This window comes from Sphingopyxis panaciterrae (assembly GCF_011762125.1).
Lineage (GTDB): Bacteria > Pseudomonadota > Alphaproteobacteria > Sphingomonadales > Sphingomonadaceae > Sphingopyxis > Sphingopyxis panaciterrae.
Map to the genome: position 1 here is coordinate 743,261 of NZ_JAASQN010000002.1, position 57,671 is coordinate 800,931.

The following is a 57,671-nucleotide window of genomic DNA, read 5'->3' on the forward strand; positions in this document are numbered from 1 at the left end:
GCGCCAAGCATGATCACCAGATTGTCGCCAAGCCCGCGGGCAACCGATCCGCTCGCGAGCAGCACCGTCGGCATCCACGCCACCGCGCTGTTGCTGGTGACGGTCGCCCCGACGGCAAGTCCGGCTCCAAGGATCAACCGCCAGAAAAGCGGGGCTCGAAAAAGGGCGCTCGCCTTTGCGGATATCTCTGATGGGGAAACGACCACGGTGGTCACTGGCGCGGTATGCGACTTGATCGATAACGGCGCCCGCTCAGCCGTGATCCTCGCAAGCGCATCGGTCGCCTTCGCCAATTTTCCTTGCGCGGCGAGCCAGCGTGGCGATTCGGGTATCAGCTGAAGAGCGACAGCGAGCAGCAGGCCCGCGACTGCCGGCATGAAGAACATCAGGCGCCACGCGCCGATAGGGAGCAAATAGAAAGCGGCGACGGAAGCGACGCTGCTGGAGGCCGCGACGATGACGCCGAGACCGCTGACCCAAGAGCCGCGGACGCGCGCCGGCAAGACTTCGCTGAGATAGACATAGCCGATCGTCGGCAAGGCGCCCATGCCGATGGCGGCGAGCGTTCTGGAGGCGATCAGGAACCACATCGTCGGTGCAACGGCACAGAGCAGCGTGCCGAATGTCATCAGCGCGAGGGATAGTTGGAGAACCTTGATGCGGCCGATCCGGTCGGCCAGAAAGCCCGCGGCGAATACCCCGACGGCCGCCCCGCCCCCCGCGGCCGAGAAGAACATCGAGTTCAGCGCGAGCGTCGTCCATTCGTCGCGCAGCAAGCTGGCGGCGATCGCACCTCCCATCGTCAGATCGTAGAAATCGACGAACATCACTGCGCATATCAACCAGAATATCCGCCGATGCGACGCGGCGGGTCGGGCATCGTTGAGGATTGCGCCGATAGCCGTCTGGATGCTGCAGCCTGTCTCTTCGCTATGTAGCCCGCTGGGGAGCGCGATTGACGGCACCGGTTCGACCTTTCCGTCTTTCAGGCGTCAGCGCAAAGTTTCGCGGGCTTGCGCATGGCGGTTGGGAACGGCAGGAAGCCCCAGATGACCACGGAAGGTGCTGGCCTCATAGTCCTCCTTGAACAATCCGCGCTTCTGCAAGATCGGGACGACCAAATCGTAGAAATCCTGTAATCGGCCAACCGATGCACTGAGAAGAAAACCGTCGACCGCGCCCGCTTCAAACCAGCGCTGGCATGAATCGGCTACCTTTTCGGCGCTGCCGATAAAATCGGTGCGCGGAATGGCGAACCTGCGGGCGAGTTGACGCAGCGTAAGTTTTTCCTCTCTGGCGATACGTTTGAGATAGTCGGTCACGCTCCGATAGGAATTCTTGCCGAGGTTCCCCAGCTCGGGAAAGGGCGCATCCGGGTCATATTGGTTGAAGTCATGATAGCTGAAGAAGAAGCTGATCCACCCCAAGCTCTCCTCGTAGCTGACATAGGCGCAGGCTTCGGCATATTTGCGTTCTGCCTCTTCTTCTGTTTCCGCGACGATCGCGTCGAGGCCCGGCATGAAGACGATGTCGTCAGCGGAGCGACCAAATCCGACCGCTCGCCGTTTGACGTCATCGCAATATTCCTTCGCGTCCTCGACCGTCCGCGCGAGGCCGAAAATGGCGTCTGCGGTCTTCGCCGCGAGATCGCGCCCTCCGTCGGAAGCCCCCGCCTGGAACAGCACCGGATGACCTTGCGGCGAACGGGCGATGTTCAGCGGTCCGTCAACACGGAAAAACTCGCCCTGGTGCATTAGCGGATGCAGCTTCGATGGGTCAAAAAACACGCCCGTCGCCTTGTCCGGAACGAAGGCGTCATCCTCCCAGCTATCCCAAAGCGCCTCGACGACCCGGACATGCTCAAGCGCGCGCCGGTACCTGTCTTCAACAGGGGGAAGATTTTCCTGGCTATGATTGTGGGCCGCCCCCTCGAGCGCCGAGGTAACGATATTCCAGCCCGCGCGGCCTTGGCTGATGCGATCGAGCGAAGCCAGTTGACGCGCAACGGTGAACGGTTCGGTAAAGGATGTCGACAGCGTGCCAACCAGCCCGATGTGCTTCGTATGCGAAGCCAGTGCTCCAAGCAGCGTCATCGGTTCGAGCCGGTTCAGGAAATGCGGCGACGATTTGGCCGTGATCGAGAGCGTGTCAGCAATGAAAAGAAAGTCGGCCTTGGCCGCCTCCGCACTTTGGGCTTCCGCGATAAAGGCGTCGATGTCGGTGCTGGCCTTTGGATCGATATGCGCTCTTCGCCAGCCCCAATGCGACCCGCCTATCCCGTCGAGCATCACGCCGAACTTCATTTGACCAGATCGCATCCGAACCTCCTCTGCAGGGAGATGGATTGAAGGGGCAACCATCAATGCATCGATGGAGCTGAGTATGTCAATACGGATCGGTAAGTCAATTGATATATAGTGAGCAAATTTCCTGCTGGAATTTTACCACCATCCGCCCGCACATGCCCCACTTAGTGCGGACCTCAGGTCGAACTTAGTGGATGGCAGCAGCTTGCGCATCTTCCGGTTCGGTAACCGGCAGATCAAAAACCGCGTCGACCCACCGGGTCAGGGCACGCCGGCGAAATCGTCGGAAAAGCCGACCGGCGGCGCGGTAGCGGCGAGAGACTGGCGCAATGTGGAGATCAACGGTTTCATCTCGTCCGCGCCGCGCATTAAGGGATCGATCGCGTTGAACAGCAGCACGCGCGTCGGCCCCCGCCCCTTAGCCACATAAGCGTGCGGAATTTCGCCGTTGAATAGCACACTCGCACCGACCCCGAGCTCAGCCGGCGCGCGATCTACGAAATGCATGACCAAAATACCGGACAGGACATAGCAAAGCTCGGTGCCGCTGTGGCCTCTAAGTCCGCCCGCCTCCTCGACCGTCTTGCTGCTGATATCGAAGATTACGGGCTGGATCTGATGGTTAAGCCGGCTCGTGGCGTGAGGTACGGTATAGGTGTTTCCCTGTACGTCGATCACCTCTCCTTCGCCCGGCAAGGCAATGCTGATCTGGGATTCGTGCGGCTCTGGCGGCAGCGGCGCCATCAAGCCAGCCCATGTAATCCGCAGCCCCGCCATCAGCTTCAGTACGACCGGCATGGTTGGAGCCATGCGGTTGTTCTCGATACGCGAGAGCGTCGCGGCGGGAATTCCTGTCGCCTTGCTTGCCACCGCGAGCGACATTCCCATGGCCTCACGGTGTTGCCGGATCCGCTGACCCAACCGTGCACTGACATCATGCGCAGCCGAATCGCGGCGCCAGGCACTCCGCTCGGACGGGCCTTCGTCGGGGGCACCGCCCAAGTCGCGCTTGTTGTCGGTTTCAGCTATTGAGGACATGTTTTCGACCTTGGTATGCTTGCCGTTCACTCGAGCGGATGCGATCGGCGAGATGCCGAGCCTCTCGCTTAGCAGCATCCCCTTTCAATGACGAGAAAAATCCCCCTCCTGCAACGGATCGGTAGCGCCAGCGTGGATGATACGTACATTCTACGTCGATGGCAGGGCCAAGCGAGGCGACATGGAAACATTGACTTACGTATCGGTAATATCGATATGCGCTTTTGCACGAGTCCTTGAGGCCTGCCATTCGGAGAGTCTTTTCATGCCCTTGCCTTCCGTCCTGCGCGACCGCCTCCGGTTGCCGGTAATTGCTTCCCCGCTTTTTATCGTCTCCGGTCCCGACCTCGTGATCGCCCAGTGCAAGGCGGGCATCGTGGGATCTTTCCCGTCGCTGAACGCGCGGCCGGTATCGCAGCTCGACGAGTGGCTGGCACGTATCGAGGAGGAACTGGCGGCTTGGGACCGCGACCATCCCGACACGCCATCGGCACCTTTCGCGGTCAACCAGATCGTTCACAAGACGAACAATCGGCTCGAGCAGGACATCGAGCTTTGCGTGAAATACAAGGTTCCGCTGGTCATCACCTCGCTCGGTGCACGAACCGAAGTGAACGACGCGATCCATTCCTATGGCGGCCTCGTGATGCACGATGTGATCACCGATAGCTTTGCCCGCAAAGCGATCGAGAAAGGCGCCGACGGCCTGATCGCGGTCGCGGCGGGTGCCGGCGGTCATGCGGGTACGCTGTCGCCCTTCGCGCTGATCCAGGAAATTCGCGCATGGTTCGAAGGCCCGCTAGCTCTTTCGGGCTCGATCGCCTCGGGCCGCGCCATCCTCGCCGCGCAGGCGATGGGCGCCGATCTCGCCTATGTCGGCTCGGCCTTCATTGCGACGGTGGAGGCGAATGCCGTCGATGCCTATAAGGACATGATCGTCGAAAGTTCGGCGTCTGATGTTATCTATAGCAACCTCTTCACGGGCGTGCACGGCAACTATCTGGCGCCGTCGATCATCCACGCGGGGCTCGATCCCAAGACCCTGCCCCAAAGTGATCCCTCGAAGATGGACTTTGGCACGAGCGGCAGCGGCTTTGGGTCGGGAGGCAACCAGAGCGCCAAGGTCTGGCGCGACATCTGGGGCTGCGGCCAAGGGATCGGCGCGGTGACTGCGCGCGAGTCCGCGGGGCAATTCATCGCGCGCCTGGCCGACGGATATTGCGAGGCCTGCGCCGAACTGGCCCCCATGGCGGAGACGGCGCTTCGCCAGCCCGCGCGGAGCTGACGGCCGCTAGTTCGCCGCGCAATCGCCCGCCAGATGCTCGAAATTGCCGGCGGGCCGCGCGGCCGAGCCGCGTCGAATTCCGACAGGGACGCACCCGACAGCACAGCCGCAATTCATCCCCAAGGAGAAAAATCATGACAGAATCCGTCCCAGCCTTCACAGCCATGTTGCGCAGCGTGTTGGGCGATCGCGTTCGCCCGGCAGGCGACGGTTTTTGGACCTCGTCGCCGACGATATCGTGTTCGAATTCCCCTTCGCTTTCCCCGGCGGCCCCTCGCGACTTGAGGGCGCAGCGAAAATTGCCGGGCACCTCGAAAGCCTGGCGGGCATGATAACGCTCGACCGCATGAGCACGCCGATCGTCCATGAGACCAAAGATCCTGAGACGATCATCATCGAAGTCAACGGCTATGGAGAGGGAGTGCGGACCGGCGAGCCCTACGACCAGCGCTACATCTGCGTCATCCGGACGCGCAATGGCCGCATCGTCCACTATATCGACTATTGGAACCCACTGACATTCCTTCGCGCGCTGAAGGGATCCGCCAAGGTCGATGCGTTTCTCGAGGCTCAAGGCTGAACCGGACATCGCCGGGATTTCAGACCCTCGATCGGCGAATAACGCCGGACGATTTTCCCAGAGATTTGACGCCCGCCATCACGGCCGACGTCCGAGCTGATAGGCGTCGGACGTCGGCGCGTTAATGTCGGCGGCGGCTGTTTTTAGAACCCGGCGCGCAATTCGATGCCGTAGGTTCGTGGTTCGTCGGCTGAAAGCACCGTCCCCAGACCCTGGGCTTGCAGCGCCGTCGTGTAAAATTCGTTGAGCAGGTTGCGCCCCCATAGCGATACCGTGACCGCGTCGGACAATGGATAGGAAATACGGGCGTTGGCGATGTGATAGGCCTTCTGCCGCATATAATTGTCCGCCTCTGTGAAATAGCCGTCGTTGTAGCTGTAGGTCAGGTTCAGACGGACATCCCGATCGGCGGAGACCGGGAGAGCATAATCGAGCCCCACCGTGGCAGTAAGCCCCGGGGTGCGAGGCAGATCATTGCCCGTCGCCGATCCGGTGACGACGCTGTTGCCTCCCGCCGGGAGCGGACTGGCGAGATTGGCGTCGGGAAACGACGTATACTCGCCCTTCAGATATTCGGCCGCCACCGACAGACGGAGCCGATCCGTTACCAGCGCCTCAAAATCGAGATCGACGCCGTACATTTCGGCCGCCGCCGCGTTCCGCGGGGTCTGGACGCCCAGCACGGCAACGCTGAGCTGGATATCCTTGAAGTCGTAATAGAAGCCCGACAGGTTCAGCTTGATGCGATTGCCGAAGAAATTGCTCTTCAGGCCCGCTTCGAGAGCATCAAGCACTTCGGGGCGAACCGGCGAGGTCTCGTTGGGCAATTGGGCGCCATTGAACCCGCCACTCTTGAAACCGCGGTTATAGCTCGCGAAGAGCATGACATCCTTCGCGATGTCGTAATCGACCGCGGCGCGCCAGGTGAGGCGCTGATAGTCGATGCGGCCAGGTGCGGGCGGGACCATGACCACGACCGACCCGTCGTTGAAGAACTGCGAGCGCATGGCGTCGAGCGTACGGTTTTCCCACGTGTAGCGCAGGCCCCCGGTTATCCGCAACGCGGGCGCGACCGACCAGGTCGCCTGCCCGTAAAGCGAATAGGAGTTGGTGACCTGACGCGACTGTACTTGCTGAAGCCGCCGCGTCGGTACGATCGTTCCCGCCTGCGCGTTGAGCTGATCGCCCTTGTTGTAATAATAATAAGCGCCCGCGGTCCATTGCAGGCCGTCGCGCACGCCGCCGACAAGCTGCAGTTCCTGACTGAACTGCTTCTCCGCATTATGTCCGTCGAAATAGAGATAGGACTCCGGCGTCACGTCGCTGTCGAGAAGCAGATCGTAGCTGCCCTTGCGGAAAGCCGAGATCGAGACGAGATCGGCGAATGACAGATTTTGCTCGACCTTGAGCGACAGCCCGCCGGCGCGCGATCGGAATGACGGATCGACATTAGCGTTGATATCATAGTCGCCCCCCGGAAACGGACGATTCCCATCTCGCGCGGGAGGAAGGCCGTCGACGGGCCGATAGGCCGTACCGATCGAGGATTCGGTCCAGCCGTAATCGCCAGCGAGCGCCATCCGCAGCGAATCATTCGGCGTCCAAAGCCATTTGCTGCGAAGGACGGCGAAATCGCTCTGGTTGACGTCGGCGCCGGTCGCAACGTTCGTGCCCCAGCCCTCGTTCTGGCGTCGATAGGACATCGCAAGATCACCAGCGAGGCCCTCCGCGATCCCGCCCGTGACATATCCGCTTGCCGTTACGGTATCGTAGTTCGCGAGCCCGACGGCAAAGTTCATCGCCGGCGCATCGCTCGGGTCGCGCGTTATGATCTGCACGAGACCGCCTGTCGCATTGCGTCCGAAAAGCGTGCCCTGCGGCCCCTTCAGAACCTCGACCCTTTCGATGTTGTCGAGCGAAGTCAGCGACGCCGATTTGATGCCCTGGTAGACGCCGTCGACATAGGTGGCCACCGAGTTTTCGACGCCCGGACCGTTGATCGTCGAGCCAACCCCCCGCAGAAAGGGGGAGCCGAGACCGACGCCCTGCGTCAAGACGAAGCCCGGGGTTACGACCGCCAGATCGGACGTCCGCAAGATCCCCGCATTTGCAAGTTGCTCCCCGGTAAACGCGGAAATGACGATGGGGACGCTCTGAAGTCGCTCGCGCCGGCGCTGCGCGGTAACGACGATTTCCTCAAGCCCGCCTCCGGCTTCGATCGCTTCGCCGATCTCCGGCTGCGCCGAATCGGGCTCCTGTGCCAATGCGGCTGCGGGCTGCGCGTCCTGCGACGAGGTCTCGGTCTGCGCGACCGCAAGCGATGGATATCCGTAGGTGAGCAAGAGCACGGTGGTCAAAAGCCGCATGTGATTTCGTCCTAGATTTGGCGTCCAGCGTGGACGCGGTTTTGCAGAAGATCGTCGCGGTCGACCGGCACAAGGCGCAGGTCCCACGAAGGCACCCAAGGTGCTTTCAATCCGAAAAAATGTTGGTTGGAGACGGCGGTTACGCCGCCAGGACCGGGAGGTGCCGTCGTGCGGTCAGCTGGCATAGTTCCCGCAAGCCCAGCGCCTTCCTCTCGCCGCTGCCCGCTGCGCGACCAGCCCGGCCTTCTCTAGGCCCTGCCGGCCTCGAAGCAGATCAAACTACCCGGCGAAGTGGCCTCGATCAGCAGAGGCGCTGCACCTTTGGGACGGTAAATGAAGTCGGGGCTGGCCGCGGCAGCCCGGCCGCTTCCGGTCTCGACGAGATAGGTTCCGGATTCGACCCAGCAGATCTCGTCGCCAGGCGCCGCGCGCGCTGTCCGCCGGCTTCCCTTCTCGAACACGAAATTCGTCACGCTGGCGTGCTGCGACCCGTCCTTTTCCGCCGACAGCAGTTCTCGGCGAGTCACGCCGCCGCTGCAATCGTCGCATGGACGGCCCGGCACATTGTTCAGGTTGAAGAACCGAACGTGCGGACGCGATCCTTCGCTACCTTTCCACTGGCCGACCTGCTCGGGAGGGAGCCGATGCGACCACTGGTCCGCGCGTGCCGGGGCAAAGGCGCAGACCGTGACCGAGTCCTTGGTGGCGTGAATATTCTCGGTCGCGGCGGACGCGGGCCGCCACATGAGATAGCCCTGCCGCGCGATCACTCTGATGCCGCTGCTTTCCATGTCGATTTCCCCACTGGGAAAGTAGCAAAGCTCGTCCTTGTTATAGGCATAGGGCTTATCCGTCCCGACGCCGGTCGCGTATACATTGTAGCCGATGTCGAGCCCCGTAGAGCCGTCGCGAACGGACGAAACAACACGACGGTGGACAGCGCGTCCCGAAGCCTGGTCCGCGTCTCCTGCCCGTACGGTCGGTTCGACCTCGGCAGGCCTGATCACGCGAACCGCGCGGTCGCCGGGGCTACCGGCGGGCGAAGCTGAGACTTCGGTTGCGATGTTTGCCGACAGCAGTGCCAACGGGATAAAAGCAATCCGCAAATACATGTCATATCCTCCCTTTTTTTTCCGATTGGTTCACGTCGAGGGACCGAATGCGCTCCCGCCCTCGCAACCGCTGACTCCGAACGTCTGGGTCTCAGGCACACCAGCCGTCATCAACGAGCATGATTAGACCGTGGACACCTTTGGCATCATCACTGGCAAGGAACGCGACCGCGCCGACCATGTCCTCGGGATCCATGAATGCCCGGCCGGTCGGCGTGCGGCTGCTCATCAGTGCGACATAATCCTCGTGCCCGGGGCCCCGCAGATGTGCGTTGATCGGCGTCGCGACATTGCCTGGCGCAATGGCGTTGACGTTGATGCCCTCGCTCGCCAGCTCCGAAGCCAGCGCCTTGGTAAGGAGCGAAACGCCGCCCTTGGAAGCACAATATGCAGGGCAATTGGGAAAGGCATCGACCCCGGCGATCGACGAGAGGTTGATGATCTTTCCGCTCCCCCGTTTGCGGAACCAGGGCAAGACCGACTGCACCGCGAAGAATGTGCCCTTGAGGTTGAGATCGATTTGCGCGTCCCAGATCTCCTCGGTCGTATCGGCGACCGGAACGGTGAGAAAGGTACCGGCATTGTTCACCAGGATGTCGATGCGGCCGTATGCGTCGCCGACCTCATCGACAAAGCGCCGGATATCGGCCACTTTCGAGCAATCGCCGCGAAACGCCTTCGCCGTTCCGCCCGCCGTCTCGATGTCGGTGACGACCTTCTCGGCCGCCACATCGTTGCGGCTGTAGTTGACGGCGACTGTCGCCCCCTCCTTCGCCAGCCGCTTCGCGATCGCTTCGCCGATGCCCTGCGATCCGCCCGTTACGATCGCTATCTTGCTGTCCAGTCTCATCATGCGCTCCCTATTATGCCGACATGCCGTAAATTTCCGCGGCCCGCTCCGGGCTGATCCAGCCCTCCGCGACATCGTGCCGAACCTTCGCCGGGTCACGATCGCGAGGGTCGCCGTAACCGCCGCCGCCGCAGGTGATGGAAATGATCACCTCGCCATCCTTGACGCGCTGGACGCTGACCTGATCGGTTTCGACGAGTGTTCCGTCGACCTTGCGGAGATATTGCCGCGATCGCCCCCCGGTACCGCCGCCTCGGACGCCGGTCGGCCCGTTGATTGTGCCGTCACTGACAAAGGCGACATCGACATCGCAGCCGACCGGACCGAACGCGACCTCAAGGCTCGGCGCGCCGCGCTGACGCCCTGGCCCCTCGGTATCCCGGAGCAGGCGCCGGCTCTCGACCAATATCGGTTGGCAAAGTTCGTCGAGCTCGACGCTGTCGATGAAGCACAAACCGCCGTTACCGGCATGAAGATAGGTCATCCACGCATCGTTGTGCGCGGTGGCACCGCCGCCGGTCGCGCCGAGGAACAACTGGTTGATGAACTTCTTTCCGGTGCGCGGATCCCTGCCCGAAATCACGCCGCTGGCGGGCGAAAGGCCGGCGCCGACTTCCGCCATTCCGACGCCGTCGGCAATCTGCGCCAGGGCGGATTGCGTCGCGGCGCACACCCGGTCTGCGAGATTCGTCGTCGCCGCCGAGCAGCTGGCCGGATGGACGGGGATGCCGCAGACGCTGCCTTCGCGCAGACGCACGTCCACCCGGCGAAAGGCGCCGGCATTTTTCGGAACCATATGGTCGATCGAATTGAACACGCCGATCAGGGCGCTGGTCCGCGCGCAGGCTTCGCTGAGGTTGAGGCCGCACGGCAGGCTGTCGATATTGTCGAGCAAGTCGACGACGATCCGGCCGCCTTCGGCATCAACCGTGACATCTGCCTTGATGACGATGCCTTCCGCCGGGGTTCCCGGGACCGGATCATGCGTGCTCGTCGCCGACACGCAGCCCGACGGGAGCTTCGCGATCGCATCGATCATGCTCTTTTCGCTGTAGTCGAACCAGCGCTCTCGGAACGCGTCGAGCTGGTCCCAACCAATCTCGGCGGCGAGATCGAGGATCTCGCGCTCGCCGATCCGTGCAGCGCCGAGCATGGCGAGGAAGTCGCCTTTCCACTGTTCGGGAACGCGGATACGCATCTGGCACATGCGCACGATGTCGTCGATGGTCTGATAGTCCTGCTGGACCTTGACCGCCGGGAAAATCAGCGCGCCTTCCTCATACACATCGCTAGCCGTGCCATGATAGGTGGTCGGAATCGAATTGCCGATGTCGGCTTGGTGCGCCTTGGCGACCACGGTGAAGCGGTGCACCCCGTCATCGTCCATCACCGGCACGAGGATCGTGTGGTCGGCCGGGTGCGAACAGCCATGATAGGGCGAGTTGTGCAGGAAGGCGTCGCCCCGCTTCAGATCGGGATGAAACTGCCGCATCGATGCCGCCATCAGGTCGGGCCCGGACAGGACATGGATCGGCAGGCTCTCGGCCGCCGCGAGCAGAAGATTGTCGGCGGTGACGATACAGGCGGAGAAATCGCGCGCGCGGTTCAGCACACCCGAGCGCCCGGCGCGGAGCAATGTGTTCGCCATCTTGCGCGCCACGCCTTCGAACCGGTTGTTGAGGATGGCAAGCTGCGCGCCGTCGAGCGGCTGCGGCGAGGCCAGCGGATCGGAGGTCATGCGTCGGCTCCCTGCGCGGCGATGTCAATGACGAGACTGCCGTCGATTGTCCGCCAGAAAACCGAGCCGGGATCCGCGACAACACTGCTGAACGGCGATTCGATAAGCGCGGGGCCGTTATGAATCCGGTCGACGGCAAGCGCGGAAAATGGCACCACGGCCGCGTCGCAAAAGCCCGAGCCACCGAAATAGACGCGGCGGGTTCCAGCCCTTTCGGCCTCTTTGGCATGCGGCTTCATCCGCCCGATGATGTGCTCGTGCACCCGGCAACTCGCGCGCGCCGACCAGCCGATGATCTCTATCGCTGAGCCTTCGTCGCGAAAGGCGAAGATGCGCTCGTGCGATTGGTGCACGGCTTCGGCGAGCTTCTTGATGTCGGCCTCGCTCGAAAAATGGTCGAACGACAGCGGGACCTCGATTTCCCACACCTGCTGCTCGTAACGCGCCTCGAGCGACAGCTCGATCTGTGGGGCGAAGCTCACGCCCGCGGTTTCGGCAAGAAAGGCCTCGCCCTTGCGCTGGAGACCCCTCAGAATTTTATTGGCGCGTGCCATATCGAAGTTCGTCGTCACCATATATTCGACGGCGCGATAATCGGCGGCCAGTTCGGACATCAGCGCGCCCGCGGCGCTGAGCGCTGCGCCGACCTCGGGGATCACGAGCCGGGGAATGTTCATGCGGCGGGCGATGAAGATCGAATTGAGTCCCGCCGCGCCGCCGCCGCCGATCAGCACTGAATGGCGCGGATCGATGCCTTGGTTGACAGTGATGTCGGCGATCGCGCTCGCCATATTCTCGGTAGCAAGCGTGACGATAGCTGCTGCGGCTTCCTCCACGCTCATGCCGAGCGGATCGGCGACCTTGTCCTTGATCGCTTGGCACGCCGCTTCGCGGTCGAGCCACATCTTGCCGCCGAGGAAATAATCTGGATCGACATAGCCCAGCGCCAAGCAGGCGTCTGTCAGGGTCGGCTCGGTACCCCCGCGCGCGTAGCAAACCGGCCCCGGCGTCGAGCCTGCGCTTTGCGGACCGACACGCAGAAGGCCGCCCTTGTCGACATGCGCGATGCTACCGCCGCCGGCCCCGACGCTTTGGACATCGACCGATGGAAAGCCGGTCAGGTGGCCGCGAAAGGGTTGTCCGATCCAGGCATCGCGCGTGAGCGGAATCCGCCCGCCACGGACTAGGCTGACATCATAGGTCGTGCCGCCGGTATCGGCGACGACGATGTCGGCGCCCGGCTTCGTCAGTTCGCCGAAATATTTACCCGCGATCGGCGCGAGCGAGGGTCCCGAATTGATCGCGCGGATCGGCGAGGCGGCGATTTCGTTAGCATCGACCATGCCACCCTGCGACGTCAGCACGAGCAGACGGCCCATGAAACCGGCGTCCTTGAGCCGCCGGGAGAGCGACCCAAGATAAGAAGCCATAAGCGGCTTCAACGATGCGTCGATCGCAGCCGAAGAGGCGCGGCGGAATTCGCGGATGGTAGGATTGAGTTCGCTGGAGAGCGTAACCGGTACCGCTGGCAGATGCTGGCGCAGAATCTCGCGAACGCGTTGCTCATGCGCGTCATTGGCCACCGACCACAGCAGGGCCACGGCGACGGCTTCGACCTCGGCCTCGCGCAACTTTGCGCAGGTCGCGACAAGTGCCGTTTCATCCAGCGGCCGGACAATCTTGCCGTCGGCGCTTATCCGCTCGGGCACTTCATAGGTTAGCGCCCGCGGGATATAGGGCTCGGGATAGGCGATGGTAAAATTGAAAGGCTCGGCGCGCCCGCCCTCGCGCAGCACCAGCACATCGGGATGCCCCTGCGTCGTCAGCAAGGCGGTACGGGCGGTACGCCCGGTGACGACCGCATTGATCGCGTGAGTCGTACCGTGAATGAAGCTGTCGGCGCGCGCGAGATAGTCCCCAAGCGAAACCCCTTCATCATCGGCTGCCAGTTTCAGCGCGTCGATGACGCCCTGCACCGGGTCGGCAGGAGTGGTCGAGGCCTTGTACATGCCAAGCTGACCCGACTCGTCCTCGACAATCAGATCCGTAAACGTGCCGCCGGTGTCGCATGCCAGTCGCATTATCTAACCCGTTTCATGTTCGCTTTGCCGCGAGCGCCAACCAAAAGCGGCTGGACCCGAATGATATTACCGATCCGCAATTGGCTCGTACGGTTCGGTAAGTCAATAGTCGAATTGGACGATGAAGGACCTGCGAGTTTCCGATGCAGGCGTCCCTCGAATTTTTGTGACGGGATGGAGTGGGCCATTTCCCAATAGGCCACAGTTAGCGGCATGCCGGCCGTCGCTGGACCAAAAATTCGGCGCGATCCGCAATGCCGTTGACTTTGTGCCTGATAATCCAGATAGTACGGATCGGTAATTTATCTATATGGGTCAAGATATGGCGAAGCTTGTTCAGGGACTCGCGGTAGAATCCGGTAATCTGGGCCATTCGGCTGCGGCGGGTATGAAATATGACGTCGCCGAGGCGGAGAAGCTGTGGCTGACCCAATATGGCTCCGCCGCGCGCGCTGAAAAGATTGCAAGCGAACTCGATGCGGTATTCCGAGTGAAGGAAGTGCGCGACGGCAGGGAATATCTCCTCCGGATCGGGGACAATCGCGCTGGCATCGCCGATCTGCAAGTGGCGGTCCTTGACCATATCGCAGCATCGGCGCCCGGGCTTCCCGTTGCGCGGGTCCATAAGAGCAGCGCGGCCAGCGCCGTCATTCCGCTCCCATCAGGGCAGGACGGGCGCTATGCTGCTTTTGCTACAACCTTCCTTTCTGGCAAGCCGCTTGCCGCGCTTCGATCCTTGTCCCAGCGCAACGAACTCTTCGAGCTTCTCGCAAAGCTGGACCGATCGCTTGACGGCTTTTCTCATCCCGGAGCGAGGCGATCGCTCCTCTGGGACGTCTCGCGCGCCGACCAGGTCGCGCTGATGACAAAGGCCATTCCCTCAGCCGGGTTGCGCAACCTGGCGGACAGCGCGTTGGAAGACTGGCGCGCGCTGGCAGCCCCGAGGCTCGGCGCGTTACGGCGGCAGGTCATTCACAATGACTTCAATCCCTCGAACATCTTGGCGGCCCAAGATGGCGCGATTACCGGCATCATCGATTTCGGCGATGTCATCGACGCACCGCTGATTTGCGACCTCGCGACGGCGATAGCCTATCAGGAGCCGCAGCACGGCTTCGACACATTGCTGGCCACTGCGGTCGCCGCATATGGCCGCGATCTTCCCCTGCTGGAGGAAGAAATAGCAATCCTGCCGATACTGGTCCGGGCGCGCGCTGCCATGGTCGTCGCAATAACGCATTGGCGTGCGGCGCAGAATCCCGGTAACCGCGCCTATCTTCTGCGCAACGCCCCCCTCGCCTCACGCCTGCTTGAGTCAGCGACGCAGCGCCGCGGCGGGGCCTTTGCTTCCTTATGAGAGAACCATCATGACGCGCGATTCCTCCGGCATGCTGAACGCCTATTCGGGCGGCGGCGATGTCGATCGCTCCACCGCTGCGTTGATCGAACGCAGGCGAACCTTGCTCGGTCCTGCCTACCGGCTCTTCTACGAGCAGCCGATCCATATGGTCCGTGGTGAAGGCCCGTGGCTTTTCGACACCAAGGGCGACCGCTACCTCGATGCCTATAATAATGTCGTGTCGGTCGGGCATTGCCATCCGCATATCGTCGAGGCGATCACGCGGCAGGCAAGCGTGCTGAACACGCACACGCGCTACCTCGGCGACCTGATACTGAACTATGCCGAGCGGATATTGGCAACCGTGCCCGACACGCTCGGCAACATCATGTTCACCTGCACCGGCAGCGAGGCCAACGATCTCGCGCTCCGGGCGGCGCGCCATTGTACGGGCGCGAAGGGCATCATCGTGACGCAGCTCGCCTATCATGGCGTCACACTGGCGGTGTCCGAAGTCTCGCCTTCGCTGGGCTTCGGGGGCAAGCAGCCGCCCTATGTCCGTACGATTTCGGCGCCGGACACCTTCCGATCTTCCGGCGACATCGCGGGCGACCTCGCCGATCAGACGCGCGCGGCCATCGCCGATCTCGAGGCAGCTGGCCATGGTGTTGCGGCGATACTCTGCGACACCATTTTCTCAAGCGACGGGGTGTTTACCGCGCGCGGTCTGTTCCAGGGCGCCGCAGCCGCCGTGCAGGCGGCCGGCGGCCTCTATATTGCCGATGAAGTCCAGGCGGGGTTCGGCCGCACCGGCGAAACGATGTGGGGATTTCAGCGCCATGGCGTTACACCCGATATCGTCACCATGGGCAAACCGATGGGCAATGGCCATCCCGTCGCCGCGGCGATCATGCGGCCCGAGCTACTCGCGCTGTTCGGCGAGTCCTCGCGCTACTTCAACACGTTCGGCGGCAATACGGTTTCCTGCGCCGCTGCGGCGGCCACTCTCGATGTCATTGAGCAGGAAGGACTACTGGCCAATGCCGACAGCGTTGGCGCCTATTTCAAAGAGAGGCTGAAAGCCCTCATGCCGCGGCATGAATGTATCGGCGACGTCCGCGGAGCAGGCCTGTTCCTCGGTCTCGAACTGGTCACCGACAGACACGGGAGAGTCGCCGACGCCGACCTAGCGCAGCGCGTCGTCAATGGTCTGCGCGCGAAGCGGATCCTGATCAGCACCACGGGGATCTATGGCAATGTCCTCAAGATCAGGCCCCCGCTGATCTGGGGAACCGAGCATGCCGATATGTTTGCCGACGCTCTCAACCTGCTGCTCTGCGAGCGGCGCACTTAGCGCGCCAACCCCGGCGAGACGAAAGACCGATATGCTCAAGGATATTTACCCGCTCTATCTCAACAATCGGGCGCAGCAGCCCAACGCCGACCTCGAGGTGACCGATAAATATACCGGCGCGGTAGCCTTTCGCGTGGCACAAGCCGACGCCGGCATCATCGACGAGGCGATTGCGGGCGCCGTCCGCGCGGCCGAGCCTATGGCAAGACTGGCAAGCTATGAGCGGCAAGCCGTGCTCGACCATTGCGTCAGGCGTTTTCGCGAACGTTTCGACGAGCTCGCCTACGCTCTTTGCGTCGAAGCAGGCAAACCCATTAAAGACGCGGAGGGCGAGGTGTCGCGTCTGATCGACACTTTCCGCATCGCCGCCGAAGAAGCGATGCGCATGTATGGCGAAGTACAGCCGCTCGACATCAGCCCACGCGCGAAGGGCTATCAGGGGATGTGGAGACGCGTGCCGATCGGGCCCTGCTCCTTCATCTCCCCGTTCAACTTCCCCCTCAACCTTGCCGCACACAAGATCGCGCCGGCGATCGCGGTCGGCTGCCCGTTCGTGATGAAGCCGGCAAGCCATACGCCGCTTGGAGCAATCATCATCGGCGAGGTGCTCGCCGAAACGGACCTGCCCGTAGGCGCCTTTTCTATCTTACCCGCGCATCGCGACGGCGCCGACCTCTTCACAGAGGATGACCGGCTGAAACTCCTCTCCTTCACTGGTTCTCCCGATGTCGGCTGGGCCTTGAAAGCGAAGTCCGGCAAGAAAAAGGTCGTGCTTGAGCTCGGCGGGAATGCCGCAGTGATCGTCGATCGGGACGCAGACCTCGACGATGCGCTCGAACGCATCGTCTTCGGCGCCTTCTACCAGTCAGGCCAGAGTTGCATCGGCGTCCAGCGCATCCTGATCCACGATACACTCTATGACCGCTTCCGAGGTATGCTCGTCGCGAGAACCGAGAGCCTCGTGCCGGGCGACCCGAAGGATCGCAGCACGGTCATCGGGCCCATGATCTCCGAAAGCGAAGCATCCAGGCTCGAAGAGTGGATCGGGCAAGCGGTCGCGAGCGGCGCCACACTTTTGTGTGGCGGCAGGCGCGAGGGCGCCATGCTCGAGGCAACACTACTGGAGAATGTTCCCCGCTCGGCCGCCGCCTATACCGAGGAAGCGTTCGGCCCGCTCGCGCTGCTTTCCAGATTCTCGGACTTCGGCGCAGCGCTGGAAGAGGTTAACGACAGCAAATTCGGGTTGCAGGCAGGCATCTTCACCCGCGACCTGTTCAAGATGTTCGACGCCTGGGACCGGCTCGACGTCGGCGGCGTTGTCGTCAACGATGTGCCCTCATACCGCGTCGACAACATGCCTTATGGCGGCGTCAAGGATTCGGGTCTGGGCCGCGAAGGCATCCGCTTCGCGATGGAGGATATGACCGAGATCCGGAATCTCGTGATCAGGCGAGACTGAGCGACGGCCGGCAGCGGTGCCTCAATGCACCGCATCGCCGAGGCCATGATCGCGCATCGCGCGCTGGACGGCTGGACGCGCCACGACACGCTCCATCCACGCATTGAGGCGCGGATATTCGATCTCGGGATCAAAGCCTTCAAACAGATGGATCGAGCCCCGAACCATGACCAGCAGATAGAGATCGGCGATCGTCAGCCGATTGCCGACAAGGAAATGCGACGTTTCCAGCGCCTTTTCGCTAGGCTCGAACCGTTCGATGACGCGGGTCCGTACCGCCAGTTTCGCGGTTTCATCGATATCCCAGAACAGCAAGGTCGCGAGCTTGTGCTGCTCGGACGCGAAAAAGACCATCCATTCGGTGATACGCATATGGTCTTCGCTATGGGCGGGCGCGGTCAGGCGCAATTGCGGATCCTGCGCGGCGAGCCAGTCGAGGATGACGGCCGTCTCGGTCAGGATCGATCCATCGTCCCGTTCAAGGACGGGCATGCAGTTTTTCGGATTGATCTGCGACAGCAGGAGGCCGTTCGGCATGCGCCGGCTCTCCATATCCATCGGCACGAGTTCGAGGGTCCGGTCCGTCTCATAAGCAAGGATCAGAACGGCGAGCGACGCCATGGGCGGTGCCCAGTAAAGCTTCATGGATGATGTCCTCAAATGAGGATCGTGCCTTTCGGCCGATCAATTCTCGATCAGTCTGGAAAACTGCTTTCGCGCCCGCATCCACAGCAGCACGGCGACCGGGCCCGCCACCAGTGCGACGCTCGCCATCGACCAGCCGACCATCGCGTCATCCCCGAAGAAATTATCGGTGATCACCGCGACGACGACGGGCCCCACGGCATATCCCAGAACGGATATGGTCAGCAGATAGGCTGCATAGACCTGCCCGCGCATTTCATTGGGTATGACAATCGGGAGCGCAGCGGGCGCGAGCGCGATGGCAGAGGCGAAACCGAACACCGCCACGGCAGACAGCAGCAAGGACGCCGTAACGTCAGGCACCACCGGGGCCAGCGCAGCAGGAATGAAGGCGAGCAATGTGCAGCCAAGCGCAACGATGATAGACGCGTCGCGGCGCCCTGCAGCGGCAAGGCGATTGGCAACCCATCCCGACGCGACGAGGCCCGAAATGCCCCCGATCAGCACCGCGAGACCATAGCCAAGTCCCGCTTCGCCCGGGGTAAGTCCGTAAGCCCGGTTCAGATAGGTCGGCATCCATGCAAGGGTCGACAGCAGGGCGAGCGCACTAGCTGCCGATGCGCAGAATTGCGGAATGAGGAACGGGCTCTTTTCCCGGAGCAATCCGATCGTGGCGCTTATCGGGACGGTCCGGACGTCGCCCTCGACGAGGCGGCCGCGACGAGGCGGTTCTTTCACGAACAGGAAGGCTGCCGCGACGGCCAGTCCCGGAAGGCCCGCGACAAAGAAGGACGCCTGCCATGCGTGGATTTCGCCGAACAGCGGAACGGTGACTCGGCCAAGCCGGCTAACATAATCGACGATCGAGCCGCCAAAGATCAGCGCCAGTCCGCTTCCCGCAGAACCGCCGATCGAATAGAGCGTGATCGGGAGCGACAGGCGCGAGGAAGGAAAATAATCCGCGATCATCGAATGCGCCGCGGGGGAAATTCCGGCCTCGCCGATGCCCACTCCCATCCGCGCGAGAAACAGCTGGGTAAAATTTCCCGATACGCCGCATAAGGCGGTCATCAAGCTCCAGGCCGCAACGCTGACCCCGGCAATCATGCGGCGGCTGTAGCGGTCGATCAACCATCCCATGGGAAGGCCCACGATGACATAAAGCATCGTGAAAGCCAGCCCGTGGAGGAGGCTGATCTGGGTGTCCGAGAGCAGGAAATCCGCCTTCAGCGGCCCCACGAGCAACGTCAGGATCATTCGGTCGATCATGGCAAAGGTAAAGGCGACAATCAGCAACGCGACGACGCCCCATGCATAGGCCTCGCTTCGCCATGCGAAGTCGGAGACTTTACCTTCCACTGCCGCTTGCTTGCTGTCTTCCATGTTTCTTCCTGCAACCCCGTCGTCGGATAGCGGTTACGACGATAATGTCCTGCCCGAAAAATGGGGAGCGGATGGTCCGCTCCCCAAGTTCGGGAGAGTGTCAGAACCGAACGGTGACCGATCCGACGATCAATCTCGGCTGGCCGCGGCGTGCGATCAGATCGGGATCGAATGGCTGAAGTTCGGTATGATATTTTTCGTTCAGCAGGTTATCGGCGCGGACAGCCAATTCCCATTTGTCGTCGACGGCACCTATCGCGATCCGTCCGCCGACGACATCGTAGGATTCCTGGCGCAGCGTGTTGGTCGTATTCCAGAAGAAACCCGAATTATGGGCCGCGTCCGCGCGCAGTGACAGCTTCAGGGCGGACGAAATATCGGTCGTGTAGTCGATGCTCGCACCGCCCGAGAAGCGCGGAGCATAGGGAACCCTGAAACCGTCGAACAGGCCCGCGGTGAATTTCGAATTCATATAGCCGCCGTTGGCGTTCAACGAGAGCTCGCGCGTGGGACGCAAGGTGAAGGAGAATTCCGCGCCCCAGGTACGCGCATCCCCGACATTACCGATCGCTTCGTTGGGAACACCGCTGTCGTCGAGGACAAGCGTCTCCAACTGTCGGTTTTTGCTCTCGATATAAAAGCCGGCAACTTCGTAGGACAGAAAGCCGCCATCGGTTTGCCCCTTGGCACCAAGTTCGAAGTTCCGCGCTTTTTCGGCCTTGTAGGGAAGGATCGACGTTTCGCCGAACAAGGTGAACCGCGCGGGCTCATAGCCTTCGGACGCGTTGAAATACAGCATCAGCGCCGGATCGACCTTGTAGGACAGCGTCAGCTTCGGCAAAACCACCGTGTCCTTCACATGCGCGCTGTCATCGATCACGCGATTGAGGCCAAAGAAGTCGCTGTGGTTGAGCCGCGCGCCGAGCGCGACCTCGAAGGCCCCCGACTTATAGGAGATATTGGCAAAACCGGCGTAGGTTTTCTCGACACTTTTGTTGTTGCTGAAATCGAACACGGTGGAGGGCCCGCCAAAATCGACGCCGAAGACCGCATCGGCAACGAGCGTGAGGCCGCGGTCGCGAACACGCGAATAATAGCCGCCAACCAGCCAGTTGAAGCCTTCGCTATTGTCCGACTGCAGCCGGACCTCCTGCGTGAAGACGCGGGTCTTGATTGGGTCGCGCTGCGCGACGTACAGGCCGTCGAGCGCGCTATAGTCGAGGTCCCAAAGGATGCGGTTTCTGCGCTCGGTATAGGAGGTCAGCGAAGTCAGTGACAGATCGCCGATCTGCTGCTCGATGTTCAGGATGGTTCCGAAAATGCGGCGATGATTGTAGATATTCTGGTCGAGATCGGATTCGCCCCGGTACGACGTGTCGTTAGGGGTGATGTAATAGTCGTTGCCGCCATTGTTCAGATAGCTGTAGCGCACGCTGAGATTGATGTCGGTCATATCCGAGGGCATGAAGCGCAGCGCGCCGCGAAAGCCATATTCCTCGGACTTGTCGTTGTTGATCCGCGTGACCGGGTTTTTCATGAATCCATCGCCGGTATCGGCATAGCCCGAGACCCGGATCGCAAACATATCCGAGAGCGGCACATTAACCGAAGCATTCACATTCAGGATGGATTGCTCGCCGACCTCACCCGAAATGCGCCCCTCGAATTTATCCGAGGGCTTTTTGGTGACATATTTCACCGCGCCGCCGATCGAGCTGCCGCCGTAGAGCGTGCCCTGCGGGCCCTTCAGAATTTCGACGCGCTCAAGGTCGATGATGCGGCTGGCCTGGTCGGTGAAATTCTGCACGTCATCGATGTAGAAACCGATGCCCTGAACATTGCCAAAGGAGCCGACGCCGCGGATCACAACATTCGGCTCATTGTCGCCGCGGCGGTTCAGCACGATGTTCGGCACCGCCTGCCCCAGCTTGTCGAGATTGCCGATTCCGGCCTTTTGTAGCGAGGCGTCCGAGAAAGCAGAAATCGTCTCCGGAACGTCAATCATGCGCTCGTTGCGCTTTCGCGCCGTGACGACGATATCGCCACCCTGACGATCTGTGGAATCTTCTGCTGCAGCCGCACCGCTATCCTGAGCGAATGCTGGCATAGGGATAGACGACAGCGTCGCGAGGATGGAGCCTGCCAGCAGCCCTAATTTCGAAGAACCCGTCATCTTGATCCCCTTATCCTTCGTTCCGGTGTATAAATCTCTGCATCTCGTCACCGGCCTGTTTCCGATCCGTAACAATTAGCCCTTACGGTTCGGTAAGTCAATCACATCCCATGTTGACAGGATGCGCGAAGATCGGCCGTTTGTTCGGGCCAGTTTTGCGGATGCGTATGTTATTAGCCTGCTCCCCTCGATCTTCCCGGAACATCAATCGCGCGTCGGGTCGATCAGGAACTTCTGGCCCGTTGCCTTCAGCAAATAGGCTTGGAGGATGTCGGGCTGCAGCGCTTCGCCAAGCCCGATGGTTCGTGAATAGGTGCTGGCGAATGTCGTAGTGAGTTCGGCCACGACGCGCTGACGGAGCCGGTCCTCCACGTCTCGCCCGGCGCCTCTCAGGAACGTCCAGAGAAGCCAACCCGAGACACGCCATTGCCAGCCGAAGGCTAGGCAGTTGAGCCTCGTCGGCGCGGCGTTCAGGACACCATAAATGTACAGCTGCTTGAAGCTGTCCGAACCATAGCGTTCAAATCGGGTCATGCGCCGCGTCGCGGCCCGCTCCATGGCCTGCAGGATCATGCTGCCCAGTGCCCCGCCGCCCACCGAATCAAATGCGACGGTCGCGCCCGTTTCGGCAATTAGATCGACGAGGCGGCCCGAAAAGCCCTCTTCCTCGCTATTGAGGATATGGGTCGCCCCGATATTTCTGAGGATTTCAACCTGTGCCGGAGAGCGCACGATGTTAATGAGCGGGACGCCATCGGTGAGGCATATCTTCTGCAGCATCTGGCCAAGGTTCGAGGCGGCTGCGGTGTGGACGATCGCCTTATGACCTTCGCGGCGGGCCGTCTCGACGAAGCCAAGCGCAGTGAGCGGGTTGATGAACATCGAGGCGCCATCGACCGCAGACACGCCATCGGGGAGCTCAAGCACATCGGGGCGGCCAATACGCCGATAGTCGGCGTACATGCCGCCACCGATCATGCCGACCCGCTTGCCGAGAAGCGCAGTCGCGTTCCGGCCCGCGGCGACGACGGTGCCGGCGCCCTCATTGCCCACCGGAAGCGAATCCCCCAGCCGCCCCCTCACCCCGGCGAGCCGGGCCGTCGGGACATGAAATGTCAACGCCGGCTTTCCGGGAGTGCCGACTTCGGAAATCGAGGAAAGGTCTGCCGGTCCGAGGAGCAGGCCGAGGTCGCTGGGATTGATCGGTGCGGCCTCAACGCGGACGATGACTTCATCATCCCCCGGATCCGCGATCGTGACCGTTTCGAGCGAGAGAGTCAGTGTACCATTCTCGTCGATCCACGACCGCATCTCGCGCCCTGTCATGGCCATATTCGTTTCCTCCGCTAGTGCCGATGCTTCGCTCCGCTGGATCGCAGGCGCGCGTTCCGAAAATCTGCGATGCCGAGCACACGACAGAGCGATAGACATCTGCTCCGTCGTGAGCGGGGTGATCGCTCGCTCTAGTCAGGTCTGAACAAGACCGAGCTTATCCGCGATCCAGTCACAGATATATTCCTGGCCGAGGGTCGGATTGTCCATCTGGCAGTGCGCAGCGCCGGTCTCTTCGGGAGTGAAGAGCTTATACGTCACGTCCACGCCTTTCGACCTGGCATAGTTGACGCTGTCCTCGGCGATGCTGGCGCCCAGAAAATCCTGTTCGCCATGGACAACCAGATAGGGACAGCGAATTTTGTCGATGACCCCCTCCAGCTTGAAATTCTTGAGCTTCTCGATCGTTTCGTCCCAGTTTTTGCCCCCCACCAGCCACATGAGCTGCCGTACGTTCAATGAGTCGGGATTGTTTTTTTCGAACGCCCGCAGGAAATCCTCTTCGGACAATCGGTTCCAGATCGCGCCGTCGCTGACAACGCAGGCGATCCGATGCTCGAAACTGGCTGCACGCGGGGCGTAAAAGCCGCCGAGGCTGGCACCATAAAGTGCGATACGCGCGCTATCGACGTCGCCGCGCGAGAGTAGATAATCGACGCAGGCACCGACCGGCTTTTCCGTTTCCACGCGAGCATGAAGCTGTCGGCGGCGGAGACTTCCACCCTGGCCGGGCAGGTCCACTAGCAGCAGCGAGAGGCCGCGCGTAAAGGCGTGCCGCGGCATTTCGTGCAGCAATTCATCCTTATACTCGTCCGCCCCGCCAAAGCAGATGACGACGGGATAGGGCGCCACGGCGTCAGGCGCTCGCACGAAATAGGCGTCGAGATAGGAGTCTTCGAACGGGATCTGCAGGACCTCACCGGCAGGCTTCATCAGCCGCAGAAAATGATGCGAGGAGTCTTCCACCTTGTCGAAAGCCGTGAGGCGTCGCGGATCGCTATGCTCCATGAAATATTCGGCCGCCCGGTAATAGTTCGCTGCGCGCAGAAAATTCCCGCGAGCAGTCTCGGGATGACCTGCACCGAGAGCCTCTTCCGCGCGCGCCCGGCTCACATCGCCCATCCGGATCCACTCGACGTACCAGCTTTCGTCATCGCCGGGTTCAATCCGCGAGCCGACAAGGAAAGCCTCGCCCACGGTGCACGCGCCCTCATAGGCGCTAGCGAGCACACGGATGAAATTGAAGGATTTCTCGCTATGCTCCGGCCAGTGCAGCCACCCTTCCGGGCCATAGGCACCTGCATGAGCCTTTGTTTGAGAACCGGTCAACTTGTTTCCTTTCCTATGAATTGCGATATGCCAAGGCACATACTTGATCCGCATCGTGATACCGATCCGTAATATCAGCGCTGCTTCATACCGATCCGTAAGTCAAGCCAAAGAATGAAGCCGTTGCCGGTCCTTTCGGGGCGTCCCAGTCCAAGCGATGATTGCAGGGCCAAGAAAAACGTTGATTTTTCTGCCATCGCCTTCCCCGGAACAATGTTGTTGAGGTAAGCTGCAAATGAGCGCGCACGCGCAACAGAACTGTACGCGTTACAAATCTGCACGCAGAATATCCCCCCTCCGGAAGGGCGGACTTCCCCATGATCCCAGCAGGGGATCCGCGACGATACCGACCAAGCATTTGACGTCGGCGCGCCTAGCGCCGGCGACCGAGTTTATCTAAGTCGCCGACCCTCACAAGACCGGCGTCACGACGCTAGATGATGAATTGCGCATTCGACGATCCCGAAGTTTCTCCGGCGGTCAACGTCACGGCAGAGCTGCAGGCAAGACGACGCAATAGATATTTGTTCAAACGTCTGGGGAGAGTGGTCGATAAATTCAGACGTCTGCGCATTTCGGAAGCTGCCGACATCACAGGCAGCGAAAAGAGCATTCAAGTTCCAGCCGCTCACAGTCTGGCGGTCACGTAAAATATCGGCCGGACTGGGAACGCCCACGCTGACGCGGAACGACTTCAATCGGGTGCAAAGCGGCAGCCCCGGCTTATCTCAACGATGGGTTTACGACGCCAAACACCTCCAGAATTTAGCGGACCATGGTGGCAATCCGCGTGTCCTGAAATAGCGACAGCGCTTGAGGCTCCCATTGCCAGCTTTCAACATATCGACCCGACGGTACTTTTTGGCTGCGATAATGAGGGCGCAGATTCCAACTTGGGGCTAGAACTATCGAATGCCTTCGAAAACTCGCCCTCCAAAAAATCTGAAATTTTTCAATTACTTCAATGTTATGGATTTATTTCAGTGTAAATTTCAGTATTTCCAATCAAAGTATTTTTTCTCTACTCCAGTCTCCTGGGAAGACGAGAATAATGAGTGGCAATGCGCGATCGCATTCGCGTCGAGCGGCGCCGGCACAACCCATGTGCATCGACCACTCGCTTGACGGACGTGGCCGATCCCTCTGCAACCTGCCATCGCCAAGATCATCAGGTTGGCAATCATCGACCAGCGCAGCCTGCTCGCAACGCAGCGCGCATTGCTCTATTCGACATTCCGTTAGCGAGATCGGCTATTCGCTCGGCCTCTCGGGCCCGGCCTATTTCTCGCTGTTCTAAACAAGCGTGCCGGTTGCTCCCACGCGCCTTTCGTAATCGCAATCGAGTCCATCGGCTTTTAGTTTGCTGAGAGCAGGGCAAGCCAGCGCCCTAACGCCTCGGTCCGGGGCCGCGCGGCGTCGACGGCCCCGGAAGGCTGCTCGGCGGGGGACCCATTGGAGCGCTACGGGGGGCGCGCTCGGCTTCGCCGGGAAAAGAGGTCGCGCCTCCGACCGATCCCGCTATGCCGAGCCCGGTTGGCGCAGGGGGGCCATAGACGGGTACCAAGATCGGGCTGCCCGGCGAGGTTCCCTGCGGGCCAGCCTGCGGGCCGGTCTGCGCAAGTCTCTCCGGCTGGCTCACATCCTCGACGGGCTTCGCTGTCTCGGCCGGTTTTTCTTCCGATGCGAGTTCGGTCGGCGGCGGCGCGGCGGGGATCGGGAGGATCATCTTCGGGGCGGCAGCCGGCAAGCTCTTTTCAGCCGGTTGCGCCGCTTCGGCCGGACGCGGGGCGGCGTCGACAAGCTCGGCGGGGGCTTGCTGCTGCGAGCGCGGCAACGGCGCGACGTTTTTTTCCTCCGCGAGCGCGGGCTTGCTCTCCTCGCGGCCGTTCATCCCCGCGAGGATGCCGACGGGCAGGAGCACCGCCGCCGCCGAGGCCGCCGCATAGAAAGGCCAGCGCCGCAGCGCCGGACGCGCAGGCTCGGCTGGAACCACCGCCTCGACGGGAAGCGGTACAACGACCTGAGAGAGCGGCGGCGCGATCGAACCGATCTGCGGCACCGCCGTGGCGCGCGCGGCGATACGCGCGGCCAGTCCTTCGGGGAGCGGCGGGTCGGGCAGGCGCGACAGCGCACGCGCCGCAAGTTCGTCCTTGCGGTTCTCGCTCGCGCTCATGCCAAAAGCTCCAGATCCTCGGCCGCCACGTCCATTCGCTCCAACTGTTCACGCAGGCTCCGCCGTGCCCTGAACAGCAGCGATTCCATGGCCTTCAGATTGAGACCAAGCATCTCCGCCGCGATCAGGTTCGGCAGACCTTCGAGATAGCATAGCACGAGTGCGGCGCGATGCCGATGCGGCAAAGCGCCGAGAGCCTCCTCGATGAGCCGTTCGAGGCGGCGGATGGCGAACTGCCGTTCGGGGCCCGGCGTCTCATCCTCGATTTCGGGGAGTTCGCCGTCGGCGACGACGCGAAACCGCCGCAGCCGATCGAGGCAGAGATTGACGGTGACCCGCTGCAGCCAGGTGAGAAGGCCGCCGCCGCGCGGTTCCCAGAGCGGCGCGTTCTGCCACAGGCGGGTGAAACAGTCCTGCACCGCGTCCTCGGCCTCCTGCGCATCGCAGAGCAGGCGGAGAGCCACCCGGTAGAGGCGACCGCTGTGTCGATCGACGAGCTTGCCAAAGGCTTCGACATCGCCGCACCCGGCACGTTCGATCAACAGATCGTCGGGGTCGTCGGCGAGCGGCGGAATCTCGGCGCGAAATTCCGCGCCGCCGCCAAAGGCCTGCGCATCTCCGGTCGGGGACAAGGGTTGCTGAAACGACACCGAAACCCGCCATTTTCTGGGGAAGAAAGGCCATCGGGCTATGGCGCGGCCGATGAACCGGAGATGTATCCGGAAAAATATCTGCAATGCGCGCGAAGGGTATCGGCCGGCCTCCCGTTTATCGATCGATGACGAATGCAATTCAGGCCCGCGCGAACGAAGCGATGGCTTCATACCGCCCTCCCGCCCGCGCTGGCCGACGCAGCATCATATCCGCAACGCGCGCGCCGGGTGCCATCGGACGCGCGGTGGAAAGACGCCTCTCGCTCTCCCCGGGTGACCCGTCTTTCCCGGACCGGGCGGTGCCTCCTCGACCGCCCGGTCCGCTTCCATTTTCCTTACAGTGACGAAGGATCCTTCGATGAAGAAATTGCTGCTGGGCCTCTCGGCAATGCTGCTTGTCACACCAGTTGCGGCGCAGCAGGGTCCGCCGCAGGGCCGCGAAGGCGGAATGGGCCGCGGCCGCCCCCAGGAAGGCGGGCCACCGCGGATGCGCGCTATCGAGCCCGTCGGCCGTGAGAGGTTCGACCGGATCGTCACCGACATGTTCCGCGCCGCCGACAGCGACCGGAACAAGGCGATCTCGATCGACGAAGCGCCGCGCCGCGAAGGGCGGCTGCCGGGCGGCGGCGTCACCGGCCTGCCCGAGGGCCGTCCGTCCGAGCCACCGCCGGGCGAATGATCCGCGCACGGGCTAGAGCCTGATCGTCGCGAGGCGCCCCGCGGCGCCGAGCGAAACGAGTTCTCCGTCGCCGAAAAAGGCGCCGAGACCGCGCCAGGCGACCGCCAGAAAATCATCCGAGGATCCGGCAACCAGAATGTGCCCGCCCTCGCCCATAGCGGTGCCCACCTGGCCGCGCTGCGCTTCCAGTGCCCGGGCCAGTATAGCCGCATCGACGAGCCGCGGCGCCATTCTGACCGTACCATCGCGCCACCACCGGTTCGGGAAAATGGCTTCGGACAGGAGCGACGGGTCTCCTCGCCCCCGTTCGATCAGGACGAGGCGCGGATGCCGCTCATCCTCCTGGAGGATCGCGCGCGCCAGCGCCGCGGCGGTGCGGTCGCCGACAAACAGGAGCGGGCCGCGGGGTGCGCGATGCAAATATGATCCGACGATACGCAAATCGATTGTCGTTCCGGAAAGCAGGCGCCCGCATAGATCGCTGTCGAGCGCCGGGCCCGAAGGACTACCTGCGAAAATCAGAAGATCGAGGGTTTCCGAAGCCGCGGCCGAGGCAATGGGCAGGCGTATCCTTGCCCCGTTCCGGCGGAAACAGCCGTCGCCGACCGGCCATCCGCCGGGAAGCAGGCTCACCGCACCGTGCCGCGGGCCGGGAAGAAGCCGGGCCATGGCTTCGAATGCCGCATCGGCGCGCGATATATCCCCAAGCTCGACCAGATCGCCGGGCCGCCAATGCGGCCGTGTGCCGTCGGCCGGCTCGAGGCGGAGGAGGCATTCGACGCCAGCCTTGCGCGCCGACGACAGAAGTTTCCTCTCGACGAGGCTCCAGCACGCTAGGTCGCCGGCAAAATCGCTCTCGCCGGGAGGCGGGGGCACGATCCGCGCCGACCGGCGAAGGGGAAATCCCGCGAAGCTCACATCACGTCCGTTTCGGAGAAGCGGGGCAGGCATGATTGCGATAGCTGATTTCCGATTACGGGCGACCATGGAGTCGTCCGTCCGGGCGCCGGTACCGGACCGGCATCCCGCATCGCTGCAAGCCGACGCAGCATCAGAACTGGGTTCCGACATTGAAAGAGAAGCGCTTGGTATCGTCGCCCTCCTCCTTGCGAAGGGCGTAAGCAAAATCGATACGGAAAGGACCGAACGGCGAGTTCCAATTGACCCCGACGCCGAGCGCGACGCGCGGTTTCCAGCTGTTGCCATAATAGCGTTCCTCGAATGGTGCGAGCGAGGAGAAGCCGGTAGGACAGGCGGAATAGCTGCCCGACGGTGTTCCGTCCGATCCGATCGTCTGCGTCGCAAACTGCTGCGTGCCGGTCGTGGCATTCCGGCAGAGATATTTGGTGAGGCCGTCGGTCGGATCGCGAAAATCGGTGAGCGTCGTGAGCGCGGGCGTGCGAAGCCCGAAGACAGCGCCGACATCGAGGAAGATCGAGGGTCTGAGACCCAGCTCCTTGGCGCCGGTACCCAGCGGAAGATCGAGTTCGAGGCGGCCCTGATAATAAGCGCCGCCACCGAGCGCATCGTCGACCTGCGAGCTGGTGCTCGTGTCGAGCACCGGGCTGCCCGGATTGGTGAGGTCGACCGTGCTGTAGCGGATGACGCGCGGACCGATGCCGCGGATATCGAAGCCGCGCATCTGCGGTTCGCCGAGGAAGAAGCGATCGGTAAGGAGCACATCATTGCCTTCGAGTGGATGGATATATCCACCCTCAGCCGAGGCGTTGAGAATGAAGCGGCTGCCGAGATTGAAATGCTTGCTGCCCTGGAGACGGGTGCGGACATATTTGGCGCTGCCGCCGAGCCCCGCGAAATCGCCGCTGAGCGAGAGCGACTGGCCGCGCGTCGGGCGGAGGCGATTGTCGCGGTCGTCATAGGCGAGTGTGAAGCCGAGGATCGAAGATGTGCGCTTGCCGATGGCGTCGCAAAGATAGCGCCCGGCGACGAGCGGGTCGCACGCGTCGCCGAAATAATAGAGCGACTCGTCGAGCGTCACATCGTCGAAATTCAGCGTATAGCGGCCGAAGAAGGACATGAACTCGGTCAGCGGGACACCGACATTGATCTGCGCGCCCGTCGTCGTCTGCTGGAACGTCGTCTGCTCCTCATTGTCGATGATATTGTAGCTATCGAGGTCGCGGCGATAGATGCTGCCGCCGATCGAGATGTTGCGGTCGAACAGATAGGGCTCGGTGAAGCCGAGTTCGACCGACTTCGAATAGCTCGAATAGCTCACCGACGCCTGCAGCGTCTGGCCGAGCCCGCGGAAGTTTCGCTGGCGGATCGAGCCCTGGAGCAGCATATTCTCGACCGACGAATAGCCCGCCGAAAGCGAGAGTTCACCCGTCGGTTTTTCCTCGACATTGGTTTCGAGGACAATGCGGCCGGGCGCGCTGCCTTCCTTGCGTTCGATCTCCAGATTTTCCTGGAAATAGCCGAGGCTGTTGATGCGGTTCTCGGTGCGCTTGATCCCGAAGCTGTTGAAGGCGTCGCCTTCATTGAGACGGAATTCGCGGCGCACGACCTTGTCATGCGTCAGCGTGTTGCCGTTGACGTCGATGCGCTCGACGTAGGTACGCGGGCTTTCGGCGACGTTGAAGGTGATCCCCATCGTGCGCGTTTCGGGGTCGCGGCGGAATTCGGGGCTGATGTCGGCAAAGGCGTAACCGAACAGGCCGGCGGTTTCGCTGAGGCTTTCGACCGTATCCTCGACCTGCTTGGCGTCATACCAAGCGCCGGTCTTCATCGGTAGCAGCCGCTTCAGCGTTTCGGGCTGGAAGTCACGAATCTCGCTCTTCACATCGACGTCGGAAAATTTATAACGCTCACCCTCCTCGACGACATAGGTGATGATGAAGTCCTGCTTGTTGCTGGTGAGTTCGGCGACCGCCGAAATCACGCGGAAATCGGCGTAGCCGTTGGTAAGGTAGAAGAGGCGCAGCTTCTGCTGGTCATAGGCAAGACGATCGGGGTCGTAGCTCGTGTTCGACGAGAGCATCGTCATGAACCGCGACTCCTTCGTCGCCATTTCGCTGAGGAGTTGCTTGTCGCGGAACTTCTCGTTGCCGATGATGTTGATCCGCCGGACCTTCGATTTCGGCCCTTCGTTGATTTCGAAGACGACATCGACGCGGTTCTGGTCGAGCGACACCATCTTGGGTTCGACCGTCGCGGCGAAGCGGCCCTGCCGCTTGTAAAGCTCGATGATGCGCGCAACGTCGGCGCGGACCTTGGAACGGGTGAATATCTGGCGCGGGGCGAGCTTGATCTCGGGCCTGATCTTGTCTTCCTTGAGGCGCTTGTTGCCCTCCAGCATGACCCGGTTGATCACCGGGTTTTCGGTGACCTCGATCGTCAGCGCCCCCTTGTCGTCGGTGATCTGATAATCCTTGAACAATTCGGTCGCAGCGAGATCCTTCAATGCCTGATCGAGTGCGCCCCTGTCATAGGCTTGCCCGACACGCAGGCGCAGATAGGAAAGGATTGTTTGCGCCTCGAGCCGCTGGTTGCCCACGACAGCGATCGACACGATCTTGTCTGCGCTTTCCGCTCCCGGCGCGGCTGGCTGCCCCTGTCCGCTCGGCAGCTGCTGCGCCAGCGCGGGCGAAAGGACATGGAGGGACAGAATGACCGCGACGAGCGAACATCCGGTTCGAAGTTCGGGAAAGCGCATCAAAACGCGACACTCAGCGATACCCGCGCCGAATAGGCGATATCGCTGTTCGTCGCCTTTTCCGCCCCGGCAGCGATCTTCCACAGATAATCCCAGCCGCCCGCGAGCAGACGCGCCTCGCCGAGCCAGGCGTCATCGACCGGATCGGCGCGAATCGTGAAGGGATCGCCGGCTATGCCGTCCTCGTCAGTGAAGCTCGCGGTGGTCGCGCCAAGCTTGCCCGACAGATTGGTTCGCCGCCCTGCCTCAAGCTCGAACGTCAGCGGGCGATAATCGGCGTTGCGCGTGCCGAAAGCGTAGGAAAGCGACACGCTGCCGATGGCATTGAGCGCGGAACTGTTCCGCTTCGCGACGGTCAGGTCGATCGCCTCGCCGCCGCCGCTTTCGGTATAGCCGTCCTCGCTGAGCCGGTACCATTCGAGCACGGCCTTCGGACGTATCGTGAAGCGGCTCGTTGCCTCGACGGTATAGGATGCCCCGCCCATGCCCGAGAAGAGCCAGCCGTCCCAATCGGCGCTGGTCGAATAAGTGGATTCGACCTCGTTCGCGGTGACCGTGACGTCGCGCGTGCTCGAGAAGGATGTCAGCGCCGCGCCGATGCGCGCGAAGGCATAGAAGGGCCCGGGACCGGCGGTCCGCCAGAAGGCGGCAAGATCATGCTGCGAGGTATCGATCTTGCCGGTGCCGCCATTATTCTCGACCGAACCGCTGAGCCAGGCATAGGAGCCTCCGACATATCCGATGCCGGTCAGCCATTCGGAGCCGCCCGACAGACCCCAGCCATTCGTCTTGTAGCTGCTGGTGGCGGTCGCGTTGCGATTGCCGCGCCAGAAGACCGGCTCGAGCCAGATCGACATGTCACCTGTTTCGGTGATGTCGAAATTGGCATCGCCGTCCATGACATGCCGGGCGGCGAGGCGCGAGGCGCTGGTGACCTGTTCGAAGAGCCCGCCCGCATGGTCGGGAAGCATCTGCGAGACCTGCCCCTGCAGCGTACCCTGATCCATGATGTCGAGGAAACTTTGCGCGATCACATCGTCGCTTCGCGCGGCCGTCAGGATCGCGTCATAGCCGCTGGTCGCCGCGCCGGTCAGGCCGACCTCGACCGCGGTCTTGCGGCGGATATCGAGCACCAGATCATTGCCGTCGACATCGATCGAGCCCGCGAAAATATAGGGAAGCTCGGTGGTCGTCTCGTCGAAGACCGGATCGCCTGCGAGATTGGCCGCCGTGAGAATCACATAGCTGCCTTCGGCCGAGAGCGAGTCGACGGTGGCCGATATCTTCGCCCCGCTTTCGAACACGGCGGTGTCGGCGATGATGAGCGAGACCGTCTGCGCGCCCGTGTCGAGATAGGCGTTGAGTGTCCCGCCCGATCTCACCGTCAGCGAGCCGATCGGAATCGTCTTGGCGCCGTCGAGACCGAAAGTCCCGCCATCGACGATCACCGACGCGGCCGTACCGCCGGAGATGGTGCCCGAAAAGATCGCATTGTCGGTGATCGACAGCGTGCCGTCCAGGCTGCCGAAATCCATATTGCCGGCAAAATAGGCCTCGTCCGACAGCTCGGCGAGCGCATTCCCGTCGCCGAAGAAGACCTTGCCCGAATATTGCGCCTCGCCCGACAGCAGGAGCCGGTCGTTGCCGCCGTTGAAATAGGTATTGCCGATAATCTGCCCGGCATTGGCCGACAGCGTGTCGTTGCCCGAGCCCGTCACGATGTCGCCCGTGATCCGCGTATAGACCGTCGTGTCGGTCTCGCCTTCCTCGAGATCCTCCTCGATCTCGGCGCGGGTCGCGAGATCGTCCGCGTTCATATATTGGGTGATGGTGACGTCGTCGGTCGCGCTGGCGAGATTGATCGCCTGCCGGACGTCGGTGCTCGATCCCGATGCGGTAATGAAACCGGTATTCTCGATCGTCGTCAGCGATCCCGACAGGTCGCGGATCGCATAGGCCGCCCCCTCGCCCGGCGAGCTGATCGTCGCCGAGATCGTGCCGCTGTTGGTGAGTGCGGACACGCTCGCCCCCGCGTTCAGGAGAAGCGCGGTCGCCGTCTCGTCATAGGTCGTCGCCGAAACCGTTCCCGTGACGCCGATGCCGCCGGTCAGATCGACCGCGCCTCCCTCCCCGCCGATGACGATCCCGTAGGCATCGGTGTTGCTGTAATTGGCTGCGCCCGAAACGGTGCCCTCGATGAGCAGCGAGTAATCGCTCCCGGCGAGCTTGCCGATCGTGATATCCTCGTCGCCGGCAATCCGCATCGCCGGCCCGTTTCCGTAGGAATAGACATTGCCGGTGCCTTCCTCGCTGTCGTCGACACCGTCATTGTCCTCGTCCTCGTCATCGTCGTCCTCGTTCACCGGCTGCGCCGCGACGATGATGCCGCCCGCGACATCGCCCGCGATCGAGGCGGCGGGCGCGCCGAGCCGCAGGTCGAAGCGCGACAGCGACACGCTGCTGCCATCATCGTCATAAGCGAAGCTCGTCGATTGCCCGACGATGCCCTGGATGCGGATCGACCCGCCGATATCGCCCTCGACCGAGAGCGCCGTGGCGCCGCGCCCCGTGACGAGCGTCGATCCCTCCATCACGAGATTGCCCGACACGTCGCCGGTTCTGACGCCTACCGAATTGTCGCCGACCACGCGGATCGTGCCGTTCTGGACCAGCGTGCCGTCGAGCGCGGAAACGACGACGATGCCGCCCGAGTTCGCGCCCTCGACCGTGATCGTCCCGTTGTTTTCGATCGTTCCCGTAACGGTCCCGCCGCCCTCGACATAAATCCCGTAACGACTGCCTGCCGCAGTCAGCGCGCCCTCGACGATGCCGTCGCCGTCTTCATCCTCGGGTTCGAAATCCTCGATGACCGAGATCGTCCCGCTATTGGCAATAGTCGTCGTAACGCCGGGCTTCACCGATATGCCCGCCGCGCCATCGCCCTCGCCCGCGACGACCTGCCCTTCGACATCATCGGTGTCATCCTCATCGTCATCCTCGATGGTCACGTCATTGTTGCTGTCGACGGTTATTGCGGCGCCCGCCCCGACCTCGAGCGTCGCATCGGTGCGGATTATGATGTCGCCTGCGCTCGATGTGACGAGCGGCGTGCTGCTGTCACCCGTCACCGTCGTATCGGCGGCGGCGGGCACAGCAGCCAGGGCAAGCGACGTGATGCAGGTAGTGCCGAGCAGGCTGCTCAATTTCATGGCATGATCCTCATTGAAAAGCGGAGACGGCAACGCGAACGGGGCCCGCGAATGCGGCCTCGGAAGACCGGAGAGGTCGCTGTCGAAGATTGCTCATCGACTGATAAACGGGAGCAGCGCCGGGACCCTTCGCGCCCGAACAAAGTTTTTCCGAGAGTTCCGCTTCGCGAATCGAAACGGCTTTTGCCGGAACGGGCGGTCGGTATCGTCGCGCTTGAAGCTGCCGGAACAGGATGGAACGGCCTCAGCCAGCTGGCCTGGAGACGGCCTCCCATCCGCTCGGCGGGCTTCCAAATGCGCCGCGATCCTCCGCGCCGATGGCGGCGCGTCCGCGCCTTTCGGTCGATATCCCGACCGGAAAGCGGAGGATATCAGGAAGCGTCAAGGCTGCGGGTCGATACGGACCGATTGCTCCGCCTAGTCGCTTGCCGGAGCTACTCTGCCACCCCTGTCACGATCAGGCCGTCGCTGGCGCGAACCGGCCAGGGCGTCAGCCGCGCCCCAACGCACGGACCACCGACACACAGGCCGGCATCGATCTCGAACAATCGACGGGCTTTGAATGTCCGCTTTCAGGGCTACTCGACTGCTGTCCGACAGGACGATACCGGGCGCATTTTTGACGCAATATGTCAGTGCAGGTTGTAGAGGCGAATGCACGCGTTGCTTCGAAGCCGCTTCGTTTCGAAAAAGGGAAGCGTGACTCATATTTTCTGTTGGCCGTTCATATAGCAGCGCACATTTTCTGGGCGAAACGATGCGCCATCGTCGTGGAGATGGAATGATCGAAGCTTGCTGTCCGTCAACGCCGCCAAACTTATCACGCCATCGTCGTCCCGACCTCGCGGCCAAAGCACTTTGTCCCCAGCCTCCCGTCATCGGCATCCAACCGTTTCCTTGGCCTTTCTCTATGACCGGGACAGCCGCTGCAGCGCGAGCGTGTCGGCTGCTCGCCCCGGCGGCATAAGATGTTTTCGAGCATAATCCAAAACACTCTTGGTCGTATTTCCGATGTTCCGGGCGCGCTCCAGCGCCGCTGTTAGTTCGAATGCCGATCCGCGATCCGGCACGCAAAGCACCCCGCCCGCGTTCACGACGAAGTCCGGACAGTACAGGATGTCCCGCTCGGCAAGGTGCGCATCTTCGCCCGCTACGCTTAATTGATTATTGGCAGCCCCCGCGATCACTCTGGCGCGGATATCCGGTATCGTCTGGGGGTTGAGAACGGCCCCGAGCGCGCATGGTGCGTAGACATCCGCTTCAGCCCGGTGGATGGTACCCGGTTCCGCGACCTGCGCATCGAAACGCTGCCGGGCCGCTTCTACTCGCGCCGGATCGACATCACACACGACCATCCGCCCGCCGCTCTCGTGAACAAGCTGGCAAAGCATCATACCCACTTTACCCAACCCTTCGACGGCTATGACACGCCCCCGAAGCTCAGAAATACCCGCAAACTCGAGCCCGGCCTTCATGCCATGAAAGACGCCGATGGCGGTGCAAAGCGCGATTTCCCCGTTATCATCCATCGGAAGGTCGCGAACATAGCGCGTCGCTGTACTCATCAGGCGCACATCGGCCGTTTCGATCCCGGCATCTTCGGCGGTTACATACAAGCCGCCCAGTCGCTCAAGATATTTGGCGAAAGCGAGCAGCCGCTCGGACCGCGTTCTCGCGTCGCGGTTATCGATGATGACGGCCTTCGCGCCGCCATAGTCGAGGCCGCTGATGGCATATTTGTACGACATCGCGCGCGATAGCCGCAACGCATCGCTGAGAGCTTCCTGCTCGCTTTCGTAATGTTTCATGCGACATCCGCCCAAGCCGGGCCCAAGCGTCGTGTTATGGATCGCGATGAACGCGCGCAGTCCAGTAGCCGTGTCGTTGCAATAGATCACCATTTCGTGACCATCGAAATCGGGATGGGCGCTAATATCCTGCATCGGCAAATTGCTCATGAGAACTCCGTATCTTGTTCGCCTTGATGCGGAATGTGCCTAATGATATTCAGGATTGACAGGGGGATCGCGAATGTCAGGGAAAGAAACGAATGATGATCGGCACCCTGCTCGCAAGGGCCGGGGTGTTGATCCAGTCGACCGAAAAATATTAGGCTTACTCGCCGAAAATGCGGATCGCAGCTTCGCGGAACTCGGCTCTTTGCTCCACCTCTCACCGCCCGCGGTGCACGAACGCGTCAAACGGATGAAGCGGGACGGCACAATAAAGCGCACCGTTGCCATAATAGATGGCGAGAAGGTCGGGCGCGACCTGCTCGCCTTCGTGCATCTGGAAACCAGCAACTGGGAGACATCGCGGCGCGTTCTTGGCATGGCCTCTCTCGACGCCGTCGAAGAGATTCACACCGTTGCGGGCGACACCGCCATGATCCTCAAGGTCCGGATGACATCGCCGGGTGCGCTTGAAGAGTTTCTCGGCGAGCTGCATCAGATGGAGGGTTTCAAACGTGTGAAAACCTTCGTCGTCCTCGGCACCTATGCAGAGCGGGGGCCTTACCCATAAGGTCCGCCTCTTATTGATAGAGCATGACCCTTATTGCTCGACCGAAGCTAGCCCGGGATCTTGATCACTGCGGTGCCGGTAACCCCGGGGCGTCGGACGCCTCGCTTTCTAGCTGTTATGCGTCCATCGGTCCGACATAGGTTTTTAGCGTCCGATCCGGGACATTCGACGCGGCTTGGCCGCAATGGGTCTTGCCACGAAGGCTCGCTGGCCTCCGGCGGAAGGCCGACCTCTGATCGCCGGGCGCGGCGCACGCTACCAGTGCCGAGAAATGCCAGCAACCGATCTTGTGGTTCCAATTATCGAGACTGTAGTAAATATGCGGCCCGAGCCAGGCGAGCGACCCTCACGCGGACGATCCGGCGCTGCTTGCCGGATAATCGATACGACGCCCGATCGGCCATCATTCCCGGCCGCGGGAGGCCCCTTCCCCGCGCATGCAGGAGCGAGTCTGCCCCTATGCTGCAGCGGTCAGGCTCGCACCGACGTCTTCGCCGAGGCGCCGAATGCCATCGCCTGAAACAGCGGGAGCGTCATGTCGATGATCATGCCGATGGCCAACGCGTATAATATCGTTCCCATTCCAATCGTCCCCCCGAGTAACCAGCCAAACCCCAGCACGAGAATTTCAATGCCGGTGCGCGCACGGCGAATTGACCAGCCGGTTCGTCCGGCGAGCCCCGTCATCAACCCGTCACGTGGGCCCGGGCCCAGTCCAGCACCGATATACATCCCGCTCGCGATCCCGTTGAGAATGACTGCCGCGACCAGCATTCCGGCCCGCGCGGCAAGGGAGACCGGCTGGGGAAGGAACATCAGTGCCGCGTCAGCGGCGAGGCCGATGAGGAGCACATTGCTGATCGTCCCGATACCCGGACGTTGGCGCAGGGGAATCCAGAGCAGCATAAGCAGGGCGCCGACCCCGATGATCACCGTTCCGAAACTCAAGTGCAAGCGCAGCGAAAGGCCTTCGTGGAGAGCGTTCCACGGGTCGAGGCCGAGACCAGCGCGCACCATCATGGCGGATGAGAGGCCGTAGAGGACTAAGCCGCTATAAAGCAGGGCGAGACGACGAAGCATTGGACCGATATCGATAAAAATGGCATTTAAATAAAGAGCCACTTTTTTCGGATTGGACCAATGATCGCACGCAGAACGGGACCGGCCTCCCTCCTCAGGCTGCTCGGAAACTGGCGCCTGAACGGATCGCGCGACCCCGCTTACAGGTCACTTGCCAACGCGCTGCGCCGTTTGATTCTCGACGGCAGCCTCGGGCTCGAGACGCGGTTGCCCGGCGAACGCGAGCTGGCTGCGGCGCTCGGGCTCAGCCGCGGCACGATCGCGGCCGCCTTCGCCGAACTGCGCGCCGACGGCTTCTTAGCAAGCCGCCAAGGCTCGGGCTCGCTTGTCACGCTCCCGTCCGGCCTGTCGTCGCGACGAGAACCGGCAACAAAGATAGACTTCTCGGTCGCCGCCAGTCCGGCCGGACCGGCAATCCATCAGGCATATGTCGAGGCGCTCTCCGCGCTCCCGGCACATTTGTCCTCAACGGGCTATGATCCGCTCGGCATTCCGGAGCTGCGGAGCAAAATTGCTGCGCATTATACGGCGCGCGGATTGCCGACCTTCGCCGACGAAATCATGGTGGTCAACGGTGCGCTCGCCGGATTTGGCCTCGTGCTGCGACTTCTGACGGGCCCGGGCGACCGGGTGGTCATCGATCATCCGACTTATCCTCTCGCCATCGCCGCGATCCGTGCTGCCGGCTGCCGGCCGGTGCCCGTACCGCTTCCCCCGACAGGCTGGGACATCGACGGCCTGGCGGCGGCAATTGGCCAGACGGCACCGCGCCTTGCCTATCTGTTACCCGATCATCACAACCCGACCGGACGCTGCATGGATGCCGAGACGCGTGCTGCCGTGGTCTCGATAGCCCAGCGAACCCGGACGATAATCGTCGCGGACGAGACGATGGTCGATCTTTGGTACGAACGCAAACCCCCTCCCCCGCTCGCAGCCTATGGTCGCGACGCTCAGGTTATCACGCTGGGCTCGACCGCCAAAAGCTTCTGGGGCGGGCTCAGGATCGGCTGGATCCGGGCCCCCGGCCCGATCATCGCTTCTCTGGCCGGAGTTCGAGAAACAGTCGATCCAGGTACGCCTGTGGTCGAACAGCTTGCCGCGGCCCGGCTTCTTGTCGATGCGGACACGCATCTTCCCGAACGCCGCCGGGAATTGCGCGATCGCCTCGATATGCTGGTTACGGCCGGCGAAGCCATCTTGCCCGAGTGGAATTTTCCTCGCCCTGCGGGAGGTCTCAGCTGCTGGATCGAGTTACCGCGGCCCATCGCGACCCGCCTCGCCATCGAAGCGGAGGCAATCGGCGTGCGCATCGTCGCCGGGCCGAGCTTCGGGATCGATGGCGCTTTCGAACGCCACATCCGGATACCTTTCACCGCGGAAGTAGCCGATCTTCGCGGCGCCCTCGAACTGCTTGCCCCCCTCGGTCGCCGGCTGGCCCGGGAGGGAGCGCCCCGGTTTCGAACGGCGTCATAGACGCAGGACGCCATGAAGACAGACGCGACGTCCGCGTCACTTCATGATCATTAAAGAGGCGCGCGTCGATTACAGCGTTGCGGCCGCGCAACGGGACTCTCCTCGCGCGCTTCGGCCGTCAGCGGACGCGGCGAGCCATGCGGCCGGCTAACTAATACATTGCCTCGACCAGTTTGCGCATCAGGCGCACGAGATCGTCGAAGTCCTTCCGCTCCCAATCCGCGAACATGCCGATTGCCATCTCCTCCCGCGCCGCGTCGAGGGCGCCGGTCGCTTCCTTGCCCGCCGCGGTGACAAGCGCCTCACGTATCCGCTTATCGGTCGAGCCTGCCCGGCGCGTGACCAGTCCGAGCTCTTCCAGGCGCGCGACCTGGCGGCTCACAGTCGTATAGTCGCGGCCGACCCGGCCAGCGAGATCGACGACGCCGATCGGGCCGAACCGCTCGATAAGCACCAGCAGCGGGAACAGCGCTCGTTCGAGCGACAGGCCCGCCTTGGCGAGCAATTCCACGTCCCGTTCGGGCTGATTCATGATGACGGTGATGTCGATCAGCGAGCGATGCAGTTCGGGCAACAACGCCCTAATATGTGCATTATGCACTTTTTTAATTGACATTGGCCACCCCCTTCCGGATATGTGCATTATGCACATAGGAGTTCCATATGAAAGAGCGAACTGAAATCGACGTCCTGATTTGCGGCGCAGGCGCTGCCGGGCTCACGCTCGCGATCGAACTCGCGCGGCGCGGCGTATCCTTTCGCATCCTTGACCGGCTCGAGCGCCCGTTTGGCGGGTCGCGCGGAAAGGGCATCCAGCCGCGCACACAGGAGATATTCGAAGATCTCGGTATCATCGATCGCGTCATGGCGGCGGGCGGTATCTATCCGCCGATGCGGGTGTATAGCGCGGACGGCAGCTACACCGTAAAGAATATGTTGGACGCGCAGGATCCGTCGCCCGGCATGCCTTATCTAATCCCGCTCATGATCCCCCAATTCCTCACCGAGACGATCATGCGCGAGCAGCTCGGTGAGCTTGGACATCAGGTAGAGTTCGGCAGCAGGCTGACCGATTTCGAAGCTGGCGAGGACAGCGTTTTCGCCCGCGTCGTGTCCGCGCAAGGTGAAGAGCAAATCATTGCCCGCTATTTGATCGGCGCGGACGGGGGCCGCAGCTCGATACGGAGCGCGCTCGGGGTCGAGTTTTCGGGCAAGACGCTGGGCGTCCGCGCGATCGTCGCGGACGTCGATTTGGGCGGGCTCGACCGCGATGCGTGGCATCAATTCAACGACGGGGACATGGAACGCCTCGTCGCCATCTGCCCGCTCGCCGGCACCGACCTGTTTCAGGTGCAGGCGCCAATTCCACTGGAGGGCGATCCCGACCTCTCGGCCCAAGGCATCGAAAGGCTGATCGCGGAGCGAACCGGCCGCACCGATGTCAAGCTTCGCTCGGTGGCATGGGCGTCGGCTTATGCGATGAATGCGCGGTTGGCCGAGCGCTACCGGGTCGGCCGGGTGTTCCTGACCGGCGATGCCGCTCATATCCACCCACCGACCGGCGGACAGGGCCTGAACACCAGCGTCCAGGACGCGTACAACCTCGGCTGGAAGTTGGCCGCGGTTCTGGCCGGCGCTCCTGACACGCTGCTTGACACCTATGAGGAGGAGCGGCGCCCCGTTGCGGCTGATGTGCTCGGCCTTTCGACGAGGTTACTGAAGGACCAGCAGGAGCAGGGCGGGATGCGACGCGGCCGCGACACGCATCAACTCGATATCGGCTATCCGAACTCATCGCTTTCGCACCAGGAAACCGCCCGGACGCCTGGCCCGCGCGCCGGCGATCGAATGCCGGACGCCGCTCTGGCCGGCGCTGCCGGACAGCCCCGCCGGCTGTTCGACGTTTTGACCGGCACGCATTGGACCTGGCTTATGTCGGCCTCTCACTATCGGCCGACGGCGGCTGCGCGTGAGGGCGTGAGAGTGGTCACTGTCGGCGCGGGCGCGGAACTGCGCGATCCGTCCAATCAGCTTGGCCTGGCCGATGGAGGCTGCCTGCTTATCCGGCCGGACGGATATGTCGGCGCCGTCTTCGATACGGCGAGCATCGGCCTTATCGGCGATTATCTGGCAAGGGTGAGTCCCCCTCCGCCGCCTGAGCGTCTTGGTGACGGAGACCCTGGCTTTGACAAGGACGCGGCGTTCGTGCCCCCCGCCCGAGCCGCGTGACATCCACGCGGAGCAGGATTTCGAACGCCCAATCCCTGATGGTTCTGTTACGACCTTGAGAGGCAGGATCTCGTAAAGTCAGACCGAAAGCAGCTCTTTTAGCGGCGTCTCGATGTCGGCGAGCTGTTCAGGGCCTGCCTCGAGCCCGGCGGAGACGACCATCCGGCCCTGAACATAATCCCTGGTGGCGTTGACGCAGTCAAGCGCGATGACCTTCCCGGCCTTAAGGTAAACGACCGAGAAGCTTCGCGTTGCCGGATCACCGCGCAGCACCGCCTGATCGTGCCCGGTCGAGAGGCCGGCGGTCTGGAGTTTGAGGTCATACTGGTTCGACCAGAACCAGGGGATCGCATGATAGGGTGCCTCGTCGCCGACGATGCCCTTGGCGACGACATTCGCCTGGTCATTGGCATTCTGCACTGATTCAAGCCTGACTTCTGCGCCTTCGGCGAAGTCGTTCACATGCGCAGCGCAGTCGCCGATCGCATAGACGTCGGGCAGGCTCGTCTTGCAGAGGCGGTCGACGCGCACGCCGTTGGCGCAGTCAGCGCCCGCGGCGATCAGCGGTGCGACCGCGGGTATGATACCGATGCCGACAATGACGAGATCGGCGGGAATCACTTCTCCGTCCGACAGACGCACACCGGTGACGCGGGTGTCGCCCTCGATCGCATCGACGCACACGCCGAGGTGCAGTTCGACGCCATGATCGCGGTGCTCTTTCTCGTAGAAGCGCGAGAGTTCCTCGCCCGCGACACGCGCGAGCACGCGGTTCTGCGCTTCGAGCAGTACGACCTTCTTGCCCGCCTTGTTGAGCACCGCGGCGGCTTCGAGCCCGATATAGCCGCCACCGACGACGACGATCTGCCCGGCGGTTTCAGACGCGGCCTTCATCGCGTCGGCGTCGGCGTCGGCGCGCGTCCGCACGCCCTGCACGCCGGGAAGGTCGCCGCCCGGGATCGGCAGCACGCGCGGATGACCGCCGGTTGCCCAGACGAGCTTGCCGTACCCGATCGTCTCGCCGCCGTCGGTGGCGACCGTATGCGCCGCCGGATCGACCGCGACGACGCGCTTGCCGAGCAGCATCGTCACCTCGCGCTCGTCCCAATATCTGGCGGGGCGCAACTGGATGCGTTCGAATTCCTTCTCGCCCGCGAAATATTCCTTCGACAAGGGCGGGCGCTCATAGGGGAGCTCGGACTCTTCGCCGATGATCGCGATGCTGCCCTCGAACTTCTGTGTCCGCAACATCACCGCAACCTGTGCGCCGCCATGCCCCGCGCCCACGATCACAACGTCGAACTGCATCGTCTCAGCTTTCGGCTGATTGGCTCGGTGGAAGGTCTGGCCAGTCCAGCCATTTTCGCGCGCTCCCTCCCAGGATATTTTCGCGCTCTTCGACCGAGAGATCGGGATTGTCCTTTATCGCATAAAGCAGCTCTGCCCATGTTTCACCGGTCGGATTGACCGTCACGTCGCTTGCCCACATGATGCGCCCGGCACCGAATGCGTTGATTGCCTTTCGCAGGAACGGGCGTGCCGCACTGTTCGGATAGCCTGCCGCGTCAAGGCGCGAGGGCGCGTGAGCCCATTTGAGCGCCACGTTCGCCCAAGTTGCCATTCGAAGAACTTTCTCGAAAGATTCCTCGCGCGGCGCGCCGGCAAGCGTCGACCAATATTGCTTGCTATCGGGCAAGCCTTCAAGCTGCGCGATCATCGGCACCATCGACATGTTGGGAGGCATGCCGCAGTGATCGATGATGACTTTCACGCCCGGAAATTTTTCGAGGTAGCGGGTGAGCAACTCCGAATGCCCCAGCAGCGATACGAAAATCGGCACGCCGAATTCGGCGGCCGCCGCGAACACGCTGTCATAATCACCTTCGGCAAAGGCGGTTAGTTCCGAACGCGGCAACGGTGTTGCAATCCGAAGCGCTCGTGCAAAGTTGCTGTCGCGCGCAAACCGAACGACACTGCGAATCTCCGGGTCCTTCGGGTCGACACGGACCAGATAGGAAAACCGGCCGGGATAAGTCCATGAAGCGAGTTCGGCCGTAGGCGAGGTCGTCCGGATCCCCCCGTCTCCGACCCGATAGGCCGGCTCGCCGGGCCTGGTTCCCCACCATCCGCCCCACCATTCGTCGACAAGCACCGACTTGATACCCAGAGCATCCATTGCCGCCAGTTTTTCCGCAGCCCCGCCGGGCCCAAGGTGCACCTGAGTGTCAACAATATCCATGTGCATCCATCCAGAGCTTGCCGTGGCCAACGGGCGCTCGGCTTATTGATCTTCGTCTCAAGCCGGCAATCCCGGAACCCTTGCCTCCCCAGGCTTACAGAACCGAGATTGCCGGACAGGAGCCCCTAGAATCCGTAGAGTTCGGCGGCGTTGTGATAGACGATCTTGTCGCGGACTTTTTCGTCGACGCCTTGGAACATGGCGTCGCACATGGCGCGCGAGTTGGGGTAGGTGCTGATGCCGTGCGGGAAGTCGGTCTGGAACATCAGCGTTTCGGCGCCGAGCAGGTCGTGGGTGCGGATGGCGACGGTGTCGCGCAGGAAGGTGAGCTTGATGTTGCGCTTGAAATAGTCGCTCGGCTTTTCGGGGATACGGCCCTCGAAGTCCTTGACCTGGACATTCTGGTAGCGCTGCCACTCGAAGTCCGCGCGCTCGAGGATGTGCGTCGCCCAGCCGGCCTCATTCTCCGCCGAGATGAACTTGAGCTTCGGGTGGCGCTCGAAGACGCCTCCGAAGATCATGTTCAGCATCGGCTTCACGAACACCTCATATTTCAGCGGCGACTTGGTCGGATTGCGGCCGCCCGAGGCCTGGATGAGGTTGGTCTTCTTGTTGCGCTCGCGCGCGGTGCCGGCATGGATGTTGACCGACATGTCGTTGGCGACCGCCGCCTCCCACAAAAGGTCCATGCCGCGCTCGTGATATTGCGGCACGCCCTCGCCCGCGACCGTCGGGATCATCACCCCGACAAAGCCCAGCTTCTTCGCGCGCTCCAGTTCCTGCACCGCCAGCGCCGGATCGTCGTTGGCGAGCATCGCGATGCCCTTGAACCGGTTGGGATGCGCCGCACAGAACTCCGCCAGCCAGTCGTTATACGCACGCAGCAGCGCCCATTTGAACTCGGCGTCGTCGATCCCGTAAAAGCCGAGGCCAAAGGTCGGGTACATCACCTCGCCCCAGATCGTGTCGCGGTCGATCTCCTTGATCCGCGCATCGGGGTCATAAGCCGACGGCGGGATATCCTCTTCCCAGCGCCCCGTCTGGCGCACTTCGCTGTTGCCGCGAAACACGCCCGCCGCCGTGCCGATCGGCGGCATCTCGATATCCTCGCACACCAGGCGGTCGCTGCCGTCGTCGTTGCGCACCAGACGCGGCGCCCGGTCCCGATACTCCGCCGGCAAACGCTCCTGCCACAAAAACCACGGCTCGATCACGTGCGAATCCGACGATATGATCTTGTAATCACTGCTCATAATTCTACCTCTCATTTTACGTCGTCACCATTTCAAGCAACTTTGCAGTACAGAATATTTATATTCACTAATAATGACAATATTATCCTATAGTTTCAGAATATTGAATCGAATATATCATATTCGTGAAGACGCATTTCTGAAACTATATTTCCGGATCGTGGGCAGCTTTTTTATGCCTAGAAGCCTTGCGCCTCCGGCATTCTCACAATCAATCCGTCCATTTCATGAGAGATGTCGATCTGGCAGCTCAAACGGCTTTCTTCGCACCGGCCCTCAACCATTTCGAGAAGTTCTCGCTCTACCCGGTCCGCCGCGCCTGACACGGCGACCCATTCCTGATCGATATAGACGTGGCAGGTGGCGCAGGACCCGACGCCGCCGCATTCGGCCTCGATGCCGGGCACATCATGATCCCGGGCCGCTTCCATGAGCGACAGGCCATTGCTGGCGTCGACCGGATGTTCGGTACCGTCAAACTCGACGAAAATGATTCTAGGCATGCGAGCGCTTTTCCACTGTATAAAGATCCTGCGGCATCTGTGAGCACGGCGAACCGCGCGATGGGCTCGGTGCCGGCGATACCCGCCATCGCCGCCCGGAAAGATGCCCTCGGCGCGTGCCTTGGCGGATGATCGGGTCGTACATTCACACTCCGTGCAATATCGAGATGGCCGGACGAACGGAGCCGGAGAACCCGGCCTAACGAAACGCAGACGCGTCCACATTCGCCCTCACCCATGGAGCTCAGGCCTGCGCCTCCACTGCCAGATTCTTGAGCAATTCCGCGTAGTTCAGCGCCTGGTTCTCCGACATCGAACCCTTTGTCTCGATTCCGATCGACAGCAGTTGCTGCTTTCGATCGAGCATGACCGCGACGCCGGACTGCGAACTGTCGGCCCCCTCGCCGACAAACCAGCCGAGTTTGCGGCCGCGCTCCAGTTCGGCAAGGAGGTCGGGCGCCGCGATAAGCGGCTCATGCTCCGACCGCTCGCTGTTAATGCGCCAGGCGAGTTGGGACACATGCTTGTCGCTATGACCGGCGAGCAGCGCCTTGCCGAGCGCGGTGCGCGCGAGCGGGCAATGCACGCCGGCATGAAAAGCATCGAAACCAGCGGGCTCCTTTTCCGGCCGGTTCACATAGATATATTGCGCTCGCAGACCGTTGATCGTCGCGATAACGATCGTCTGCCCCGTCCGGGCCGCCAGTTCGTCAGCATACATAAGCAGCTCGCCCTGACGGACGATGGCGGGATCGACCCAATTGCCCAACAAGGGCACTCGGCGCGTCGGAAAATAGGTGCGGCGATAGCGGTCGTTCTGAAGGTAACCGAGATGGACCAGGCTTCGCAGCAGCACCGAGGTGCTCGACTGCGGACACTGAAGCGCCCGCGATATTTCCGTGACACAGGCCTCGCGCTGAACGGAATCGAAATATTCCAGGATCTGCAACGCCCGGCCGGCCGATTTGACCACCGAAGCGTCCGGGCCCGCGGCGCGCGGCGATACCGAAGCAGGGAGCGCGTGCACATTCGCCATGAACTTTCCTCTCCAATCGACTCCAGCGGAGCTCTCATTTACAAGAAAAACCTACTCGTTAGAATGTTTTCTGTAAAGCGCAGTTTCTGGCGAGCGGAAAGCCCGATCCTACCCGCGCTGCCGACTGAGAAACGCCCCGAAAAATCGGCATTAACTAGCTGCAATAACGATATATTTCTTGGAACGAGAATGTACCGGCAACGGCGCAGCCTAGCTGCAGAGGCCCGATCCGGTCATTCGGTCAAATCGAGATGAATTTCGTGTCGCGGGTCGTAATCGGGATGTGCATCGGGGCGATTCGCACCCGGTCGAGCATGCCCGGGCGTGGCGGGCTGCCGAGCAGAACGCAGCCGCGAGCGCTCAGCCGCGCGTCAAACCGCGCACGCAATAATCGGCGAGAGCTGCGGCGATATCGTCCACCGTGCCAAGCGAGCTCGCGCTATCCTCGTCATACCAATTGGCCACGTAATTGAGCGCGCCGAGTAGGGGCTTGGTGGCGAAACGCGGTTCCACGCGGCGAAACTCGCCCGTTTCGACGCCTTCTGCAACGACCGCGACAAACAGGTTTTCATACTCGTCGCGCAGGTCATTGACACGCTGCCGCGCAGCGTCCTGGTAGGGTGCCGAAACCGAGAGCAGAAAGCGGTTGAGACCGAGCATCGTCGCCTTCTGATAATTGATCCGCGTCATGACGACGACGGCGTGCGCCAAACACATTTCGCGAACGCGCTGCGTCGGGGGCAGATCGGCCCGGCTGGCAATGCTGCTCACCCGTTCGTTCAAGACACGCAGCGACTCCAGGTGAAGATCCAGAAAAATATCCGTTTTAGATCGGTAATAATGGTAGATTCGTCCCTTGCTCGCTCCAAGCACGTCAGCAACATCGTCGATAGAGGTCGCGTCGTAACCGCGCTCGTTGAAAGCGGTCGCTGCCGCCTTGAGGATGTCCCCGCGCGCTTCATCGGATGCACCCGGCCGCTTGACCAGCAGCGACGAGACTAGGCTCTTTCCGATATCTGATTGTTCGGTCATAATTAATTACAGAGCCCCCGTCCCTATTGACGTTATATTTTTCCGCTCTCGCGTCAACTTACAGGCTCCAATCTCCAGGGTGCCGCAACGCAATTCGCCACAAATGTGATGTCTGCCTGGCGCACGGCGCGAACAACCGCCGAAGCTTCAGCCGTTTCGCCGACATGGTGGCTTCCGCCGCGGAACATCGGTTGCATGCCAACAGGGCCGAATATAGGAAGCGTCATCAAAGCTGGTTTCGGGCCGGAGCAACCAAAACGCGCCGAACGACTGCGTTCGGCCACGATCATCGCCTGCCTATGGAGATATGATGCGATCTGCTGCGCCGCGCAAGAAAAAGAACAGGGCGGCCTTGACCCCCTTATGGGAATCCGAGGCACGATCCACTCCCAAAATGGAAGGCAGGGCGCGCGTACTCGAAGCCGCCGCGACGGCTTTCATGGAGCGCGGTTACGCGGCCACCACGCTCGACGATGTTGCCATTTTACTCGGAACCACCAAGGGTCAAATCTACCATTATTATCGCAGCAAGCTCGATCTCTACTTCGACGTCGCGGTCGGATCCTTCTTCATGATCAACGAGCGCATCAATTTCCTGGCCGAAGCGAAGGACGTGCCGGCGGTGGAGCGCCTGCACGATGTTTTTCGCGCATTCGCGGCCGAGATCATGGACCATTATCCGTTCCACCGGGTGGCATTGGAGGCGACCCAGTTCCAGTTGATCGGCCGCGGTTCGGCCGCGCAGGTACGGCCACTTGCGCGGATCTCCGCCCTGCGGCAGGATCTTGAGACGAAGCTCAACGCGCTGGCCAACGAGGCCGCGTCCGACGGAAACTGGCAGGTCTCCTCCATTCCGCTTGCAATGAAGGGAGCGGTCGGGTCACTTGCCTGGCTGATCGTCTGGTTCGACCCCAAGCGCTCGACCAGCGCAAGTGAGCGCGATGCGATCGCGACCCAGATAGCGGATTTCGTCATCGCAGGCCTTGGAAACCCCGGGCCCTTCAAGCACGGTAGTGCGTTTCATCCCTCGTCCGAGACAGGCCCACGCACGCCCTGACGAACGGCCGCGCCGGGCCGCCGTTTTCCCGCAATGGCGTCACGCAACGGTTCGCGGCAGGAATTGCAGCACCGGTGGCGGCTTGTCCACAACGACCCCGCATCCGGCCTTGCAGGCCCATCGTCCGTTATCGGCGCCATATCCGCCTTCGAGCTGCCACCATCCCTGGTTGTGCTTGCAGCAGCGATCGCAGACACACAGCCGATCTTCGCCGCATCGATACACGCCGGCGCCGCCGCATTTGATGCAATCCAGATCGGCATTCATCGCAGCGCTCGCATAGACATCAGGCGCCGGCGCGCGGCTGCGATGTTGGAGAATGAAAGCCTCGGGATCGACAGCATCACCGGGGGGCATCTGAAGCTCCGGTCCCAGGAGCGCATAATAATTGTTGCGGGTCTGGGCGATCTTGAAGCCGCCATGTTCGACGATCTCGAGGATGCCCGAGGTATGCAGAATGTTGCCTGAAAATTCCGGATGCGACAGGTGAACGATGCAGTCGCCCCAGAGGACCGGCAACGCCCCGTGACGCGCATGCCGGACACGTGTCCATGTACGAAAAATTCCGTTGAACTGCTTCGTCATTTTTCTGCTTGCCGATGCCCGGTGCCGCACGAGTTTCCCCCTGCGGTAGCTTCTACTGCGCCCGGCTCCGCTCATACTGCACGACCGCGTCGAGCGTGGCGCGCGGAAGCGGCGAAGGCTGCGGCTCAGAGCCGACATAGAACAGCCCGACGATCGTATCGTCCTCCCCCAGCCCGAGCCCGGTGCGAACCGCGGGATGATAAGCCGCGGCTCCGGTTTTCCATGCCGCGCCGAAACCGAGCGCGTTGGCGGCCAGCATGAGCTGCGCTCCGGCTGCGGCAACCGCCGCTTGCTGTTCGATCACCGGGACCTTGTGGCCCACCTTGGGCTTGCAAATGAGTGCGATCACGGTCGGTGCACGCAAAGCCTTGGCACGCGCCTTATCCCAATCCTTGGCCTCCGCTTCCGGCTTGTCGGCGCGGACCTGCTCGGCCATCAAATCACCCAGCCTTTCGCGGCCGCTGCCTTCGAACACGACGAACCGCCATGGCCGCAGCCGCCCATGATCAGCCGCCGTAACCGCGGCGGCGAGGATTTTTTCGAGCTGTGCTTCGGTGGGACCCGGCTCCGCGAACTGGACCGCCGACGTACGGCGAAGCAGAAGGTCGAGCCCTGCCGGCGACGCTATACTCATTGGCTCGCCTCCTTGCGGGCGGCCAGCGCGGCATCCACCTCTTCGAGCGTAAAGCTTCGGGCATCGGGCGTCGTGATCCGTACATTGGTCCGGCCGATCCGGGCAAATTGCTTTCCGTATGAAACGGCATCGTCCGGGGTGCGCGCCATCACAAATGTCGAGCCGCATCCGTCGAAAGTAACATTATAATAGTTGAGCCCCATCACATTCATAATCCCGTCCGTGTGCATGATAGCTGATGCCCACCACATATAATTTCACGCTGCTCAAGGCTATGCGCGGCGCACATACTCGCGCAGAAAACACACTTCTGATGCTTTTACAGCCGCGATTGTTGGGAAGCTTTTCGGCAGTTAGCTAGCCGCCGAATCTCAGGAGTGAAATTCCCACATGGATGCCCAGTCGAACCCCGATCCCGGTCGCCCGAATCCCATGTCCCTTTCGGGTCGGACCATCATCATTACCGGCGGCGCCCAGGGGATCGGCCTCGCGGCGGCAAAGCTGGTGGCGGATCTCGGCGGCAATCTTGTCCTGGTCGACATGAATGCCGAAAATCTCGGCGCCGCGCGCGACGCGATCGGAACGGACACTTGCCTGACCGTGGCGGGCAATGTTTCGGACCCCGCCTTCGCGCCCTATGCCGTCGCGCAGGCAGTCGCCCGGTTCGGCGCAGTCGACGGCCTCGTCAACAACGCCGGTATCACGCGCACCGCGATGGCCGACAAGATGACACTGGAGCAGTGGCAGCAGGTGATCGAGGTCCACCTGACCGGATCCTTCCTGTTCCTGCAGGCGGCGGGACGCCGGATGATCGAACAGGCAAAACCTGGCGCGATCGTCAACATCTCGTCGGATGCCGGTGTGCAGGGCACCATCGGCCAGATCAATTACGGCACGGCCAAAAGCGGGATATTGGGCATGACGATGAGCGCGGCGCGCGAATGGGCGCGCCACGGCATCAACGTCAATTGCGTCGCTTTTGGCGTGGTCGAGACGCAGATGACCGAAACGCTGCGCGGTGAGAAATTTCGCGACACCATGCTGTCGAAGATTCCGCTGCGCCGGTGGAGCAGCGCCGAAGAGGCCGCGATGCCGATCTGCTTCCTGCTCTCCGGCGCCGCCTCCTACATCACCGGACAACGCCTGTCGGCGAACGGTGGCCACCAGATGAGCGCGTGAGGATATTGTCGATGTGGCGCCACGAGGATGAACTGCAATCGATGCTGCGGGACAGTGTCGATCGTTATGCGGTCGCCAACGACACGCTGGTTCGCTTTCGCGACAAGCGCGGATCGGCGGATGGCTTCGATACGCAAAGCTGGCGGGACATGGCCGCGCTCGGCTGGACCGGCGCGCTACTGCCGGAGGAAGCGGGAGGAGCCGGACTGGATTTTCTGCCGGTGCTATCGCTTGCGGAAGCGATAGGCCGCAACCTGATCCCCGAACCCTTCGTGGCGAGCGCGATCATTGCCGCGACGGTTCTGGGCGCGTCGAACGCTCCCGCCGCGCGGAAGCTGGCACGGGCGCTGGTCGCCGGCGAGGATGTCATCGCACTCGCCGATCAGGAAGACATCGCCGCTATCGAACCGGCGGCACCGCATACCGCGCTCCAGCCGCTCGATAGCGGCGGTTTTGCGCTCACCGGAAGCAAGATTTTCGTACCGGCGTGGACGAGCGAGACCCGGTTGCTCGTCTCCGCGACGCTTGAAGGCGATCCGGTCGTCATCGCCGTTGATGCCCGAGCCCCGGGCGTCGCGGCAGAAACGCACCGCATGACCGACGGCACGATTTGCGCCCATCTCACTTTCGACAAGGCCGCACTCGACAGCGATGCGCTCATTCTGCGAGGAGACGATGCCACGGATGCCATCCGCCTCGCCCTCGCGCGCGGAACGATCGCGCTCGCCGCGCAGCTTGAGGGCGCGGCGCGGCGCCTTCTGTCAATGACCGGCAATTATCTCAATCAAAGGGCGCAGTTCGAAAAGCCGCTCGCAAGCTTCCAATCCGTCCGGCACGGTCTGGTCAGCCAGCATCTGCAGATCGAGCTCGCCGGCGCGTCGTGGCGCTCCGCCGCAGCTTCGCTCCAGCAGGGCCTGACCGGGGAGGCAGCGATGCGCATCAGCGCGGCCAAGGCCCGGTGCGCCGACGCCGCACAGGGGATGAGCAAAGCCGCGATCCACTATCACGGCGCCTTCGGCTTTACCGAGGAAGCCGACATCGGCCTCTATGCAAACGCGATCCTCCGCTGGGCCTCATGGCTCGGCAATGCCGATGCGCATCGCGGGCGCGCGCTGAACCTGTCGAGGGAGCAACAACCGACATGCAACTGACCCCCCCGACCGGCACCGCCGACCTCGATGTGCTTTCCGTCCCGGAATTTCGCGCCCGGTTCCGGAACTGGCTCGAAGAACATTATCCGCCCGAGTGGCGAAAGCCGATCGTTCTGCGGCTGCGCGGCGAGCAGGAGAAACGCTGGCTCCGCTTGCTCGATGATCATGGCTGGCGCCTCCCGGCCTGGCCGCGCGAGCATGGCGGCCTGGGCCTGCCGCTCGCCAAACAGCTCGTCTATCATGAGGAGCTGGCGCGCTTCGGCGCGGCTCGCTTCCTCGATTCAGGCGGGACGATGCTTGGCCCGATCCTGATCCGGTTCGGCACCGCGGCGCAGCAAGCGAAATATCTGCCGTCGATCCTGCGCGGAGAGACCTTGTGGTGCCAGGGCTATTCGGAACCCAATGCGGGTTCCGACCTTGCAAGCCTCAAGACCATCGCCGTGCGCGACGGTGATCATTATGTCGTCAACGGGTCGAAGATATGGACGACGATGGCCATGGACGCGAGCCACATGTTCCTGCTCGCCCGGACCCAGCAGGGTCTGCGCAAACAACAGGGGATTTCATTCTTTCTGATGAAGATGAATACGCCCGGCGTGACGATCCGGCCGATCGAGAACCTCGCCGGCGAAAGCGAGTTCGGGCAGGTTTTTTTCGACGACGCCAGGATTCCGGCCGGCGATCTCGTCGGGGTCGAGGGGGACGGCTGGGGTATCGCCAAGGCGCTGCTCGGCGTCGAGCGCATCTTCGTCGGTAGTCCCGGCCTGCCCCGTGACGCCTATGCGGTTTTCCGTCAGGTCGCCGACCAGCTCGGCTTGAACGGCGGATCGTTCGATGCGCTCAACGCCAGCCTCTTTTGCGACCTGAACGACCTGGTCGCGCTATATGAGATGGTGGCTGCGGCGGCCGTGGCCGGCACCGCGGAGGACCATGATTACTCGCTCCTGAAGTTGGCCGTGTCGGAGCTGTTTCAGCGGATCAGCGAGGCGAATTTACAGATCGCGTCGGACTATGCCGGCATTCACGGGCCCGCGGAGATCGGCACGCTGAAGCTGCAGCTCCACCAGATTTACATGCTGGCGCGCGCGGCAACGATCTATAGCGGCACGAGCGAGGTCCAGCGCGACATCATTGCCCGCGCGCTGCTCGGCAAGGCGGGATGAAGCACGCACGGCAACCAGGCCGGCACTAGCCTGATCCGGGACCAGTCAGTTCGTGCTCCAACCGCCGCCATCGACCCTGCCCGCAGACAATATGCCCTTGCCTGCCTCGAACCGCCTTAACCCTCTGCCAGGCGGGTCGGCCGAACTGCGCGGATCACGCCATGCCATTACGGGCGCGCCATTCTGCGAAAGACGGCGCGCCCGTAATCGATGTCAGAAGGACGCGCCGAACTTCACGCCCCACAGGCGCGGATCGCCTTCGAACGAATTGATCGCCCCGTAGACGCCGAGGACAGCATCGCGATTGACCAGCAAATATCGCCGGTTGAAGGCGTTGGTCACAAATGCCTGAGCATTGAAGCGGCCGTCGTCGGACTTCCACATGACACGGAAATTCACCACCAGCTTGGCCAGATCCTTCGCGAGCGGATGGTTGGTGATCGAGAAGTGCATCGCACTTCTCGCCGTCGCTTCGGACTGGAACGTCAATGTTCCCGCACCGCCCAGCGGGACATGATGGGCGATGACGCCATTGGCGGTCCATTTCGGCGCCTGGGTCAGTTCCATGCCTTCGAGCGCGATGCCGGTCCCCGGCGCGCGGTGGTCCCGGACCACCACATCGGAATCGACGATCTTCGTCCGCAGCAATCCGCCCCCGAGCGTCAAGTCCCAGCGGCTGCTGGGCGCATAGTTCAGCTCCAGTTCGGCGCCATACATTCGGGCGTCGCCCGAATTGATGAACACATTGGATGTGGTCAATGTGGCTTGATCGAAGCTGGTCACCGACTGCTGCTTGCCTTGATACAGGTAAAGGAAGGCCGCGCCGCTGAGTCTGAGTTTATTGTCCAGTAGCTGGTGCTTGGCCCCAATTTCGAATGAATCGAGCGTCTCCTGACCCACCGGTCCCGTCGTGATCACATTGGCTTGTACCGCTCCCGGATTCCAGGTGGCGTTGAAACCGCCGCTCTTGGCGCCTCTGGAATAGCTGGCGTACCAGAGATGCCCCCTCGCCGGGGCATATTCAACACCGAATTTGCCGGTCAGGTCGCGCGTGTCGATCTTCGGTTGCGGCAAGGCCGCATGAACATCCTGGAATTCACCGGTCGATAGATTGCTGAAGGTGCCGCGGGTCAGTTCGCGGCTTTCCTTGTTGAAGCGGACGCCCAGAATCAGGCTGACATCGTCCGAGACATGCGCGTTGACCTGGCCGAATGCCGCATAGGATCTGGTCTCGACCGCGGCGTCGACCACCGTCACCCGCGATACCGAGACGAAATCTTCCAGCTTTCGATAGGATTTGTCGTCCGCGTAGAAATAGATGCCCGTGACCCAGTCGAGCGTGTCGGTCGAGCCGTTCAGCCGCAACTCCTGGCTGAACTGCTTCGCCTTGTTGTCGATCTCCACGAACTGGACGAGACCTGGGCCGAACTCCGACGTATGAAAGCCGTTATCGCCGTCGAGTTCGTAGCGGAAATCGTTGCGCGAGTAGTTGGTTATCGAGGTGAGCGTAGCCCAGTCGAGGTCGGCCTCCAGCTTGGCCGTCAGCGAATAGAACTTCTGCTTCAGATCCAGCCTTTCGCTCGGAAGGTCGGTATTTCCCTGGCCGGCCTTCCGGCTCGTGATCGGCCCGTTCGCAGAGAGCGTGTTGACGCATTTCGCGTCGAGCACGTCCTTGAGCGTGCAAAATGCGTTCGGCCAGTCCGCCGGACTGAGGCTGCCACCGGGTTTCAGCGCGCCATAGCTGTTGCCGGGGATCGTCTCGCCATCACCGTTCGAATAGGTGCCGATAAGTGTCAGCAGGGCATCCTCGCCGACGTCGAACTCGAGCGTACCGCGCAATCCCCATGTATTCGCTGCGCCCAGACGCTGGTCGGCGCCGGGCGTCTTGTTGATATTGTCGCGATGCCCGTCGTGACGGTCCCACTTGCCCGCGAGACGCGCGCGGACATTGTCGCTCAGCGGGCCGCTGATCGCTCCTTCGAGCATGACCCAATTGTCCGACCCATATTGAACATTGCCATAGCCGGTCAGATCACGGGTCGGCCGCGACGAAATATAATGGACGAGTCCGCCCGTCGTATTGCGTCCGAACAGCGTTCCCTGAGGTCCGCGCAGAACTTCCACGCGCTCGACATCGAACGTCTGTCCGGCCAATGCCGTCTCGTCGCCGAGATAGACCTCATCGACATAGACGGCGATCGAGCTTTCGTTGAGCCGGCTCACATTGCCATCGCCGCTCACGCCGCGAATGTTGAAATCGGGAATGGCGCCGCGCGATATCGAAACGGTGAAATTGGGAACCTGCTCGGCAACGGCTGCGAAGCTCTGCATTCCCTGATCTCTGAGGTCTCCGCCCGACATGGCGGTAACGGCGACACCGACATCCATGATTGATTGTTCGCGTTTCTGCGCGGTGACGATGATCTCTCCGTCCTGCGCGAACGCAGGCCCTACCGTCGCCACGAGCGTGCTCGCCGCGAGGCTCGCGCGTAAGAAAAACCGCCGGCGCGGCGCATGTATCTTATCCTTCATATCGGCCTTCCCCTCCATTTTGTTTGTGTTTTTTCTCCGCGCGCGGTGGACGCAGCCGCCCGTTCGGGTCACACGCGAAGTGCCCGTTCCATGCGGTTCGAACCGCGGCGCATTCATGCTCTGGCGGCGTTGTGTTCGCTGGGTCCGCCCGTTTTTCGGTCAGGCCTTGGGGCTTTTCGCAGCGACGCGGCCATCCGTCCCGCTGCCTTTATGCGTCCGCCAGCTTCTTCCTGGCCCTATTCGCGGCGGCCTCGAACCCGCGGTCCGTCGTTCGCGGACTGTCGAGGTTCACGATTGCTACCATTCGGTTCCGGTTTCTGTCCGATACTGCTGAACCGCCTCGAGCGTCCGGAAGACGACCGCGCGGCCCTTCGTGTACGCATCACGCAGCGGAAGGAGGGCGACCGATCTTTCGCTTCTGCCCGCCGCGACGGCTTCGACGTCGGCCCTCAGCGTCTCGTCGAACCGGGCCTGATCGCCGGCATCGACGAATTTGGGAATGATGCCGGAACGATTGTCGAAGATGATGAACAGGACCGCCCCTTCGGAGCCAAACACAAGATCGCCGTTCACGTCATTGGGCGGCGCGACGTAGAAGTCACCCGGCTTCATCCAACGGCCGTCATGCATGACCGAGCCCGACAGGAGGACGGTCATCGTCGTCGTGTCAAAAGACCGCCTGCCGGCGACATGATCGCCGATCTCGCGATCCGCCTTGATGGCGACCCCGACCGGAGAGCCGGGGCTGTTTTTCTCCCCGATGAAAACGCATCTCGTCCAAAGACCGCCGGTCTGCACCCAGCTATCGTCAAGCTCGTTGAACCTGGCGACGTCGATGCCTTTTTCGAAAGCCATGCCTACCCCTTTCCGATTGATTTCCGGCGCGCGCAATGGCGGGCCTGAGCCCCCCTAGAATCCGTAGAGTTCGGCGGCGTTGTGATAGACGATCTTGTCGCGGACTTTTTCGTCGACGCCTTGGAACATGGCGTCGCACATGGCGCGCGAGTTGGGGTAGGTGCTGATGCCGTGCGGGAAGTCGGTCTGGAACATCAGCGTTTCGGCGCCGAGCAGGTCGTGGGTGCGGATGGCGACGGTGTCGCGCAGGAAGGTGAGCTTGATGTTGCGCTTGAAATAGTCGCTCGGCTTTTCGGGGATACGGCCCTCGAAGTCCTTGACCTGGACATTCTGGTAGCGCTGCCACTCGAAGTCCGCGCGCTCGAGGATGTGCGTCGCCCAGCC

The 57,671-nt window shown here is 62.1% G+C and carries 46 protein-coding genes (2 of these 46 running past the window's edge); 13 read left to right on the top strand and 33 right to left on the bottom strand.

Going from position 1 to position 57,671, the window contains the following annotated elements:
• From FHR22_RS11045 to FHR22_RS11055, 3 genes are all read right to left on the bottom strand, one after another.
• Positions 1 to 827: the 5' portion of an MFS transporter gene (locus FHR22_RS11045; protein ID WP_243853699.1), read on the bottom strand. The gene continues 418 nt to the left of window position 1, outside the view; 827 of the gene's 1,245 nt are visible here — the first part of the coding sequence; the start codon lies at positions 825 to 827; the stop codon falls past the left edge of the window.
• A 165-nt stretch (positions 828 to 992) separates the two neighbouring features.
• Positions 993 to 2,318: an LLM class flavin-dependent oxidoreductase gene (locus FHR22_RS11050; protein ID WP_166941996.1), complete on the bottom strand. Its 1,326-nt coding sequence runs from the start codon at positions 2,316 to 2,318 to the stop codon at positions 993 to 995.
• A 249-nt stretch (positions 2,319 to 2,567) separates the two neighbouring features.
• Positions 2,568 to 3,422, bottom strand: coding sequence for a helix-turn-helix domain-containing protein (locus FHR22_RS11055; RefSeq protein WP_166941999.1), 855 nt, complete (start codon positions 3,420 to 3,422; stop codon positions 2,568 to 2,570).
• Positions 3,423 to 3,609: 187 nt separating this feature from the next.
• Between FHR22_RS11055 and FHR22_RS11060 the strand changes: the two genes are divergently transcribed.
• Positions 3,610 to 4,629, top strand: a complete 1,020-nt coding sequence (locus tag FHR22_RS11060) for an NAD(P)H-dependent flavin oxidoreductase (protein ID WP_166942002.1) — start codon at positions 3,610 to 3,612, stop codon at positions 4,627 to 4,629.
• Between the two features lie 214 nt (positions 4,630 to 4,843).
• Positions 4,844 to 5,209 carry a nuclear transport factor 2 family protein gene (locus FHR22_RS11065; RefSeq protein ID WP_243853650.1) on the top strand — a complete coding sequence of 122 codons (366 nt, stop codon included), beginning with the start codon at positions 4,844 to 4,846 and terminating at the stop codon, positions 5,207 to 5,209.
• A gap of 143 nt (positions 5,210 to 5,352) precedes the next feature.
• Here FHR22_RS11065 and FHR22_RS11070 read toward each other — a convergent pair whose 3' ends face one another.
• The 5 genes from FHR22_RS11070 to FHR22_RS11090 all read right to left on the bottom strand — a co-directional run bounded on the left by FHR22_RS11070 (position 5,353) and on the right by FHR22_RS11090 (position 13,356).
• Complete coding sequence (locus tag FHR22_RS11070) at positions 5,353 to 7,575, bottom strand: TonB-dependent receptor (protein WP_166942005.1); 2,223 nt, start codon at positions 7,573 to 7,575, stop codon at positions 5,353 to 5,355.
• A 248-nt stretch (positions 7,576 to 7,823) separates the two neighbouring features.
• Positions 7,824 to 8,687 carry a hypothetical protein gene (locus FHR22_RS11075; RefSeq protein ID WP_166942008.1) on the bottom strand — a complete coding sequence of 288 codons (864 nt, stop codon included), beginning with the start codon at positions 8,685 to 8,687 and terminating at the stop codon, positions 7,824 to 7,826.
• Between the two features lie 91 nt (positions 8,688 to 8,778).
• Positions 8,779 to 9,537 (bottom strand): SDR family NAD(P)-dependent oxidoreductase, encoded by a 759-nt coding sequence (locus FHR22_RS11080; protein WP_208417619.1) that lies wholly within the window; start codon positions 9,535 to 9,537, stop codon positions 8,779 to 8,781.
• A 13-nt stretch (positions 9,538 to 9,550) separates the two neighbouring features.
• Positions 9,551 to 11,275, bottom strand: a complete 1,725-nt coding sequence (locus tag FHR22_RS11085; protein ID WP_166942014.1) for a hydantoinase B/oxoprolinase family protein — start codon at positions 11,273 to 11,275, stop codon at positions 9,551 to 9,553.
• Entirely contained in the window at positions 11,272 to 13,356 is a 2,085-nt protein-coding gene (locus FHR22_RS11090) for a hydantoinase/oxoprolinase family protein (protein ID WP_166942016.1), read from the bottom strand. Before FHR22_RS11090 ends, FHR22_RS11085 begins: the two co-directional genes overlap by 4 nt.
• Before the next feature lie 322 nt (positions 13,357 to 13,678).
• On the opposite strand from FHR22_RS11090, the gene FHR22_RS11095 reads away from it, so the two are divergent.
• Genes FHR22_RS11095 through FHR22_RS11105 form a run of 3 tightly spaced genes read left to right on the top strand, consistent with a single transcriptional unit; the run spans position 13,679 to position 17,508 of the window.
• Entirely contained in the window at positions 13,679 to 14,713 is a 1,035-nt protein-coding gene (locus FHR22_RS11095; protein ID WP_166942019.1) for a phosphotransferase, read from the top strand.
• A gap of 10 nt (positions 14,714 to 14,723) precedes the next feature.
• Entirely contained in the window at positions 14,724 to 16,049 is a 1,326-nt protein-coding gene (locus FHR22_RS11100) for an aspartate aminotransferase family protein (RefSeq protein ID WP_166942022.1), read from the top strand.
• Between the two features lie 31 nt (positions 16,050 to 16,080).
• The gene (locus FHR22_RS11105) at positions 16,081 to 17,508 is read left to right on the top strand and encodes an aldehyde dehydrogenase family protein (protein WP_166942025.1); all 1,428 of its coding nucleotides are present in this window, start codon (positions 16,081 to 16,083) and stop codon (positions 17,506 to 17,508) included.
• 21 nt (positions 17,509 to 17,529) lie between these two features.
• Here FHR22_RS11105 and FHR22_RS11110 read toward each other — a convergent pair whose 3' ends face one another.
• The 7 genes from FHR22_RS11110 to FHR22_RS11140 all read right to left on the bottom strand — a co-directional run bounded on the left by FHR22_RS11110 (position 17,530) and on the right by FHR22_RS11140 (position 27,193).
• Positions 17,530 to 18,153 (bottom strand): glutathione binding-like protein, encoded by a 624-nt coding sequence (locus FHR22_RS11110; protein WP_166942028.1) that lies wholly within the window; start codon positions 18,151 to 18,153, stop codon positions 17,530 to 17,532.
• Between the two features lie 39 nt (positions 18,154 to 18,192).
• Positions 18,193 to 19,536: an MFS transporter gene (locus FHR22_RS11115; protein WP_166942031.1), complete on the bottom strand. Its 1,344-nt coding sequence runs from the start codon at positions 19,534 to 19,536 to the stop codon at positions 18,193 to 18,195.
• Between the two features lie 100 nt (positions 19,537 to 19,636).
• The gene (locus FHR22_RS11120; RefSeq protein ID WP_166942034.1) at positions 19,637 to 21,541 is read right to left on the bottom strand and encodes a TonB-dependent receptor; all 1,905 of its coding nucleotides are present in this window, start codon (positions 21,539 to 21,541) and stop codon (positions 19,637 to 19,639) included.
• A 372-nt stretch (positions 21,542 to 21,913) separates the two neighbouring features.
• Positions 21,914 to 23,041 carry a zinc-binding dehydrogenase gene (locus FHR22_RS11125; RefSeq protein ID WP_166942718.1) on the bottom strand — a complete coding sequence of 376 codons (1,128 nt, stop codon included), beginning with the start codon at positions 23,039 to 23,041 and terminating at the stop codon, positions 21,914 to 21,916.
• Positions 23,042 to 23,176: 135 nt separating this feature from the next.
• Complete coding sequence (locus FHR22_RS11130; protein WP_166942037.1) at positions 23,177 to 24,370, bottom strand: alpha/beta hydrolase family protein; 1,194 nt, start codon at positions 24,368 to 24,370, stop codon at positions 23,177 to 23,179.
• A 1,387-nt stretch (positions 24,371 to 25,757) separates the two neighbouring features.
• Positions 25,758 to 26,543 (bottom strand): hypothetical protein, encoded by a 786-nt coding sequence (locus FHR22_RS11135; protein ID WP_166942041.1) that lies wholly within the window; start codon positions 26,541 to 26,543, stop codon positions 25,758 to 25,760.
• On the bottom strand, positions 26,540 to 27,193 hold the full coding sequence (locus FHR22_RS11140; RefSeq protein ID WP_341786609.1) for an RNA polymerase sigma factor: 654 nt from the start codon (positions 27,191 to 27,193) through the stop codon (positions 26,540 to 26,542). Before FHR22_RS11140 ends, FHR22_RS11135 begins: the two co-directional genes overlap by 4 nt.
• Positions 27,194 to 27,554: 361 nt before the next feature.
• Here FHR22_RS11140 and FHR22_RS11145 point away from each other — a divergent pair, with 361 nt between their 5' ends.
• Complete coding sequence (locus tag FHR22_RS11145) at positions 27,555 to 27,875, top strand: hypothetical protein (protein ID WP_166942047.1); 321 nt, start codon at positions 27,555 to 27,557, stop codon at positions 27,873 to 27,875.
• A gap of 12 nt (positions 27,876 to 27,887) precedes the next feature.
• Here the strand turns inward: FHR22_RS11145 and FHR22_RS11150 are convergent, their stop codons facing one another.
• The 4 genes from FHR22_RS11150 to FHR22_RS11165 form a co-directional block, all read right to left on the bottom strand.
• Positions 27,888 to 28,793, bottom strand: a complete 906-nt coding sequence (locus tag FHR22_RS11150; protein WP_166942050.1) for a hypothetical protein — start codon at positions 28,791 to 28,793, stop codon at positions 27,888 to 27,890.
• A gap of 133 nt (positions 28,794 to 28,926) precedes the next feature.
• Complete coding sequence (gene bamA, locus FHR22_RS11155) at positions 28,927 to 31,551, bottom strand: outer membrane protein assembly factor BamA (protein ID WP_166942052.1); 2,625 nt, start codon at positions 31,549 to 31,551, stop codon at positions 28,927 to 28,929.
• Complete coding sequence (locus FHR22_RS11160; RefSeq protein ID WP_166942054.1) at positions 31,551 to 34,760, bottom strand: autotransporter outer membrane beta-barrel domain-containing protein; 3,210 nt, start codon at positions 34,758 to 34,760, stop codon at positions 31,551 to 31,553. Before FHR22_RS11160 ends, bamA begins: the two co-directional genes overlap by 1 nt.
• Positions 34,761 to 35,668: 908 nt before the next feature.
• The gene (locus FHR22_RS11165) at positions 35,669 to 36,718 is read right to left on the bottom strand and encodes a Leu/Phe/Val dehydrogenase (protein ID WP_208417620.1); all 1,050 of its coding nucleotides are present in this window, start codon (positions 36,716 to 36,718) and stop codon (positions 35,669 to 35,671) included.
• 73 nt (positions 36,719 to 36,791) lie between these two features.
• Here FHR22_RS11165 and FHR22_RS11170 point away from each other — a divergent pair, with 73 nt between their 5' ends.
• The gene (locus FHR22_RS11170; protein WP_166942056.1) at positions 36,792 to 37,283 is read left to right on the top strand and encodes an Lrp/AsnC family transcriptional regulator; all 492 of its coding nucleotides are present in this window, start codon (positions 36,792 to 36,794) and stop codon (positions 37,281 to 37,283) included.
• A 471-nt stretch (positions 37,284 to 37,754) separates the two neighbouring features.
• Here FHR22_RS11170 and yczE read toward each other — a convergent pair whose 3' ends face one another.
• Positions 37,755 to 38,405, bottom strand: a complete 651-nt coding sequence (gene yczE / locus FHR22_RS11175; RefSeq protein WP_341786610.1) for a membrane protein YczE — start codon at positions 38,403 to 38,405, stop codon at positions 37,755 to 37,757.
• An 18-nt stretch (positions 38,406 to 38,423) separates the two neighbouring features.
• Between yczE and yczR the strand changes: the two genes are divergently transcribed.
• Complete coding sequence (gene yczR, locus FHR22_RS11180) at positions 38,424 to 39,839, top strand: MocR-like transcription factor YczR (RefSeq protein ID WP_166942059.1); 1,416 nt, start codon at positions 38,424 to 38,426, stop codon at positions 39,837 to 39,839.
• 151 nt (positions 39,840 to 39,990) lie between these two features.
• Here the strand turns inward: yczR and FHR22_RS11185 are convergent, their stop codons facing one another.
• The gene (locus FHR22_RS11185) at positions 39,991 to 40,455 is read right to left on the bottom strand and encodes a MarR family winged helix-turn-helix transcriptional regulator (RefSeq protein ID WP_166942061.1); all 465 of its coding nucleotides are present in this window, start codon (positions 40,453 to 40,455) and stop codon (positions 39,991 to 39,993) included.
• Positions 40,456 to 40,502: 47 nt separating this feature from the next.
• On the opposite strand from FHR22_RS11185, the gene FHR22_RS11190 reads away from it, so the two are divergent.
• Positions 40,503 to 42,068, top strand: a complete 1,566-nt coding sequence (locus tag FHR22_RS11190; protein WP_166942064.1) for an FAD-dependent oxidoreductase — start codon at positions 40,503 to 40,505, stop codon at positions 42,066 to 42,068.
• A 78-nt stretch (positions 42,069 to 42,146) separates the two neighbouring features.
• Here the strand turns inward: FHR22_RS11190 and FHR22_RS11195 are convergent, their stop codons facing one another.
• From FHR22_RS11195 to FHR22_RS11220, 6 genes are all read right to left on the bottom strand, one after another.
• Complete coding sequence (locus tag FHR22_RS11195; protein WP_166942067.1) at positions 42,147 to 43,376, bottom strand: NAD(P)/FAD-dependent oxidoreductase; 1,230 nt, start codon at positions 43,374 to 43,376, stop codon at positions 42,147 to 42,149.
• A gap of 4 nt (positions 43,377 to 43,380) precedes the next feature.
• Positions 43,381 to 44,307 (bottom strand): amidohydrolase family protein, encoded by a 927-nt coding sequence (locus FHR22_RS11200; RefSeq protein ID WP_166942070.1) that lies wholly within the window; start codon positions 44,305 to 44,307, stop codon positions 43,381 to 43,383.
• 125 nt (positions 44,308 to 44,432) lie between these two features.
• Positions 44,433 to 45,560: an amidohydrolase family protein gene (locus FHR22_RS11205; RefSeq protein WP_166942073.1), complete on the bottom strand. Its 1,128-nt coding sequence runs from the start codon at positions 45,558 to 45,560 to the stop codon at positions 44,433 to 44,435.
• Positions 45,561 to 45,739: 179 nt separating this feature from the next.
• Complete coding sequence (locus FHR22_RS11210; RefSeq protein WP_166942076.1) at positions 45,740 to 46,063, bottom strand: 2Fe-2S iron-sulfur cluster-binding protein; 324 nt, start codon at positions 46,061 to 46,063, stop codon at positions 45,740 to 45,742.
• A 244-nt stretch (positions 46,064 to 46,307) separates the two neighbouring features.
• On the bottom strand, positions 46,308 to 47,099 hold the full coding sequence (locus tag FHR22_RS11215; protein WP_166942079.1) for an IclR family transcriptional regulator: 792 nt from the start codon (positions 47,097 to 47,099) through the stop codon (positions 46,308 to 46,310).
• Between the two features lie 360 nt (positions 47,100 to 47,459).
• The gene (locus FHR22_RS11220) at positions 47,460 to 48,131 is read right to left on the bottom strand and encodes a TetR/AcrR family transcriptional regulator (RefSeq protein WP_166942082.1); all 672 of its coding nucleotides are present in this window, start codon (positions 48,129 to 48,131) and stop codon (positions 47,460 to 47,462) included.
• A gap of 310 nt (positions 48,132 to 48,441) precedes the next feature.
• Between FHR22_RS11220 and FHR22_RS11225 the strand changes: the two genes are divergently transcribed.
• Positions 48,442 to 49,188, top strand: coding sequence for a TetR/AcrR family transcriptional regulator (locus FHR22_RS11225; RefSeq protein ID WP_208417621.1), 747 nt, complete (start codon positions 48,442 to 48,444; stop codon positions 49,186 to 49,188).
• A gap of 39 nt (positions 49,189 to 49,227) precedes the next feature.
• Here the strand turns inward: FHR22_RS11225 and FHR22_RS11230 are convergent, their stop codons facing one another.
• Genes FHR22_RS11230 through FHR22_RS11240 form a run of 3 tightly spaced genes read right to left on the bottom strand, consistent with a single transcriptional unit; the run spans position 49,228 to position 50,619 of the window.
• On the bottom strand, positions 49,228 to 49,773 hold the full coding sequence (locus tag FHR22_RS11230) for a hypothetical protein (protein ID WP_166942088.1): 546 nt from the start codon (positions 49,771 to 49,773) through the stop codon (positions 49,228 to 49,230).
• Between the two features lie 52 nt (positions 49,774 to 49,825).
• Positions 49,826 to 50,407 (bottom strand): nitroreductase family protein, encoded by a 582-nt coding sequence (locus tag FHR22_RS11235; protein WP_166942091.1) that lies wholly within the window; start codon positions 50,405 to 50,407, stop codon positions 49,826 to 49,828.
• Positions 50,404 to 50,619: a hypothetical protein gene (locus FHR22_RS11240; RefSeq protein WP_166942094.1), complete on the bottom strand. Its 216-nt coding sequence runs from the start codon at positions 50,617 to 50,619 to the stop codon at positions 50,404 to 50,406. Before FHR22_RS11240 ends, FHR22_RS11235 begins: the two co-directional genes overlap by 4 nt.
• Before the next feature lie 220 nt (positions 50,620 to 50,839).
• Here FHR22_RS11240 and FHR22_RS11245 point away from each other — a divergent pair, with 220 nt between their 5' ends.
• Genes FHR22_RS11245 through FHR22_RS11255 form a run of 3 tightly spaced genes read left to right on the top strand, consistent with a single transcriptional unit; the run spans position 50,840 to position 53,900 of the window.
• Positions 50,840 to 51,586, top strand: coding sequence for an SDR family NAD(P)-dependent oxidoreductase (locus FHR22_RS11245; protein ID WP_243853651.1), 747 nt, complete (start codon positions 50,840 to 50,842; stop codon positions 51,584 to 51,586).
• Between the two features lie 11 nt (positions 51,587 to 51,597).
• Complete coding sequence (locus FHR22_RS11250; protein WP_166942100.1) at positions 51,598 to 52,737, top strand: acyl-CoA dehydrogenase family protein; 1,140 nt, start codon at positions 51,598 to 51,600, stop codon at positions 52,735 to 52,737.
• Positions 52,728 to 53,900, top strand: coding sequence for an acyl-CoA dehydrogenase family protein (locus FHR22_RS11255; protein WP_166942102.1), 1,173 nt, complete (start codon positions 52,728 to 52,730; stop codon positions 53,898 to 53,900). Before FHR22_RS11250 ends, FHR22_RS11255 begins: the two co-directional genes overlap by 10 nt.
• A 213-nt stretch (positions 53,901 to 54,113) precedes the next feature.
• Here the strand turns inward: FHR22_RS11255 and FHR22_RS11260 are convergent, their stop codons facing one another.
• The 3 genes from FHR22_RS11260 to FHR22_RS11270 all read right to left on the bottom strand — a co-directional run.
• The gene (locus FHR22_RS11260; RefSeq protein WP_166942105.1) at positions 54,114 to 56,432 is read right to left on the bottom strand and encodes a TonB-dependent receptor; all 2,319 of its coding nucleotides are present in this window, start codon (positions 56,430 to 56,432) and stop codon (positions 54,114 to 54,116) included.
• A gap of 297 nt (positions 56,433 to 56,729) precedes the next feature.
• Positions 56,730 to 57,323, bottom strand: coding sequence for a hypothetical protein (locus tag FHR22_RS11265; protein WP_166942108.1), 594 nt, complete (start codon positions 57,321 to 57,323; stop codon positions 56,730 to 56,732).
• A gap of 18 nt (positions 57,324 to 57,341) precedes the next feature.
• On the bottom strand, positions 57,342 to 57,671 hold the 3' portion of the coding sequence (locus tag FHR22_RS11270; protein WP_166942111.1) for an amidohydrolase family protein. 798 nt of this gene lie beyond the right edge of the window; the window shows 330 of its 1,128 coding nt (coding positions 799–1,128); the start codon falls outside the window, past its right edge; its stop codon occupies positions 57,342 to 57,344.

Excerpts from the sequence above, each read along its gene's own strand:
- FHR22_RS11055 (WP_166941999.1), bottom strand. The coding sequence starts at position 3,422 with ATGCTGCTAAGCGAGAGGCTCGGCATCTCGCCGATCGCATCCGCTCGA.
- FHR22_RS11220 (WP_166942082.1), bottom strand. The coding sequence starts at position 48,131 with ATGACCGAACAATCAGATATCGGAAAGAGCCTAGTCTCGTCGCTGCTG.
- FHR22_RS11255 (WP_166942102.1), top strand. The coding sequence starts at position 52,728 with ATGCAACTGACCCCCCCGACCGGCACCGCCGACCTCGATGTGCTTTCC.
- FHR22_RS11235 (WP_166942091.1), bottom strand. The coding sequence starts at position 50,407 with ATGAGTATAGCGTCGCCGGCAGGGCTCGACCTTCTGCTTCGCCGTACG.
- FHR22_RS11100 (WP_166942022.1), top strand. The coding sequence starts at position 14,724 with ATGACGCGCGATTCCTCCGGCATGCTGAACGCCTATTCGGGCGGCGGC.
- FHR22_RS11260 (WP_166942105.1), bottom strand. The coding sequence starts at position 56,432 with ATGAAGGATAAGATACATGCGCCGCGCCGGCGGTTTTTCTTACGCGCG.
- FHR22_RS11230 (WP_166942088.1), bottom strand. The coding sequence starts at position 49,773 with ATGACGAAGCAGTTCAACGGAATTTTTCGTACATGGACACGTGTCCGG.
- FHR22_RS11195 (WP_166942067.1), bottom strand. The coding sequence starts at position 43,376 with ATGCAGTTCGACGTTGTGATCGTGGGCGCGGGGCATGGCGGCGCACAG.
- yczR (WP_166942059.1), top strand. The coding sequence starts at position 38,424 with ATGATCGCACGCAGAACGGGACCGGCCTCCCTCCTCAGGCTGCTCGGA.
- FHR22_RS11185 (WP_166942061.1), bottom strand. The coding sequence starts at position 40,455 with ATGTCAATTAAAAAAGTGCATAATGCACATATTAGGGCGTTGTTGCCC.
- FHR22_RS11105 (WP_166942025.1), top strand. The coding sequence starts at position 16,081 with ATGCTCAAGGATATTTACCCGCTCTATCTCAACAATCGGGCGCAGCAG.
- FHR22_RS11135 (WP_166942041.1), bottom strand. The coding sequence starts at position 26,543 with ATGAGCGCGAGCGAGAACCGCAAGGACGAACTTGCGGCGCGTGCGCTG.
- FHR22_RS11080 (WP_208417619.1), bottom strand. The coding sequence starts at position 9,537 with ATGAGACTGGACAGCAAGATAGCGATCGTAACGGGCGGATCGCAGGGC.
- FHR22_RS11090 (WP_166942016.1), bottom strand. The coding sequence starts at position 13,356 with ATGCGACTGGCATGCGACACCGGCGGCACGTTTACGGATCTGATTGTC.
- FHR22_RS11250 (WP_166942100.1), top strand. The coding sequence starts at position 51,598 with ATGTGGCGCCACGAGGATGAACTGCAATCGATGCTGCGGGACAGTGTC.
- FHR22_RS11160 (WP_166942054.1), bottom strand. The coding sequence starts at position 34,760 with ATGAAATTGAGCAGCCTGCTCGGCACTACCTGCATCACGTCGCTTGCC.
- FHR22_RS11050 (WP_166941996.1), bottom strand. The coding sequence starts at position 2,318 with ATGCGATCTGGTCAAATGAAGTTCGGCGTGATGCTCGACGGGATAGGC.
- FHR22_RS11075 (WP_166942008.1), bottom strand. The coding sequence starts at position 8,687 with ATGTATTTGCGGATTGCTTTTATCCCGTTGGCACTGCTGTCGGCAAAC.
- FHR22_RS11070 (WP_166942005.1), bottom strand. The coding sequence starts at position 7,575 with ATGCGGCTTTTGACCACCGTGCTCTTGCTCACCTACGGATATCCATCG.
- FHR22_RS11240 (WP_166942094.1), bottom strand. The coding sequence starts at position 50,619 with ATGAATGTGATGGGGCTCAACTATTATAATGTTACTTTCGACGGATGC.
- FHR22_RS11125 (WP_166942718.1), bottom strand. The coding sequence starts at position 23,041 with ATGGCCATGACAGGGCGCGAGATGCGGTCGTGGATCGACGAGAATGGT.
- FHR22_RS11170 (WP_166942056.1), top strand. The coding sequence starts at position 36,792 with ATGTCAGGGAAAGAAACGAATGATGATCGGCACCCTGCTCGCAAGGGC.
- FHR22_RS11145 (WP_166942047.1), top strand. The coding sequence starts at position 27,555 with ATGAAGAAATTGCTGCTGGGCCTCTCGGCAATGCTGCTTGTCACACCA.
- FHR22_RS11060 (WP_166942002.1), top strand. The coding sequence starts at position 3,610 with ATGCCCTTGCCTTCCGTCCTGCGCGACCGCCTCCGGTTGCCGGTAATT.
- FHR22_RS11095 (WP_166942019.1), top strand. The coding sequence starts at position 13,679 with ATGGCGAAGCTTGTTCAGGGACTCGCGGTAGAATCCGGTAATCTGGGC.
- FHR22_RS11200 (WP_166942070.1), bottom strand. The coding sequence starts at position 44,307 with ATGGATATTGTTGACACTCAGGTGCACCTTGGGCCCGGCGGGGCTGCG.
- FHR22_RS11165 (WP_208417620.1), bottom strand. The coding sequence starts at position 36,718 with ATGAGCAATTTGCCGATGCAGGATATTAGCGCCCATCCCGATTTCGAT.
- FHR22_RS11120 (WP_166942034.1), bottom strand. The coding sequence starts at position 21,541 with ATGATTGACGTTCCGGAGACGATTTCTGCTTTCTCGGACGCCTCGCTA.
- bamA (WP_166942052.1), bottom strand. The coding sequence starts at position 31,551 with ATGCGCTTTCCCGAACTTCGAACCGGATGTTCGCTCGTCGCGGTCATT.
- FHR22_RS11210 (WP_166942076.1), bottom strand. The coding sequence starts at position 46,063 with ATGCCTAGAATCATTTTCGTCGAGTTTGACGGTACCGAACATCCGGTC.
- FHR22_RS11085 (WP_166942014.1), bottom strand. The coding sequence starts at position 11,275 with ATGACCTCCGATCCGCTGGCCTCGCCGCAGCCGCTCGACGGCGCGCAG.
- FHR22_RS11225 (WP_208417621.1), top strand. The coding sequence starts at position 48,442 with ATGCGATCTGCTGCGCCGCGCAAGAAAAAGAACAGGGCGGCCTTGACC.
- FHR22_RS11115 (WP_166942031.1), bottom strand. The coding sequence starts at position 19,536 with ATGGAAGACAGCAAGCAAGCGGCAGTGGAAGGTAAAGTCTCCGACTTC.
- FHR22_RS11215 (WP_166942079.1), bottom strand. The coding sequence starts at position 47,099 with ATGGCGAATGTGCACGCGCTCCCTGCTTCGGTATCGCCGCGCGCCGCG.
- FHR22_RS11190 (WP_166942064.1), top strand. The coding sequence starts at position 40,503 with ATGAAAGAGCGAACTGAAATCGACGTCCTGATTTGCGGCGCAGGCGCT.
- FHR22_RS11110 (WP_166942028.1), bottom strand. The coding sequence starts at position 18,153 with ATGAAGCTTTACTGGGCACCGCCCATGGCGTCGCTCGCCGTTCTGATC.
- FHR22_RS11205 (WP_166942073.1), bottom strand. The coding sequence starts at position 45,560 with ATGAGCAGTGATTACAAGATCATATCGTCGGATTCGCACGTGATCGAG.
- FHR22_RS11245 (WP_243853651.1), top strand. The coding sequence starts at position 50,840 with ATGTCCCTTTCGGGTCGGACCATCATCATTACCGGCGGCGCCCAGGGG.